Genomic DNA, 57,671 nt, shown 5'->3' with positions numbered 1-57,671 from the left:
AAAGTAAACTATTAACAGAGCTATTATTCCTGACAATGCATACACGAGAAATACTACATTTTGGTGATGAAGATAGTTATATTCATCAAATAAAGAACTACTGAAAGCTTCTTTTTCAGGAACAGCAATCATACCCGTAAACTTCTGCTTTAAATACTGGGTTGGAATCTCTGAGTCTGTCTCACTGCTTAACAATGAATTTTTATATTCATCTAGTTGAAACACAAGGGGTGATTGAGCTGAATAGGTATGTTTATACAACATATTTTTTTGTTTTACTAATTGATTAACGTTTTCCTTGCTTGCATTTTGGATGTTCGTATATATTTTTTGTGTGTTTCTATCTTTCAAATAATACATGATGTCTTTTTTATATTGAGATAATGGTTTTTGCCGATCAAAAGCTTCATCATAAATTCTCGTTATTTCGAATTCTTTATTTTTTGCTATTTTTTCTCGAACAAATTGATCATCTTGAAACTTTTTTTGAATGTTTTTAACTTCTAGATCCCGCTGCTTTACATAGGCATCTTCAACTTTTTTACTCTTTGCTTGCTTAGCGTCTTCTATTTTTTCTTCATATTTATCGTGTACGTTTTGTATTTGTTCCGTTAAGTTTCCTTCTGCATATCGATACGACTCAATTTCTTCTTCTGTTATCGTATTTGCGTTAACGGTATTTTTATTCTTGGATGTCAATTCTAAGAGGTAAAGATCATTTGTAAAACGATCTATTTCTTTTTGGAAGTCTTCTGATTTTACATAGGTACTTTTTTGTAAGTAGTTTGCTTTTACTAGGTTATGCATGCTGCCAATAGAAGAAATGGTTGCTCCTAAACCAAATAAAAACAAGATAATACCTATAGCTGAAATAACGCTATTTTTCCATTTTATATCCAAGTCCCCACACAACCTTTACATATCTCGGATTTTTTGGTTCAATCTCAATTTTTTCTCTTATTTTTCTAATGTGCACTGCTACCGTATTTTCTGCGTTGTAGCCGGGTTCATTCCATACGCGCTCATAAATATCATGTATGGAAAAAACTCTTCCTGCATTTTTCATTAATAATTCTACAATTTTATACTCAATGGGAGTGAGCTTAATGAATTCCCCATCAAGAGTGACGGACTTAGCCTCAATATCAAGTACAAGACCTCGGATATTAATCGTCTTTGTTTCTTCATAGGTACCTAATGTCACATATCTTCTTAACTGTGATTTAACTCTTGCTATCAGCTCTAATGGATTAAAAGGTTTTGTCACATAATCGTCTGCTCCTACCTGCAGACCAAGCACTTTATCGGCATCTTCGCTTTTAGCACTCAGCATAATAATCGGGATATTTTTTTGTTCTCGAATTTTAAACGTTGTTGAAATGCCGTCTTGCCTTGGCATCATAATATCCAGAATAATCAAGTGAACTTTTTCTTTATTTAGTATCTCTATGGCTTCGATTCCATCTTTGGCCGTAAAGACTTTAATACCTTCATTTTTTAAATAAATAGCAATACCATTGCGGATTTCTTGCTCATCATCTACGACTAAAACCACATATTCGTTCATTGATTTCTCACACTCCTTTCAAAAGTATATCATGGGTCATTTCGTCTATGGGTTTTATTGTAAACTGCATTTCTTAAGAAAAAAGAAGGGGGAATCTTAAGATTTTCTTAAGCATCATATATTGAAAAAGGTTTAAGGAATAGGGATAACAGGAACGTTAAAAGAAAAAATATAATCAATTCCTCATTTGATTCTAAAGAACTATCCGTGAGCGATTATATCTTTTTATTTAAAAGGAGGATGATTTAACTTGGAACGGAATCATACAATTATGCAATTTTTCGAATGGCATGTGCCAGCTGATGGCGAGCATTGGAAACGCCTCAAAGAGCTCGCTCCTCAACTAAAAGAACAAGGAATTGATTCCGTGTGGATTCCCCCGGTTACAAAAGGTGTTTCATCAGAGGATAATGGCTACGGCGTTTACGACTTATATGATCTTGGCGAGTTTGATCAAAAAGGAACCGTTCGTACAAAGTATGGAACCAAGCAAGAGCTGCATGAAGCAATTGATGCCTGTCATAATCACGGAATTAATGTCTATGTTGATATTGTGATGAATCATAAAGCTGCAGCGGATGAAAAAGAAACCTTCCACGTCATTGAAGTAGACCCCATGAACCGAACAGAAGAGATTTCTGAACCCTTTGAAATTGAAGGGTGGACAAAGTTTACATTTGAAGGGCGCGGCGATCAATATTCTTCTTTCAAATGGAACTTTAATCATTTTAATGGCACTGATTACGATGATAAAAACGGAAAAGAAGGTGTGTTTCGTATTGCCGGGGAAAACAAAAGCTGGAACGAAAATGTTGATCAAGAGTTTGGCAACTACGATTATTTAATGTTTGCGAATATTGATTACGACCACCCTGAAGTTCGAGAAGAAATGATCAAATGGGGAAAATGGTTAGCAGACACCCTGCAGTGCGACGGTTACCGATTAGACGCCATTAAACATATTAACCATGATTTTATTAAAGAGTTTGCTCACGAATTGTCCTCTTCTCAAGAAAAGCCATTTTATTTTGTGGGAGAGTTTTGGAATCCAGAATTAACAGCCTGTCAGGAATTTTTAGACGTTATTGATTATCAAATTGATTTGTTTGACGTATCGCTGCATTACAAACTGCATGAAGCCTCTCAGCAAGGAAGAGATTTTGATTTAACCACAATTTTTGATGATACATTGGTTAAGACTCATCCGTTGAATGTTGTCACATTTGTAGATAACCATGACTCTCAGCCAAATGAATCTTTAGAATCTTGGGTAGAAGATTGGTTCAAACAAAGTGCTTACGCTCTAATTTTACTTCGTGAAGACGGCTATCCTTGTGTATTTTACGGAGACTATTTTGGGATAGGCGGAGAGCATCCAATTGAGGGAAAAGAAAAAGATATTTCTGCTCTCTTGCACGTACGCTATGACAAAGCATACGGACAGCAAGACGATTATTTTGATCACCCGAATACCATTGGATGGGTAAGGCATGGTGTAGAGGAATTTGAGAAGTCTGGATGCGCTGTGGTGATGTCAAACGGCGAAGACGGCGAAAAGAGAATGTTCGTCGGCGAACACCGAAGCGGACAAACGTGGATCGACTTCACAAAGAACCGAGAAGACCAAGTTGTGATTGAAGAAGACGGCTACGGACACTTCCCTGTAAATGGCGGCTCTGTATCCGTTTGGGCTGAAGCATAAAAAAACAGTGGCCTGCGCCACTGTTTTTTTTACCATAGACCTAGCAGTTTCCACCACAAGCCGCCAATTCCAATCCAAATGATAATATGAATAATTGAAATTAAAAAGCCGAGCGACCACCATTTTTGCTGCGTTACATATCCACTACCGAAGAACACCGGTGCCGGTCCACTGCCGTAGTGAGTTAAACAGCCAAATAAATTGCTAAAGAACGCTAAAATTAATGCTGACAGTAACGGAGGCGCACCAGCGGCCACGATGACAGATAGAAATGCTGCGTACATAGCGCTGACGTGAGCCGTGTTACTCGCAAAAAAGTAGTGAGAATAAAAATACGCAATAGCTAGTACAATCAACGCCGTCATCCAAGACATATGACTAACAGTGCCTTTCATCAGATCACTGAACCAAGGAATCATGCCTAGATCATTTAAGAAAGTTGCCATCATAACCAAAACAGCAAACCAGACTAATGTATCCCATGCTCCCTGTTCTTTTTTGATGTCCGACCAGCTTAACACTTGCGTTAAAAGCAGCGCACATAGACCAATAAAAGCAGTTGTTGTTGCATTAATATTTAAATTAGCGCCAAAAATCCACAGCACAAGAAGAAGTAAAAATACCCCAATCATGTACCATTCTTCTTTCTTTAGCGGGCCCATTTCATTTAGTTTTTTTGCTGCAATTTCAGATGCTTCCGGCGTTTCTTTTAATTCTGGCGGATACAGCTTATAAATAACGAGCGGAATCACAATTAAACTAATAATTCCAGGTACGATTGCAGCCGCTGCCCATCCAACCCATGAAATAGTCTTTCCTGTAATTTGTTCCGTCATTTTAACAGCAAGAGGATTGGCCGCCATTGCCGTTACGAACATAGCCGATGTAATCATATCTCCTTGAAACGATACTTTTGTTAAGAAAGCACCGACTCTGCGCTCCGTACCGTCTCCAGTTCTCGATCCGTATGTTTCAGATAAAGAACGAATGATTGGAAGAATAATTCCTCCAGCTCGTGCTGTATTAGACGGCATTGCAGGTGATAAAAGTAAATCACTTACGATAAGAGAATACGATAGTCCCAACGTCTTTTTACCGAACAAACGAACAAAGATATAGGCAACCCTTGTTCCTAGACCAGTCTTAATAAAACCTCTAGAAATAAAGAATGCAATAACGATCAACCAAATCGTCGTATTTTGAAAACCGCTGAGCGATTGTTCAAGTGTTAATGTATTAGTTAATACAATAATGGTTAAAGATAAAATAGCTACACTGCCTAATGGCAATGGTTTAATGATAAGACCTACGATAGTAGCCACAAAAATAGCGAATAAGTGCCAAGCCTTCACATCAAGTCCGGACGGAGGTGTAATAAACCATAAAACAAGTCCGATTGCCAGACAAATTAATAAAGGAATAAACTTCACTTCACCGGCAGGCTTTTTAGTTGTTTCAGCCATAATCTTTCTCCTTTCATGTTTTTAAATAATAATAGTAGTATGCTCTTTCCCCTTCGTACCCAATACTTGTCCCCTTTAAAATAAAATAATTGTAAAAATACGTTTCATAAGGATGATATTGTAAATTTGTGAAGTGTTGAGCATAATTCCTTTATTATTTTATCATACATATTGACAATTTTTATCTTTCACCTTCATTTTATTCCCTTCAAAATAGCTTGTAAGCGTTATTTCATCAAAATAGCTTGTAAGCGTTATTTCATCAAAATAAATAAGCTGCATGAGTTCATCATGCAGCCTTGCATTTAACGATTTACTTTTTGAATAAACACGACTTTGAGATAATCACCTGACTTAAATTCTTTTATTGTTTTAAAATCAGCTGGAAGAGAGAACTGCTCCATCATTTTGTAACGTTCCCCTTTTTCGTTAAAAGCTTTTTCAATAAACGAATGAAATTTTTTCATATCAAAATTACTTGCATTCGTCGAAGCTACAATGACACCATTTGGCTTTGTAAGAGCAATGGCTTCTTTTAATAAATCTTTGTAGTCTTTTGCCGCGCTGAACGTATGCTTTTTCGATTTAGCAAAGCTCGGCGGATCTAGCACCACAAGATCGAACGTCATATTCTTCTTAACCGCATATTTAAAATACTTAAAAACATCTTCCACAATAATGTCCTGTGCTTCGTGATCAATTCCATTTACACTAAATTGCTCAATTGTTTTTGCCAAGCTGCGATTGGCCAAGTCGACACTTGTTGTTTTCGCAGCTCCTCCAAGAGCGGCCGCCACTGAAAATGCGCCTGTATACGAAAACATGTTTAGAACGGTCTTTCCTTTTGCATATTTATCTCGAATCGTTTTACGGACGTCTCGCTGATCTAAAAAGACCCCAACCATCGCTCCGTCATTTAAATAAACGGCAAAACGAATACCATTTTCTCTTACAATTAAAGGGAACTCACCTTTATCCCCTACTACAAAATCATCTTCTTCAATATACTGCCCTTTTACGTTGAAACGTTTTTTCTGGTACAGCCCTTTAAAGTTAGGCGCAGATTTTAAAGCTTCAATAACGTATTCTTTAAATTGATAAATTCCTTCACTATACCAGCTCGTGACGTAATATCCGTCATAATAATCAATGATTAAGCCGCCAATTCCGTCACCTTCACTATTAAATACACGAAAAGCAGTTGTATCTTCAGACGCATAAAAATCGTGACGAGAGGCAATAGCTCGCTGAATTTTTCGTACAAAAAACGCCGCGTCAATTTGTTCACTTTTCTTCTTCGTCAGAATCCATCCGTAGCCTTTGTTTTGTTTTCCATAATAGCCTTTGGCTAAGAATTGATTTTTTGGAGTGACTAAGTTAATAATAACGCCTTCTTCTTGCAGTTTATGACCATCAACAAGCGCATCTTTTTCAATGAGTGGATAACCTTTATTCACTTTTTTAATAAAAGCTTCTTTGGCTATAACTTGTACTTCTTTTCTCATGTGTACACCCTATCTATTTAATTTAGTTCATTCTAGTTTTATCCATTTTACGAGAATAATCTACATTTATCTTAACATAGATAACCGGTAATGTTTCCAGTTACAAAATAGAAAAGCAGAGGATGCCTTGAAGCACCCTCTGCTTGATATGAATGAAAAATGAAATGTATGTTTTATGTTTTAAGATAAAAAATTATGAGCACTCTTGTCCAGTATATGCATCGAACTTAAGCGTCTGCTGCTTGCTTCCGCTCACTAAAGTCACCACGTATACAGTTATTGAGTTTTCTGTTATAAGCTCAATATGCTCTACTTTTCCTTCTTGATGTTTTAAAGCAAGAACTTTTACAGCGGTCTCCGTTAACGGCTGAAGCTTATCATGTTTTACATGTGTGATTTCACCCGAAACCGCATCGATTGTAACGGTGTATTCCGTATTATCTTTGATTATTTTTATTGTGAAAATCGCTGCGTTTTGATCATATTCTACCATTTTCACCTTACCTGCATATGTAGCCAGTGCAAGATCTTTTGCATCTTGTCTCGTTAATAGCTTCACTGCTTGCTGAGAAGTATTAACTACTTTTCCTGTGAAAGCATCTAACGTTACCGTATATTGAGTGCTATCTTTAAGAATCACTGCGACATACTGACTAGCGGATTCTTTAAACTCTAGACTATATACGTAACCACTATATTGTTTAACAATTGCTTCTTTTATTTTTTGCTCTGATATTAGCTGCAGCTCTTTTTTATTCTCATGAATGACTTTCCCCGTTAGACCATCCACGGTTAGCGTATATTCTACTTTGCCATCTACTACAGTTAACGTATATTCATGCGTTTCTTTGTTAAATGTAATAGATTGAATCGCTCCTGTATACTGCTTAGAAATGGATTCTTTCACTTGATTTTGTGTCCATAACTTCACTTCTTGCTTCTTCACTACTTTTCCAGTGCTTGCGCTTACTTCTACGATTCTTTGCTCAAGGTTATTCGTTGCAATTGTAATCACATACACACTTGATTCTTGCTTAAATTCCGTAGATGTGACTGTCCCGTCGCAATCTTGCAGAGCAATACCATTTGCCTGAGCTTGCGAGATACTGACATGTTCAGTTGTCTCTGCTTTCGCTGTCTTCATCTCTGCAGCGTGACTCGTTGTAATAGAGCTAAATGCAACTGCAGCTCCTAAAGCAGATGTAGACAATACTTTTGCCCATTTAATCATCCTTACATTTCCTCCTCCTTCACCATTAGACTTTCCGTCTATGGCGTTCTATCTAGTACGCCGTTCATTATGCAAAAGATTTCTGAGAATAAGACGAATAGAAGCTTAAAGTTAGCTGAAGATATAAGAATAGCTACTATTTTTCAGCTTGCTTTCAGCTATTATTCAGGGCTGTTTCAGATAAAAAAGCATAATAGAAAGTAGAGGAGCAAAGGAGTTTTCACCATGATGGATCAACTAAAAGGAATTAAAGTCTTGCTTATAGATGACGAACCAACTATTTTACAGTTTTTATCTTTAGGGTTAACGAATGAAGGATTTGATATCAAAGCTGCCCAAGACGGAATGGAAGGCATTAATATAGCCAAAGAATTCAAGCCTCATATCGCTATTGTAGATGTTATGCTTCCGGGAATGGATGGATTTGAAGTATGCCGCTTGTTAAAGAAAATGGGGAATATAGCTGTCATCATGCTAACAGCAAAAGATCAAGTGGACGATCGAGTAAAGGGGCTGACTATTGGAGCAGATGATTATATGGTCAAACCCTTCAGTTTTGAAGAACTTCTTGCGCGCATTCAAGCTAGAATCCGCAATCAATTTCCCAACTTATTAGACGAAGTATCCATCGGTCCATTTAAAATTGATGACCGCCGCAAAGAAATTAAATACCTTAATCACATACTTGATTTATCCCCTACTGAATATGCACTCTTAAAATTCTTAGTTATTAATCACGGTCTCGTACTAAGTAAATCCACCATTTTAGATCGAGTGTGGGGATATGATTTTGGAGGAGAAGAAAACATTGTTGAAGTATACATTCGATCACTGAGAGAAAAATTACAGGACCATAGCCGAACCGTTATTCGAACGCTTCGCGGTGTAGGGTACCGGATTGATATTTCATGAAGCACAAACGTTTCTTTCATTTGAACTCTCTTCGCCTTCAGCTTTTATCTAGAAGTTTACTCGTTATTTTGAGTTTACTGATGCTGATAGGCGTTTTTCAATACGTATTTATGAAGCAATTTATTTACACAAATAAAATTAGAAGCATCGAAGACCAAATTCACTTGATTCCCGATGATGTCTGGAAGCACGATATTGAAACAAGCCAGAATGTAAAACAATCATCAAGACCAATGGTTTATTTCCCGGGCGTTAATATTACCTTTATCAATCAAAAAAGCACCTTTTTACGGCTGGCTAAGGATCCACATCATTCTTACTTCCCTAAGCTTTCTGCATCTGCATACAAACAAGTAATGAAAAACAGCAAACAGCCGGACAACACGACGAGCCTCATAAAAAAAATGGATGGTCATCAAGAGCAAGTCATTGTTTTAAAACCCATTATCTTTGATGGAGAAATACAGGGAGTTATTCAAATTAATACTCCCACAGAATCATTAAGAGACCTCTTAATCAGACAAATGCTCATCTTTTTAATGCTTTCACTTACCGCAATGACCATTGCTTTTTTTGTTTTTTCTTCTGTTTTAAAACAGACGTTAGTCCCTTTGTTTACTACTACTAAAAAAGTAGAGCATATTAATGCCGGAAGCTTACATGACCGCTTGCCTGTTAATCAAGGACAAATCGAAATGGATCGCCTTTCTCTTTCTATTAATGAAATGCTTGAACGTCTTGAAAAAGCATTTAAAGCAGAAACAGAAGCCAAAGAACAAATGCGGCGTTTTGTTGCGGATGCTTCGCATGAACTGCGAACGCCGCTTACATCTATTCACGGCTTTTTAGAAGTTTTATTAAGAGGGGCTAGCAGTAATCCAGAACAATTAAACGACGCATTAAAAAGCATGTATGGAGAGTCCAAAAGACTGCACAAACTTATTCAGGATCTTCTGCTTCTTGCTCAGCTTGATCAACTTCCACCGTTTCAAAAAGAATACTGTTTTGTAGATGAGTTGATTTTAGATATGAAACCTCAACTCATACTATTGGCGAGGAACAGAAAGGTTTTATTCGACTTTCCAAGCCGTTTACCATCAGACATTAACAAAGATCAATTTAAACAAGTTGTTTTAAACTTATTTTCCAACGCCGTACAGCATACAAATCCAACTACAGGAGTTATTCAAGTGATAGGAAAAATAAATGAGAAAGAACTTTCGTTAATAATACAAGATAACGGTCATGGTATTCCTCAAGAACACCTTCCTCATTTATTTGAGCGATTTTACAAAGCTGATGCTTCACGCTCTCGGGCATATGGAGGAGCGGGCTTAGGCTTGGCCATTAGCGCATCTATTATAGAGCTGCACGGGGGGAAAATACGTGTAGAGAGCAAATTGAATGCAGGAACTGCTTTTGAAATCGTATTGCCCTTGACGTAAAAAAGACGATTGCCGTGAAGCAATCGTCTTTTGTATCAAATCAGCACACTTTTCCTGTTTGAGAACTGATTTTTACAGTATGTTGTACGTTGTCTGTTCCTTTAATGACAAACGTGTACGCTTGTTCACTGAATGAAACAGATTGAACCGTTCCTTTGTGCTGTTGAAGAGCAGCTTGTTTAGCTTGTTCTTGCGTAAACTTTACCGCTTCGACTTTGATTACTTTTCCTGTTTCAGCGTTTATTTTCACATGGTGATCTTTGTTATCTTTTCCGTGAATTAAAAATGTGTATACATCATTTGCATATGAACTCGATTGAATCGTTCCACTGCAATTTTTTAATGCAATTGATTGAACCTGTGCTTTTGTAAATGCAGCGCTTTGAATTTGAATCACTTTTCCACTTTGTGCATTGACTTGTACGTGGTGATCACGGCTATCATTTCCATGAATTAAGAACGTATACACTCCATCGTTGAAGCCTACAGACTTAACCGTTCCTCCACAGTTTTTCACCGCTACTGCTTGTGCCTCACTTTGAGAAAAAGATAGTTTTTCAACCTTTACCACTTTTCCGCTGTGTGCATTTACTTTCACATGATGGTCTTGATTATCTTTTCCGTGAATTAAAAACGTATAGGCGTTATTTTCAAAAGAAACCGATTGAACCGTTCCTCCGCAGTTCTTTAAAGCAATTGTTTTTGCTTGAGCTTGTGTATATGTGGCCGCTTCAGTATGAGCCGACGCTTTTGTTGAAGTAATGTGCTGACCGTCTGAAGCAAATGCACTTGTCATTGAACCAAGAGCGATAGCTGTTCCAATTGTGGCACCTCCCACGGCTTTTGCTACTACTGCTTTTCCTGCTAATACTTTTCCAATCATGATTATACCTCCGCGTAATTTCCAATGTATTTACAGCACAAGCTAAAGGTTTTAGCAGCGGTCATTTATCAAAATAGCGCCATTGGAGTAACGTTTTTTCCTGCTAAAATACCTTTCACTTTTGCTGTACGAGCCAAAGCGCTTCTTGTCCTCTTTAGCTATGTGTTTATTGTAAGAGCGGAACATGAATTCACTATGAAGCCCAGCTGAATGCTATCTGAACAAATTCTGAAAGATAGCTGAATAACTTCTAGTTAAACTTGTCATCTAAATGTTCAACGTTCTTAACAACAGCTCAACAAATCCACTGCTTCTCTTCATATTTCCTCAACAATCAAATGATTTAATAAATGTATGAATACGATTTGGAGGTTATCAACCATGAAAAAACGAGTATCTCTTGGACTATCTCTCACTCTCTTAGCTTCTAGCGCCGCTTCTGCTTTTGCAGCAGAGCATCATCCAGTTCAACATCCAAAACAAATCAAAAGCGTCGAGTTTCAGCCAATGAAAGCACCTACTACGATTGAGAATATGATTAAAACGTATACAGAGGCCTCTGTAAAAGTAACGTATAAAGATGGAAGTGTGGAAGAAACGCCGCTTAACTATAACCAACTCTTTCTTTCAAAAGATAAAATTGTCGATAATAAAGGAGAATTAATCGCCGCAGGTACACCAATCGATGCAAACGGGGATCCAATTATTGACCGAAGCGTTCCTGATCAGCCATCACCGTATGTATCAGACGCGCCGGATTCAAACAGCTTTATTACCATTAACGGTAAGTCTTATATTATTTCACATTATGAATACGAATCTGTTAATAATGCTGGAAAAGAGATTTCCGGTCTTCCTGCTTCCATGACGCTTACACAAGTTGACCGAGATGATAAAACAGGAAAACTAACCGTCAACCATGCTAAAAAAATTGATTTTTCTAATGTAAATGGTTTGTGGACGCCGTGTAATGGCTCTACAACGGATTGGGGTACTCACCTCGGTTCAGAAGAATACGAGCCTGATGCACGCGCTTTTGAAGACCCTGCATCTAGCTCTTATAAAGACGTTACGAACTTCGCTAAGCTTTATTTCGGTGACACGTCAAAAGCAAACCCTTACTACTACGGCTGGATTCCAGAAATTTCAGTGGATGAAAGCGGCGATGCGTCTGTCGTAAAACATTACAGCACAGGCCGTTTTTCACATGAAATGATGCAGGTACTTCCAGATAATAAAACCGCTCTTTTTGGAGACGATGGGTCTAATACCATGATGTTTATGTATGTAGCAGATAAGGAAAAAGACTTCTCAGCAGGAACTCTTTATGCCGCAAAGTTTAAACAAACGAGCACAAAAAATGGAGGGAAAGGCGACCTTCAGTGGATTAAGCTTGGCCATGCAACAGACAATGAAGTGAAAACAATAATCGACAAAGGCACAAAATTCAGTGATATTTTTGAAACAGCCAACCAGCCTACAAAAGGATTTAAAGCAGTCAAAACCGCCGCAAGTAAAAAAGTTGAATATTTAAAAGTAAAGCCTGGCATGGAAAAAGCAGCTGCCTTTTTAGAATCACGCAGATACGGTGCGATTCTAGGTGCCACGTCTGAATTCAACAAGATGGAAGGACTAACGGTTAATAAAAAAGACAAAAAAGCGTATATGGCTATTTCTTACCAAAATAGTGCCATGCTAAAAGAGCCTGGTGCTGTACAAGATGATATCCAGCTTCCAAAATTAGAGTCTGGTGTGACCTACCAGCTGAACTTAGGCTCGCATCAAAAAGACCAAGCAAAAGGCAAGATTAACAGCCGCTACGTTCCTGCAAGTATGGAAGGGCTATTGATTGGACAAGACCTAGAAAAAGCAGATGCATACGGCAATACAGCGGATCCAAATAAAATTGCCAACCCTGATAACCTTACGTATTCAAATGACTTAAATACACTGTTTATCGGAGAAGACAGCTCACTGCACACAAACAACTTTGTATGGGCCTATAATGTAAAAACCAAAAAACTATCACGCATCCTTTCGGTTCCAGTGGGAGCAGAAGCAACGGGACTTCGTGCAGTAGAAAACATTAAAAACTCTCGCTACGTACTAAGCAACTATCAGCACCCGGGCGAGGACATCAGCGACAAAAATATTACCGCTGTTGATAAAGAAGAGTTAGCTAACGCGATGAAAGAAAGCATTGGCATTCAAGAAACAGGTGGTGTCGGATACATTTCTGGACTCCCTTCTAAGGACGGGGCTCCTTACAAAAAGCATTAATACGTAATGAAACCACGTCTGTTGTGAGTGACAGACGTGGTTTTAGTATGTTTATTTTATGTATTATAGAATAACTCCACTATGATCTATGAACAAATCACCTAGGATATAACCCGCTACTCTCCTATGTTATGATAAAGTAAAAAGCTACTTAAGGAGGATGACTAATGAAGAAAAAAGTAAAAGTCGTTGCCGCAGTAATCGAAAATGAAAAAGAAGAAGTACTTTGTGCCTTGCGCTCCAATAATATGTCACTAGCGAACTTATGGGAATTTCCTGGTGGTAAAGTAGAAGAAGGCGAAGATATTTACTCTGCTTTAGTTAGAGAAATTGAAGAAGAGCTACATTGTAAAGTAAAAACGATTGATTTACATAATGAACACGTACACGAATACAAAACATTTATTATTGAACTTATTGCAATTAAAGCAGAAATCATAGAAGGTACCCCTCAACCAACCGAGCATGCAAAGCTGCTTTGGCTAAACAAAGAAAATCTCCTTTCACTTGTTTGGGCTCCTGCAGATATTCCGGCAGTTGAATTATTGGTGAAAGAAAAATGAGGATGGGACATAACGAAATGAATTCCATCTAACGACGAACAAATGGGATACACGAGGTGAATCGCTTGTGACACCGCAGTTGATTTCCGTGCAAGGCGAAGCCTTGCACGGAAATCAACTGCTAGAAGGAACGAAACAGATAAGATCTACGTTCACCGTAACAAAAAAACGAACTACTAATCAAACAGTTTGATTAATGGTTCGTTTTTCACTTCAACTACACTACTTTTGTCCCGCATTCATACTTTTTCAGTAAACTCCGTATACAAAAGCTTTGGCACTTCGTGTTCAAGCTCTAAAATAACTGTGATTGGCTTTTCACCATGATACTCGACCGTGTTTCCTTTTCCAATATAGATGAACGGCTCGGTCTTACCGTCAATTTCACGGTATTTTCGTATAAATAAGTGTAGATGAATGCCTCTGTCTTTATTAAAAATAATATTCTTTCCTCGCTCAGACGTCTGTGCCGTACTGTTTGGTGTTTGCCAGTGGAACGTACGCTTATCAATGAACTTGTCCTGATAGTTAATACTTTCTTTAATATCTTCTTCCTTATGAAGATCAATAAATAAAAAGAACTCTTTTTCATTTACTAACAAGCCAGAACCACGGAATGAGCTATGCGTTTTACGATAGTTTGATAACAATGCGGGGTCCATCATGGTATATTGTTCATACAGTTTTAAATGTGGAATTCCATAATCTTCTTTTCCAAACTCTTTTTCATAGCGGAAAATTCCATAATCAATCGCGTCCTTAATGAACTGCTTAAACTGTGTATTATCCAGCACATTGGTAAAGCGCTCTGTTTTTACCGCTTCTTCTCCAGTAAACTCAATTAGCTTGAGCTTTGAACGAAGTTGACCGCTGTCGTAGTAGTCTTGATTTAACACTTCAAATGCGTGTTGTACTGAATCTTCTTCAACGTTATCTACATATTTTAAAACTTCTTGCTTCGCCTGGGACAATGAAATGTGATTGTGATTTAATAAATATTTTAAAATAACAAACTCGTAAACTCTCTTGATTGGCAGCTTGCTAGATAGCTCTTTTAGTGCACTTTCAAAGTCTTTATGCAATAAAAGTAATCTGAGCTGGTCGTCTTTTTCAGTCTTCGCTACAAACTGAAGATACGACTTTTCTTTATTAATAAACTTGATTGGATCTGGTGCTCCGTCAAATGTTAAATAATCCAACAAATAATAAGGAATTCTTCCTTGGTTTAGCTTTTTAAATTCATTGTATTCTTCTTTCAAATATTTCATGGAATTAAAGTTTTCATGATCAATTTGAGCTAAAATGCGATCGCGAGAAATCTCATCCATTTGAATATGCGTTGCCCCTGGAATACTTGGAAACCCTGTTGCGATGGCAACTTTTAAGCTTTCTTTATCGTAATAGCGGCTGCCGTTTAGCGCGAGCGCAATTAAAAAGACTTTGCTATGGTTTCCTATAAAGTCGAGCACTGTTAGAAATGATTTACTCTCATGCTTACGCAAGCCGCGACCTAACTGCTGTATAAATACAATAGGAGAGTTCGTTGGGCGAAGCATTAACACCGAATTTACTGATGGTATGTCGACACCTTCATTAAAAATATCAACAGAAAAAATAACTTCTAGTTCATCGTCCTCGTTTTCTAAACGCTCAATATATGCTTGACGATAAGGAATCGAGTGACTCCCATGTAAAACCTCACTTTTATAGCCTCGCTTATTGAACTCTTCTGCCATATACTCTGCATGCTCAACGCTTGCGCAGAATCCGAGCGCTTTACGCTTTAGACCATCATGACCATAAAACTCCATTTTTTCAATAATAAAATCAACGCGCTCATTTACTTTTAAACGCTTGGTAACCTCTGTAATATCATCAATATCTATATCGCTTAAATCTACACCTTCAATATCTGTGATACCAAAGTAATGAAACGGCACCACCAATTGATCTTCCAACGCTTCATGAAGTCTCACTTCAATTCCAACATTATTATCAAACAGATCAAATACGTTCATGCTGTCACTTCGCTCCGGTGTAGCTGTCATTCCTAGCATAAAGACTGGGTTGAAATACTCCATTATCCTTTGATAAGATGGGCTCGTTGCGTGATGGGCTTCATCATAAATAATATAATCAAATTGGTCTCGATCGAATTCACTGTAATATTTCGTTAGTGTTTGAATCGTCGCAAATATGTAATCTGCCTCTTTATCCTTTGAATTCCCTGTCAAAAGACCAAAAGTCATCGATTCATTAACAAACAGTATTTCAAATGTTTCTTTTGCTTTTTTTAAAATCTCTTCTCTGTGCACAATAAAAAGCAGCCTTTTGGGTTTAACTTTCTGAACGTCAAAAGCTGACATATACGTTTTCCCTGTACCCGTAGCCGCAATTACAAGCGCTTTTGTTTCGCCAAAGCTACGCAAGCGTCTCAAGTTTTCCATCGCTCGCTGCTGCATTTTATTCGGGACAATATAGTTACTTCGTTCGAATACCTGCTGAGGCTTGTACGATGCTTCTTTTAACGTACCTAAAAATTTCTCGTACTCCGTCAAAAACTCGCTCGTCGCATCATCACTGATCTCCCACAAATACTCATATTCCTTTAGTACATCTTGAACAAAAGGAGACTCACCCTTTGACACAACTTCCACATTCCACTCAATATTGCTTTTTAAAGCGCTTTGCGTTATATTCGCGGAACCTATAATCACTTTATAATCGTTTTCATACTCAAAAATATAAACCTTCGTATGAAACCCCTTCTCTTCGACTTCACTAAACACTTTAAGGTCAATATGATCAAAGTTCTTAATTTTCTCTAATGCCTTCACTTCTGTAAAATTCAGATAAGTTGATGTAATAATACGCCCTTCCACGCCTCGACTAGCCGCTTCCTTCAAAGGATCTAAAAGAAGCTGAAGTCCGCTAAAATTAATAAAAGCCACACTAAAATAAAAGCTTTTACACTGTTTTAAAGACGTTACAAGCTCATGCAAGAGACTGGTGTTTTTTGAATTGACTAGTAACCGATTATTCATTGACTCCACCTTTTTCCATTAAACTGTTAGTTTTAGTTTAGAGGTTCGGAAAGAAGGGATCAATAGGGTTGGTTAATTAAAAAAATGTCAAAGTTAGACTTAGAGATCTTTTTAATACTTTTTATTTATGGTATGGTTTTCCGTCAAAACAAAATGTCTTGTTCCCTTGCACTTTTCGTTCCATACCATTAAAGTATATATTGGTTGAAGTTTATACTAGCATTCAACCCGATAAGAGAAATTACACTTTTTAATTTTGGGAAGATGTTTTCCCTAAAAGAAAGGGTTTAGATATAAGATGAAAGATAATTTTTGGCATGAGTTGCCGCGTCCGTTTTTTATTTTGGCACCGATGGAAGCTGTGACGGATGTCGTTTTTCGCCATGTTGTGACTGAAGCAGCGCGACCTGACGTATTTTTTACAGAGTTTACGAATACGGAAAGCTACTGCCATCCGAAAGGAAAAGATAGCGTAAAAGGACGTTTGACGTTTACAGATGATGAACAGCCAATCGTTGCGCATATTTGGGGAGATAAGCCTGAATACTTCCGTCAAATGAGTATTGGCATGGCAGAAATGGGCTTTCGCGGCATTGATATTAATATGGGCTGCCCTGTACAGAACGTTGCAGGAAACGGAAAAGGTTCTGGTTTGATTCGCCGTCCAGATACTGCGGCTGAGATTATCCAGGCAGCCAAAGCTGGAGGGCTTCCAGTAAGCGTAAAGACTCGTCTTGGCTATACGCAAGTTGATGAGTGGTACGACTGGCTGAAGCACATTTTAGAACAGGATATCGTGAACCTTTCTATTCACCTTCGTACGAAAAAAGAAATGAGCGATGTTGACGCGCACTGGGAGTTAATTCCGGAGATTAAGAAGCTTCGTGACGAAATCGCGCCTCATACGCTACTAACAATTAACGGTGATATTCCTGACCGCCAGAAAGGTCTTGAACTTGCGGAGAAGTACGGCGTTGATGGAATTATGATTGGACGCGGAATTTTCCATAATCCGTTTGCGTTTGAAAAAGAAAAGAAAGAGCACACAAGCGAAGAGCTATTAGAACTTCTTCGCCTGCAGCTAGACCTTCATGACAAATATTCTGAAGAGCTAGAGCCGCGCCCTTTCAAACCGCTTCGACGCTTTTTCAAAATTTACGTTCGTGGGTTCCGCGGTGCAAGTGAATTAAGAAATCTCCTGATGAGCACGGAAACGACTGATGAAGTGCGTGCGTTACTTGATGAGTTTAAAGACAGAGCTGGAGTGAAAGAAGACGAAGGTTTTTCTGTTTCTTAAATAAGAGCTCGTTTGCTCAAACTCAATTGTTCTTTTTATAGACGTGTGCTATTTATCCACATATGATAAAAGCAGAGGCAGAAGGTTTCACATTTCCTTCTGCCTCTGCTTTTAATGAAAAAATATCCACACGTTCTATTTATGATACGGTTCATTTCGAATAATACGAAAAGCTCGGTAAATCTGTTCTACTAATACTAGGCGCATAAGCTGATGAGGAAAGGTCATTTTTGAAAAAGAAAGAGCTGCGTTTGAACGTTTCATTACTTCGCTGCTTAAGCCAAGCGATCCGCCAATGACAAACGCTACTTTACTTTTTCCGTAAGTAGCTAATGAATCGATTTCTTTTGCCAGTTCCTCGGAAGATTTTTGTTTTCCGTTGATAGCTAATGCGATCACGTGAGTATCATCTGAGATTTTCGCTAAGATGCGTTCTCCTTCTTTTTGTTTCACCTGTTCCATTTCAGATTCACTTAAGTTTTCGGGCGCTTTTTCATCTGCAAGCTCAATAATTTCTACTTTTGCATAGCTTGATAAACGCTTTAAATATTCTTCAATGCCTTGTTTTAAGTATTTTTCTTTTAACTTCCCAATGGTTATAATAGAGATATTCACAGGCTATTCTCCTCTCCTTTATCCCTTATCCACAGATATTATCCACATATCCACATGCTATATCCACATTTTGTATAAGAATATTAGTTCCCTACTACATATACAGCTTCATTGTCACAATATTCGCAGCTTTTTTTGTCAGTTGAATTTTCTATTTCTTCAAAAACAGGTGCTAGCTCAATCTCATCTACCATTACATCCAGCGCTAGTTCCGTGTGTTCTAAACAGCAATATATCTTCATGTATTTATCTTCCTTTCTCTATTCTTTTCATTAAAAAACCACAGGAGTTTATCCCCTGTGGATAACTTTTCTTTTACTTCATTTGACGCGTTAATTTTACTTCTGTGGATTTCTTTTTGCCATCACGATAGAACGTTACATTCATTTTATCGCCAATTTCTTTTTCAATGTAGAGGTGTTTGCGAAGTGTCGCAATATCCCTTACTTTGCTGTGATCTAGCTCAACAATCACATCATATTCCTTCAACCCAGCTTTAGCGGCTGGCGAACCTGGCTCGACTTTTAGAACAGCGACTCCGTTTACTACATCATGCGGTAACTTAAGGGTTTCTTTTAAATGATACCCTGATACCTCACTTAATGATAGTGTACTAACTCCAAGATACGGACGTCTAACTTCACCATATCGTTCTAAGTCATTAATAATGGGCCTAGCCATGTTAATTGGTATTGCAAGACCAATGCCTTCAACTGCTTCTTGGGCAATTTTCATGGAATTAATGCCTATTAATTCACCATCAATATTAACAAGAGCACCCCCGCTATTGCCAGGGTTAATTGCGGCATCTGTTTGAATGACTTCTGATTGCCAATCAGGATTTCCATCGCCATTCAAATCTTGAGGAATGACACGGTTAACTCCTGAGACAACTCCTTGTGTAACGGATCCAGAAAATTGAAGGCCTAGCGGGTTTCCGATAGCAATCACTGGTTCACCAGCTTTAAGCTTATCAGAATTTCCGAAGGTAGCCACTTTTGTCACGTGACCTGCATCAATTTCAAGAACTGCTAAGTCCATTAAATCATCGCTGCCAAGAATTTTAGCTGATACCCTTGTACCGTTACTGAAGCTCACTTCAATTTCGTTAGCGCCTTTAATGACATGATAGTTTGTCACAATATAAGCTTTATTGCCTTGCTTTTTGTAAATAACACCTGAGCCCGTCCCGGCATCAGTTCGTTCATCATTCCAAAAGCTTTCAGAGTTCTGAATGTTTACAACTCCTACAACTGCTGCATTGGCTTCGGAAACAGCTTTTGTGACGGCCGTAGTGACGTCAAGAGATACTGACTTTTGTATCGTAGACCCTGTTTGTTCATCTCCATTTTCATCATTCATCCATCCGTATGGCAAAATCCCGTTCCTCACCAAGGCTGGCATAAGAAGCAGTACAATAAGTGCACCTATAATAGCTCCAATCAGAGCAGAAGCGAAATATCCTCTGCGGCGTTTAGGCGGCCGACTATTCGGCTCTTGGCCTTCATCATAATGTTCCACACTATCACCGAACCCTTCATTTATCATCGTGAATGTCTGCATTCACGTACTAAATGAAGTTATTTTTCGCTTCCTTTCTAGAGACTATACATAAACAATATCAGTTGGTCTTTTTGGATCAGTATCACATAGAAGAATATTGTCCTCTACATTGATGTCTTTTTGTTGTAACACTTGTGCAACCGACATGCGGGCAATTTCCTTCATGTTATTGTCTTGACTCAAATGCGCCAAGTAAATGCGTTTGGTTTGATCTCCGATCACATCTGCCATTGCAAGCGCCGCGTCTTCATTTGATACATGTCCTACGTCGCTTAAAATTCGTCTTTTAATGCTCCAAGGGTAGCGCCCCATTCTCAGCATTTCAACATCATGATTGCTTTCAAATACGTACATATCACTATTTTTAATTGTACCTTTCATGCGGTCACTTACATAGCCGGTATCCGTAATAAGGGTCAATTTTTTAGACCCTTGATGAAAGACATAAAACATAGGCTCTGCAGCATCATGCGAAACGCCAAAAGACTCCACTTCCAATTGACCAAACGATTTCGTTTGGCCAATTTCAAAGTGAAACTTCTGTTCCGTATCAATGTTGCCGATCAAGCCGTCCATTGCGTTCCACGTTTTTTCATTTGCGAAAATAGGGAGCTTATATTTACGTGCCAGAACACCTAGTCCTTTAATATGGTCACTATGTTCGTGAGTCACTAAAATTCCTGATAAATCCGGGATATTGCGATTTACTTGTTGAAAGAGAGCTTCCATTTGTTTTCCGCTCAGCCCTGCATCAACTAGTAAGGAATGTTCTCCATCACTTACTAAAATCGCATTTCCTGTGCTCCCACTCGCTAGCACGCTGAAATGCAGGCTCATTTATCTCACTCCAAATACTTATTTATTTCCTTTTTTAATGATCTGTCCTTCAAAGGCATTTACAAAATAACTTGTATCTCCATTTACAACAATGTGCCAAGTTGGTGCTAAAACTTGAGAATTTAATAACGGCAGATCAAACGTATAGTATCCAAACTCTACGTTTGTTACAGAATCTTTCTTTTTCAATTCATCCTTCAAAAACAAATTTTCCAATGCTTTTAAAGGAGACAAAACATCCTGCTCATCATCCAACGTTTTCACGGAACCTAGCATCGTTTGTTCATATGAAACAATTTCACCTTTATCATTTAAATGAGCAATGATCATGCCATTTTCATTGTCATAGATTTTGTGCTTCTTATATTGTTGAAAGAATGTAACTGTTTTTTTCTCTTTATTAACGTTCCATAGCTCATAATCTTCACCGGAGAGCACATATCGTTTCAAAAATTGACTTAGCTTTGCTTTTGTATTTTTTTCAGGCACTGAAAAAGGTTTGTCCAATACGCTTCGAATTGTTTTTTCCTCAAGCAGCGCTGCTTTTTGCTCTTTCAGCTTTTTTAAGTCTTCTTCTTTAAACAGCTTACTTTTAGCATTTAACGAAGAAGCTTCTTTCACATCTACAGGTAAATGTTTATATTCAATGCCTTCACTCGTCAATTGTTCTTCCACGCTCGACTCCACAAATAGAGAGTACTGATCTTCTTGATGAGTTTTAAAAATCTGATAGCCTAAGTAAATATTAAGAATCAAGAAAGTGAAAATAAAGATGGTTTTTGTTCTATTCCAATCCATCGTTATCGCCTCCTTCGGTCGGCGGTGCAATTCGATACCATTTGCTATTATAATAATAGAACCAAGAAGGAACGAGTTTGACAGAATTAGAATTAAACTCAACCGTCTTTTCGCCGGTTTTCGGCTGCTGTGACACTTCTTCTAGCTGATAGCCTATTGAAATATCTTTTAACAGATTCGGGTCAAAGTTTTGATGTTTTTCAATTAATTGAATCACCTTTTGAGATGACTGCAGCTTTTCTACACTCGAGTCCTGTACTCTTACAAAACGATAAAGAGGACGACGGTAATTTAAAATCTCCGCATTTCCCCATCTCTGATATATTTCAGTCATTCCCTGATTGCTGTACACTGGATAGTTATCTTTATAATAACGATAGCTAATTTCTTTTGTAATGCGATTCCAGCTGTTGAACCTGTAATTAGATTCTGTCCAGCCGCCGTGGTCATTAACGAAGCTAAAGCTGCGATTTATTAAATTATAATCTTCCATTACCTCGGTCGTGGAATTTACAAGATTCACATATTCCATCACATCTGTCTTCGTATTGACATTGATCACTTTTGTACCTTCAGTGTAGACATCTCGGTTTGTAGACGTTTCTTTCCGTGCATAGTCTGGGTTGTTAAAAAGCGCTTCTTTATATTTTTCAATATCTAAATGCCTCATGCTCGTATAGTAGACTTCACTATTCATCGTAATATTATTTTCCGGAAGGAAGATATACCGATTTTTGTTTTCTTTATATACAAGGCTCGGGGCATACGTACGCTTCATTTTATCTTCTAATTCTTTGATATCATCTTTGGCCAAATTCTTGACTGTAACCGAATAAATCTTTTTTTGCTCATAATTCACAAGATACACGCTCACGAAAAAGGAAGGTGTACGCTTAATTTTAATGAGTACACGGTCAAATGTTTGATTAGGCAAAGACGTTTGAGAAAATGAAAAAAGCTGTTGAAATGTTTTCAAAGGTAGCGCGTCTGGATACAGCACTTCAATAGAATTACTTCCATGGACATAATTTAAAAATCCATCAGGAGAAATAGCATCCGAAACGTCCGTCACATTCGAAAATTTCCACTTTTTCATTTCATTTACCCATTTGTTTACATCATCTTCATCGTGAGACATGTAGTGATTATCGTTTCGATGATAGAGAACTTCTGTTGGAAGAATATGATCTTCTATTTTACTTTTTGAACTAACTTCAACTTCTTGCAAATGTTGATTTTTTGAAATGACCTTATAAGAAGGCTGATACGTCCATATATGATACGTCATAATTAAACTGGAAGCGACGAGAACAACTAAGATGGCCGTTTTGATATGTTCATATCTCATTCCCATTCGTCATCATTCTCACTTTCAATCGGAAGAGTAAAGTAAATCGTTGTTCCTTTTCCTTCCTGACTATCTGCCCAAATGCGTCCATCATGTGCTTCAATAATTTCCTTGGCAATAGCAAGCCCTAATCCTGTTCCGCCTAATTTACGCGTTCGTGCTTTATCTACACGATAGAAGCGTTCGAAAATTTTAGCTAAATTTGATTTTGGAATTCCCATACCTTGGTCTTTAATGCTCACAACAATTTCATGCGTATGCTGAGCAATTGAAAATGTAATGGTTCCGCCTTCAGGTGAATATTTTATTGCATTGGAAATAATGTTATCTAATACTTGTGTAATTTTATCTTGATCAATAGCGACATAGATTGCTTCATTTGGCAAGTCGCGCACGAACGAAATACCTTGTTCAATTGTCATTTCAAAGCGATCAATGATGTAATGATAAAACTTCACAAAATTGATTGGGTCACGACTAAATCGGTAGTCTTGGCTATCTAGCTTAGATAATTGAAGCAAGTCGTTAACGAGACGAATCATTCGCTCTGTCTCCGTTTGCGTTACATTTAAAAATGTTGGAGCTAAGTCCTTATCTTGCCAAGCACCGTCTGCAAGCGCATCTAAATAACTGCGCATCGTTGTTAACGGCGTACGCAATTCATGTGAAACATTCGCTACAAATTCTCGGCGATCTTGATCAATTTTCTCCTGCTCTGTAATGTCATGCAAGACAATGATAATCCCGTTGATAAAACCGGTCTCTTTTTGAATAGCGGAAATGGTAGCTCGTAAAATAAAGGGATCCGATTTTGTACTAAAGTCCAAAATTAATGACTCTTGATTGGCAAGCAAGCTTTCAAACGTATGCGTTTCTTCAAGATCTAATAGGGAAACAACTGGATCAGACAAAACCGTTTCACGTGAAACATTTAGCATAGCTGCGGCTGGATCATTAATTAAAATTACTCTTCCCTTTCGATCCGTCGCAATAACGCCATCCGTCATATGAGCTAATACCGAACTAAGCTTACGGCGCTCCCCTTCTGTCGTTGCCTGTGCTTCTTGAAGCTTTCTTGTTAAGTTGTTGAATGTGAGAGCTAGCTGACCAATTTCATCATACCCGTACACCTTAGCTTTTCTCGTAAAATTCCCTTTGGCCATCTCAAGTGCTTGTTTTCTCATTTCAGACATTGGACGAGTAATGGTCTGAGCTAAAAACACGCCTAAAATAGCTGTGATAAAAAGAGCAATCACCGTACCTGCCTTAAAGATCTGATTGATATTACTCATTTGATCGTAAACAGGCTCCATGGAAGCTGTTAAGTAAATAGCGCCTAAGATTTCTTCGCTAGACTGAACTTTTCCATTTTTATTAGTTGAACTTGATTGACTGGCACCTACTTTATCCTGTAAACGAATAGGCTGTATCATAACTCTGATTCGCTGCCCGCTTTGATCAACAAATACATTATCAGAGTTCGTTCCTGCTAACAACGCATTTGTAATCGCTAAATCATTAGTCTTTTTACCTATGATCTGTTGAGGATTTGAGTTCGATGTAGCAATGATTCTTCTATTTTGGTCAATGACTCTTACTTCAGAAATGTCATTCATATCATTTGAAGCTAAATTGGGTCTTGAAGCAAAATCTCTTAAAATAGTCTTTAAGTCTTCCTCAAGAGTCGGTGAATCATCATCACGATTTTTCACCATTTCTTGTCCAATGTTATACGTCAGCAAGTCTGTCCGCTCTTGAAGAGACGTTCGAAAGTTGTTAACTAATTCTTTTTCTAATTGTCGTGCAAAATAGACCCCAATAATTTGCATCGCAATTAAAATGAGCAGCACATAAATCAATACAAACTTTAAATGAATAGATTGCAGGAGCCTTACTTTCTTCATCTAAAATTACTCCTGCTCTGGGCTGCGTAAATAATAGCCTACTCCACGTCTTGTTACAATCCACATTGGATGGCTTGGATTATCTTCAATTTTTTCACGTAATCTTCGAACTGTTACATCTACCGTACGCACATCACCAAAATAGTCATAACCCCATACAGTTTGAAGCAAGTGTTCACGCGTCATGACTTGTCCAATGTGCTTCGCTAAATAATGCAGCAGCTCAAATTCACGATGAGTCAGTTCAATCGTTTCTCCGCGCTTAGACACAATATAAGCATCTGGATGAATAACAAGTGCTCCAATCGTAATTTCATTCGTTTCACTTTCTTCTGTTGGAACAGCTACCTGCTGATGTCTACGTAAATTAGCTTTTACACGTGCTAATAATTCACGCGTACTGAACGGCTTAGTTACATAATCATCTGCACCTAATTCTAGACCTAAAACCTTGTCAATTTCAGAGTCTTTTGCTGTTAACATGATAATGGGCATATCATATTTTTTGCGCACTTCTCGGCAAACTTCCATTCCATCTTTCTGAGGAAGCATAATATCTAATAAAATCATTTCAGGCTGTACTTCTTCCACTTTTTCAAGTGCTTCTACGCCATCATAAGCACAAAATACTTCGTAACCTTCTTTTTGCAAATTAAACTTTAAAATATCTGCAATCGGCTTTTCGTCATCTACGACTAAAATACGTTTATCCATGATCATCGTTCTCCTTTATTAGTTGAAGCAAAATATAAAAGATAGTATTCATACTGTTTGAATACCGTAGTTTTATTATACTTGATAACCCTTGAAACGTCACAAGTTCATCCTCTACTATACATGAAGATATATGATTTTCAACCATCTCTAAATACAAAAGTAATATATTACCATAAAAGAGATGCAAAGCAAATAACGTTTTCTTTTAAATGTAAATAAAAGAAAAAAGCATGACTTTAAATAAAGTCATGCTTTTTGATGGCTCGGGACGGAATCGAACCGCCGACACAAGGATTTTCAGTCCTTTGCTCTACCAACTGAGCTACCGAGCCAAAATGGCGGTCCCGACGGGAATCGAACCCGCGATCTCCTGCGTGACAGGCAGGCATGTTAACCGCTACACCACGGGACCTCAGTCTATATGCTATGTATTAAAAATATTAAAAATGACCCGTACGGGATTCGAACCCGTGTTACCGCCGTGAAAGGGCGGTGTCTTAACCGCTTGACCAACGGGCCACGTTGTAACAAAAGTGAGCCATGAAGGACTCGAACCTTCGACCCTCTGATTAAAAGTCAGATGCTCTACCAACTGAGCTAATGGCTCATGTTATATCTCTTAGCGACGCTTATTATAATAACATGATATTTCATATAAATGCAATAGTTTTTTAAAACTTTCTTTTTATTATTGAGCTTTTTTTAAAAGTCTTGTTAAAAAAGCACCAATTATAAATAAAAAAGGTTAGCTCACGAAGAGCTAACTCTTTTTATTTAGCTATATACACCACGTAATACATTTGTTTGTGTACGATCTGGACCTACAGAGAAAATAGATAAAGGAATACCTGTTAATTGAGACACGCGCTCTAAGTAGTGGCGAGCGTTATCAGGTAACTCATCTAATGTTTTCACACCCGTGATATCTTCTGTCCAACCTGGAAGCTCTTCATATACAGGTTCGCATTCTGCAAGTGTTTTTAAGCTAGCAGGGAATTCTTCCATAACTTCCCCTTTATAACGGTAAGCTACACAAATCTTTAATGTCTCAATTCCCGTTAATACATCAATTGAGTTTAAAGATAAGTCTGTGATTCCGCTAACGCGGCGAGCATGACGTACAACTACACTGTCGAACCAACCTACACGGCGAGGACGACCAGTTGTTGTACCGTATTCACGTCCTACTTCACGGATTTGATCACCGATTTCGTTTGTTAATTCAGTTGGGAAAGGACCGTCACCAACACGAGTTGTATAGGCTTTTGATACACCTACAACGTGTTTGATTTTAGATGGACCTACACCAGAACCAATTGTTACTCCACCCGCTACTGGGTTTGAAGATGTAACAAATGGATATGTTCCTTGGTCGATATCTAACATAACACCTTGTGCGCCTTCAAATAGTACACGACGTCCTTCGTCTAACGCATCATTTAATACTACTGATGTATCAACAACATATTTTGCAACTTGTTGACCATACTCATAGTACTCATCTAAAATTTCTTCTAATGTAAAGCCTTCTACTTCATACATTTTTTCAAGAAGGCGATTCTTTTCAGCTAAGTTTTGTGTTAATTTTGCTTCAAATACTTCACGGTCTAGTAAATCGGCAATTCGAATACCAACACGTGCTGCTTTATCCATATAAGCTGGTCCAATACCTTTTTTCGTTGTACCAATCTTATTTTCACCTTTACGTTCTTCTTCAACTTCATCTAATTTTAAATGATATGGAAGAATCACATGAGCTCGGTTACTAATACGTAAGTTTTCTGTTGTTACACCGCGATCATGTAAGTATTTTAATTCTTGAACAAGTGCTTTTGGATCAACAACCATACCGTTTCCAATTACACACGTTTTGTCATTATAAAAAATACCTGAAGGAATTAAATGTAACTTATAAGTTTCACCATTAAACTTAATTGTGTGACCTGCATTGTTCCCACCTTGGTAACGTGCAATCACTTCTGCATTTTCTGATAGGAAGTCTGTAATCTTCCCTTTTCCTTCATCTCCCCATTGTGTTCCTACTACAACGACTGAAGACATATCTTAAGCACCTCCGCTTAGTAAGCAACAGCTCACTACGACATAATTTAACCATGGATAAGTGTATCAATTTATCACACTAAAGTCAATTAAATCCGAACGATTTAACAAAAGTTATTACAAATATATCGTATTTTGCGGAACGAATGCGATAACAATAAAATAAAACCTCTCATATTGAGAGGTTTTATGCACCAGGCGGCACTCCTGCGTCATCAAAGCGCCGCTCGAGATTAACGAATTTATTGTATTCTTTTACAAAGGCAAGCTGTACGGTTCCAACTGGACCGTTACGCTGCTTAGCTATAATAATCTCGATAATATTTTGATTTTCTGTGTCTTTTTCATAATAGTCTTCACGATATAAGAAAGCTACGATATCGGCATCCTGCTCAATACTTCCGGATTCACGGATATCAGACATCATCGGTCGCTTATCTTGTCTCTGCTCTACGCCACGGGAAAGCTGTGATAAGGCGATAACAGGAACTTCTAATTCACGGGCTAAAGCTTTTAACGCACGCGAAATTTCAGATACTTCCTGCTGTCGGTTTTCTCCGCTTCGTCCATTACCTTGAATAAGCTGTAAGTAGTCAATTAAAATCATCCCAAGTCCGCCTTCTTGTTTCAAGCGACGACACTTAGAACGAATTTCACCTACTCGAATACCCGGTGTATCATCAATATAAATCCCTGCATTGGACAAAGATCCCATTGCCATCGTGAGCTTTCCCCAGTCATCGGCTGTAAGCGAGCCTGTACGCAGCCTTTGTGCATCAATATTTCCTTCGGCACACAGCATCCTCATAACAAGCTGCTGAGCACCCATCTCTAAACTGAATATTGCTACGTTCTCATCCGTTTTCGTTGCAACGTTTTGCGCAATATTTAAGGCAAAAGCCGTTTTACCTACCGATGGACGCGCCGCTACAATGATTAAATCATTTCGCTGGAACCCTGCTGTCATTCTATCTAAATCACTAAACCCAGTTGGGATACCTGTAATGTCACCTTTTCGATTGTGAAGAACTTCGATATCATCGTATGTTTGTACAAGTACATCTTTGATATTTTGAAACACACCGCTGTTTTTACGCTGTGCTACTTCTAAAATGTTTTTTTCCGCTTCATTTAATAAAACTTCCACTTCGTCTTCCCTTGCATATCCTTCTGAAGCAATATGCGTTGCAGTACGAATTAGACGGCGTAAAATCGACTTTTCTTCTACAATTTTACCGTAATATTCTACGTTTGCAGCCGTTGGAACAGAGTTAGCTAAATCACTTAAATACGATACGCCGCCAACTTCTTCTAGGATTTTTTGGTCAGCTAATTCAGACGTTACCGTTACCAAATCAACCGGTTCACCTTGGTCAGAAAGTTTCAGCATACATGTAAAGATTTTCTGGTGCGATGCCCGATAAAAATCTTCAGGTATCAGCAGTTCAGATGCTAAGGTTAAAGAAGAAGGCTCTAAGAAAATGGCCCCTAATAGCGCTTGCTCTGCTTCAATATTCTGAGGCGGAAGACGATCAGCAAAAAGATCACTCATATTTCTATGCCCCTCTTATATTCTTTCAGTATTTTCTTTCATCATAAATGTTGGCGCGAACAAATACAAGTCCGCGCCAACCCTTTATATTATTTACTTATTTCTCAATCGTACGTTTATTTTTGTTCAGTCACGTGTACCTTTACAGTAGCCGTTACTTCCGGATGTAATTTAACCGGTACATTTGTGTAGCCTAATGCGCGAATGGCATCATTTAATTCAATTTTACGCTTATCTACTTTAATTTTGTGTTTTTTCTTTAATTCTTCAGCAATTTGTTTGCTTGTGATAGAACCGAATAAACGGCCACCTTCACCAGATTTTGCTGTTAATTCAACTGTTAGTTCTTCAAGAGTTGCTTTTAACTCTTTGTTTGCTTGAAGTTCTGCAGCTGCATCTTTTTGCTCTCTATTTTTTTGTGCTTCTAATACCTTCACATTACCGCCTGTAGCTTCAACAGCATAACCATTCTTTAATAAGAAGTTATGTGCATAACCGTCTGAAACATTTTTCACTTCACCTTTTTTGCCTTTTCCTTTTACATCTTTTAAGAAAATTACTTTCATGATTTTTTACCTCCATCTAAGTACTCATCAATTGCTTGTTTAAGCCTTTCTTCAGCTTCATCCAAACTAATGTCTTGAAGCTGAGTAGCAGCATTCGTTAAGTGGCCTCCGCCTTGGAGACTTTCCATAATAACTTGTACATTGATATCTCCAAGCGATCTAGCACTAATGCCAATTAGATTATCCCGTCGCTTAGAAATAACAAACGAAGCAACCACTCCGCTGATTGAAAGCAGCGTATCTGCAGCTTGCGCGATTAACACTTGATCATACATTTTGTTCGGTTCAGCGCGTGAAATGGCAATACCCGCTGTATAAATCTCTGCATGTTCAATGAAGCGTGCTCGCTGTACATATTGCGTAATATCTTCTTTTAAAAACTTTTGAACAAGAACCGTATCTGCGCCTTGAGAACGTAAAAAGGACGCTGCATCAAACGTACGAGATCCCGTGCGTAATGTAAAGCTTTTTGTATCGACAATAATACCGGCTAAAAGTGCTGTTGCTTCTAGCATATCAATTTTAAATCGTTTTGGCTGGTATTCAAGAAGCTCAGTAACGAGTTCTGCTGTCGAGGAAGCATATGGCTCCATATAGACAAGAAGAGGGTCTTCGATAAAGTCTTCTCCTCGTCTATGATGATCAATGACCACGACATTTTCAATACGATTTAATAACCTTTCTTCAATAACGAGCGACGGCTTATGCGTATCTACTACTACTAAAAGAGTATCATCACTCACAAGATTTAAGGCTTCTTCAGGCGTAATAAATCGTTCCCACAGGCCTTCTTTCTTTTTAATCTCTTCTAGCATTCGCTGAACACCTGTATCAATATGATCAGGATCTAGTACGATAAAACCGTCTTTCTGATTTACTTGCGCTACTTTTAATATCCCAATAGCAGCTCCTACAGCATCCATATCCGGATACTTATGACCCATGATAATCACTTTTCCACTCTCTGTAATGAGCTCTTTTAACGCGTGAGAAATAACTCTGGCACGCACGCGCGTCCGTTTTTCCATTGGATTAGTCTTGCCGCCAAAGAATTTCACTTTTCCATTCGGCTGTTTAATCGCTACTTGATCTCCACCTCGGCCTAAGGCCAAATCCAAGCTAGATTGAGCTAAAGCACCCAGCTCAGGTAAATCAGCAGCACCAGCTCCGATACCAATGCTCAATGTAAGCGGTATATTTTGTTTAGACGTCTCTTCTCGAACTTGGTCTAAGATAGAAAATTTGCTTCGCTCTAAATGAATTAAGATTTGTTCATTCATAATCGCAATAAATTTCTCAGAAGACGTACGTTTAATAAAAATACCGTATTCTTGAGCCCAACTATTTAACATAGAAGTTACTTGGCTATTCAAGTTACTTTTAACTTGATCATCCATTCCTTGCGTTAGTTCATCATAATTATCTAAAAAGATAATGCCTAAACTTGTTCGTTCTTCCTCATACAATTTTTCGATTTCTATTTGCTCTGTAATATCAAAGAAGTACAGTAAGCGCTCGTCTCGTTTAATCACCACTTTGAATTTCCGATCATGCAACGTGACAACTTCTGTTTCCACTTCTTGTTTGATCAGTGGAATAATACTCTCTGCCACATCGTATAATGATCTTCCCACCAGTGTGTCTTCACCGAGACAAGATGCTAGAAAAGGATTGGTCCATTCAATTTGATATTCATCATTAAATAGCATAATCCCAATCGGCATTTCCATTAATGCCTCTTCGCCTACTTTTTTCAACCGATGAGACAGCATTGAAATATAGGTTTCAAACTCATCGGACAGCATTCGCTCCATTCTCATGTATAGAAAAAGACAGGCTAATAGTAATATAAAGCCTATCATTCCTATGATCCAATTATGATAGGTCACGATACCTACTAAAATCAGGGCTATACTATACAATGAGTAAAATGGATAGCGAATGACGTTCTTTTTTGTAAAGACAGGCATCCATTTCAGCTCCTACTTTTTTAAGTTCCACAATATCTACTTTTTTGTGTCTAATTGTTTTCTTAAATTAAATCCTAAATCAATTATACCTAAGATGCGCACAATTTGAAGGATAATTGGAATAATTAATGCTAAAATTGTTACAACAATTGGAATTGCTTTGGCATACCCTTTTTGATGTGAGAAATAGAAAATAAAAGAGATCCCTTGTAACACGACTAGCATTTGCAGTCCCATCACGATGTTGATAATAGCTACGTACATAAATGTACCTTGTTCAATATTAAAAGATGGGAAGGATAAGATTAATGCAATCAAATAATACCATAGAATACTTTTAGGAAGTTTAAATTCACGAAAAGGCGGGAATGCTTGCACCTCATAACCTGTTCTTTTAAGAATAGGCGTAGCAATAAGCTGAGAGAAAAAGGCTAGAATAACTCCACCCATAACAATTAATAGAGGCAGCAGATTTTTAAACATATCAAATGCATCTCTCATTTGGTCAATTTGAGATTCCTTAACGTCTTGTCCTAAACTTTTCATCATTTCAATACTTTGATTAATCGATTGATCTAAAGCATTATTTATTTGCTCCATTAAATTAACATTAAAAATGACATTTGCTCCTACGAACAATAAAAGTAAACCTAAACTAAATGCAACCGTGCCGCCTAGTAAAATGGTATACCTTTTTTGTTTTTGTCGGTAAAGCATTCCTATTGCTAATCCACCAATACCAAATACAAGTGTAAAAGGAAGAGTCAATACATTTCCAAATAACAAAGTCAATAACAACCCTACTACTAAAAATAATATTGCCTTTTTCCACCCATGACGAACGGTATACACAATAAATGGAACAGCTAGCGCTAGTTGAAAAATGGTTCCCACAACAGGTATGTATAGTGAAAAAAGCAACAGCGCTACAAACAGCGCTAAAAGAGCTGCTCCTTCTGTAATATATCGAATTCCTTTCACAACTTCACCTCGTTGATATAGACTATTATTTATTTTATCGATTCAGTTCATAAGAAGCAACTATTTGGCAAAAGAGCACCTATGTAATGTAAAAAGAGGCAGTAAGGGAATCCTTACTGCCTCTTTTTATACCGTTCATTATTCACCAGAAACATATGGTAATAATGCCATTTGACGAGCGCGTTTGATAGCGATCGTTAATTTACGTTGGTATTTAGCGCTTGTTCCAGTTACACGACGAGGTAAAATTTTACCACGCTCTGAAACGAATTTTTTAAGCATATCTACATCTTTGTAATCGATGTGAGTGATGCCGTTTGCTGTGAAGAAACAAACTTTACGACGTCTGTTGCGTCCACCTTTACGTCCACCTGCCATTTTGATACGCCTCCTTCCGCTTAAAAGTTTCTATAAAATTTTATACTCCGGATAATCTACTGCGAATTAAAACGGTAAATCGTCATCAGAAATGTCAATTGTCTCGCCATTATTTGCAAATGGATCATCATCAACGCGAGTATAACCTTGATTACCTGAGTTACGGTTCTGATTATCTCCAAATGGAGAGCCTTGTCCAGATCCTCCAGTGTTAGCAAAGTTACTGCGTTGCGTATCCCCACCGCCACTTTTCGGCTCTAAAAATTGCACACTTTCCGCTACAACTTCCGTTACGTATACACGACGACCGTCTTGTCCTTCGTAACTGCGAGATTGTAGTCGACCATCAACACCAGCTAAACTTCCTTTTTTAAGGAAATTGGCTGCATTTTCAGCCTGACGACGCCATACAACACAGTTGATGAAGTCAGCTTCACGTTCACCTTGCTGATTTGTAAATGTGCGGTTTACCGCTAAAGTGAATGTTGCAACCGCTGCTCCACTCGGGGTATAACGTAATTCAGGATCTTTGGTTAAGCGTCCTACGAGAATTACGCGATTCATCATCAGAACCACTCCTTAAGGAAATAAAACCCATTTATTTAAACGTTTAATTATGCTTCTTGTTTAACAACGATATGACGGATAATGTCTTCGTTGATTTTCGCAAGACGATCAAATTCAGAAACTGCTTCTGAAGTAGCCGCCACGTCAAGAATCATGTAGTAACCGTCACGGAAATCATTGATTTCGTATGCTAAACGACGTTTACCCCATTCTTTAACATTTGCGATTTCAGCACCATTATCAGTTAATACGCCGTTGAAGCGCTCAACTAATGCTTTCTTTGCTTCGTCATCAATGCTTGGACGGATGATGTACATTACTTCATACTTTCTCATCACTGTCACCTCCTTTTGGTCTAACGGCCCGAAACGGGCAAGGAGCAATAAAATATTACTCACGAATTAAAATTATAGCACACTACCCTAGGCAAAGCAATATGCATTGCGGGCTGTTTCGTAAATATACGCTAATATTTTCGCCAACGATAAAAGCCGAAAGAAGATATCTTCTTTCGGCTTTTAATCTTATACGTTAAAGCGGAAATGCATAACGTCTCCGTCTTTTACGATGTATTCTTTTCCTTCTAAACGTACTTTTCCAGCTTCACGAGCTGCTCCCATTGTTTTGGCAGCTAATAAATCCTCGTATGACACCGTTTCTGCACGAATAAATCCACGTTCAAAATCTGTATGAATAATACCTGCACACTCAGGAGCTTTCATACCTTGTGTAAACGTCCACGCGCGTACTTCTTGCTCACCAGCTGTAAAGTACGTAGCTAATCCAAGTAAATCGTACGCTGCACGTACAAGCTGATCTAGACCTGACTGTTCAATGCCTAGTTCTTCAAGGAACATTGCTTTTTCTTCTCCTTCAAGTTCAGCAATTTCAGATTCAATGCGTGCGCAAACAACAATTACTTCTGCACCTTCGCTTGCCGCATACTCACGCACTTTTGCTACATATTCGTTAGCAGATGCATCGGCTACTTCATCTTCAGCAACGTTTGCTACATAAAGAATAGGCTTAATCGTTAGCAAGTGAAATTGTTTTACTAATTTCATTTGTTCTTCTGTAAATGATACAGCACGAGCTGGCTGATCACTTTCAAATGCATTCTTTAGTTTCTCTAGAATTTCGTATTCATACATTGCTTCTTTATCTTTTTGTTTAGCCATTTTTTGAACACGGCCAATACGTTTCTCTACCGTTTCTAAATCTGCTAAAATCAACTCTAAATTAATTGTTTCAATATCTGAGATAGGATCTACTTTTCCTGAAACGTGCGTGATGTTTTCATCTTCAAAACAACGCACAACGTGACAAATCGCATCTACTTCTCGAATATGAGATAAGAATTTATTTCCCAATCCTTCACCTTTACTAGCACCTTTTACGATTCCAGCGATATCTGTGAATTCAAATGCTGTTGGGATTGTTTTTTTAGGTTTTACAAGCTCTGTAAGTTTTTGAAGACGATGATCAGGTACTTCTACGATACCTACGTTAGGATCAATCGTACAGAAAGGGTAGTTCGCAGATTCTGCGCCCGCTTGTGTAATTGCATTAAATAATGTTGATTTTCCAACGTTAGGAAGACCAACAATTCCAGCTGTTAAAGCCATATATTTATTCACTCCTCTTTATATATCCGAAACAAGTTAACCTGTCACAATTATAGTGAGTCAACTTTTGAAATACAAGTTTGATAAAGAACCTTTAACCGCATGGGGTTAAGGTGCCTCATTTTGTCCCACCTTACAGTATAAGGCATAAACATAGAAAATGCATGAGGTTATTCCTCATGCTTTACAAGAATTTTTTTCATTTTACGTGCAAAATCACGTCTTGGAATCATTACGCTATGGCCGCAGCCTTCACATTTAATACGGATATCCATTCCCATTCGAATGATTTTCCATTCATTTGTACCGCAAGGATGAGGTTTTTTCATTTCCACAACGTCATTTAAACCAAATTCTTTTTCCGTCATCAGCTCTCTCCTCCTTATGTCCCTTTCAACGTCGACGAATGCTGTGCTTCTTCTGTACGATTATACATAACCATACGTGGAAATGGAACTTCAATTCCATGTTCATTTAGCCTTGTACGCACTTCTTTACGAATCATACGAGAAATATGGAAATGTCTCATTGGTTTTACTTCGCTTGTAATCCTCATTGTGACTTCAGTTGCATGGATATTTTGAACCCCCAGCAGTTCAGGCGTTTTCACCATATCTTCATAGCGACTTGGCAATTCTTCTAACAGGTCTAAAATCACTTGTTCTGCTTTTTGTATGTTTTCTTCATAAGAAATGCTTACATCAACGAAAGCTACGCTGTTATGTAACGAAAAATTAGTGACCTCTACAATACTGCCATTGGGTAAAATATTAATTTCGCCTGTCCAACTCTTAATCTTCGTTGTGCGCAACCCAATTTCTTCCACAGTCCCCTCAAATGTTCCTACTCGAACATAATCGCCAACGGAGAACTGATCTTCAAAGATAATAAAAAACCCCGTGATGATGTCTTTCACTAAGTTTTGAGCACCAAACCCTACCGCGAGCCCTACGATTCCAGCCCCCGCTAGCAATCCACGGACATCTACCGATAACGTTTCTAAAATCATAACTCCCGCAACGAAATAAATGGCATAAGAAAAAATATTTTGAAGCAAACGGACCATCGTAGCTTCTCGTCGCTCAGAAATACGCAGAGGGCTATTTGTGCGAACCTCTACGAATTTATTTAACGCTTTCTTTCCAATTCGAATTAAAAACATGGAAATAAGTAGAATCAACAGAATTTTTATAAATCCCTCTCCAATATGTGCCCACGTTTCTTCTTGAAAAAATGGCTCAAACACGTTCTTAAAAACCGACTTCAACGAATTCATACTACATGTAGCTCCTAACGTAACATAATCTGCATATGAGAAAGTTTTAACCTATTGTAGCAAGTTTCTACGAACTTTTGTAGCGATTTCGAAATGGATACAACAGAACGGCTGTTACTAGAAATAAATTGACGATTCCATACATTGGATACAAAACGGCAATCAAAGTAGAAAACCCTACCTTTGTAAAGGGAATCATTAAAAGTAGCCAGCAGGCTGCCAGTTTCCAAAGAGATTGCACCTTTTCAGTATGAAAACGCGCGGTCAACCCTAAAATTCCCGAAACGGCTGTCGTATAAATTGCGATAAGCAAAACAATGCTCATTAAAAACGTCATCATATAAGGAAAATCTTTAAGAATAGCGAATAATGGAATTTCATAAGAGGAAAGAAGCCCTGAAACTTGAATAAGTGATTCATTATAAATAAAGGAGAGACCTCCTAATAAAAAACCACTGCCAACACTTGCAATATAAATCTCTTTTTTGCTTTTAATTTCCTTTCCAATTGTAGATAATACCGCGACGAGAGGAAGAATATTCAAAGCCGTAAAGGTAAAAGCAGCAGGCCAATTATGCTGAAGATGCCAATTAGTTACTCCAGGATGACGTAAAACAAATGTAAGAAGTACGCCAGCTAGTCCAATCATTAAGATTGGCATAACGAAAGAATTGATAGAAAGCAGTCCACTTAATCCTCTTGAAAAAACAAAGACAATCAACGCACTAAGAGCACCAATTCCCCACCAGTAAGGAACATGCCACATTTCCAATGTCGCCCCGCCGCCTGCGATCATAATCACCGTCGTCGTAAACAAATAAAAAACGATTAAAACGTCGTAGGCTGCAGCCCATTTCTTTCCTATTAATTCAATTAGTACTGGGTAAAATTGATTGGTTCGATAGCGATAGCTGATTTGCATAATCACATTGCAAGAAATCGCAAAAATAATAGAAAATAGAAAAATAGCAAGTCCGCTTTCTTCACCAAAAAACTGCCATAGTTCTCTTCCAGAAGCATATCCAGCGCCTATCATGGTTCCCATAATTAAGAATATCCATTTACATCCTGCTCTCCACATCGATTTTCCCCCAATCTATGAAATATATGTATAGAATCTTCAAAATCTTCGTATACTGTTACTATTATGTATAAGGAGTGGACCCTATGAATTTAAAATCTCCCTTCTTTGAGAAGACACAACATTCAACCCGCGTATTTCATGATGAAGAATCTGCTATAAAGAAGCTGAGTACACAGTTACTATCTTTACTTCCAGCACAGAAAGACAGACCAATTGTTTTTGTATGTATTGGAACGGACCGTTCAACTGGGGACTCATTGGGTCCATTAGTCGGAACGAAACTGAATGAAAAAAAGGTTTCATCTTTTCATATTTTTGGAACGTTAGAAGAGCCTGTTCATGCTGTTAATTTGAAAGAAACGTTAAAACATATTCAAAAGCTTTTCCCGAATCCTTTTATTATTGGAATTGATGCTTGTTTAGGTCGTATGAAAAGCGTAGGCTCTGCATCACTTGGAATAGGACCCGTTAAACCAGGAGCAGGGGTTAATAAAGAATTGCCGCCAGTCGGGGATATTCATATAACAGGGGTTGTCAACGTGAGCGGATTTATGGAGTTTTTCGTCTTGCAAAATACGAGGCTTCATCTTGTTATGTGCATTGCCGATTTAATTGCGAAAAGCATTGAGACTGTACACAACGAACGAGAGAAAGAGTTTAATGCTTCTCCGGTTTACCAAACTGTAAGACACTATAAACAATAAAAAGGTTGTCCTAAAACTAGGACAACCTTTTTTATACAGAAGATTTATTGGTCTGAGAAAGATCATTAAATAATTCAAGAAGACGGTTTAAATCTTCTTTAGAGAAAAATTCGATTTCAATTTTTCCTTTTTTCTTGCTTTGTGTAATATGAACAGAGGTACCAAAGCGCTCACGGAGCTGTGTTTCACTTTGTTTTATGAATAAATCTTTATCTTTTTTGGTTTTTGATGTTTCACGTGGAACGGCTTTATTTAAGTGAGCAATATAAGCCTCTAGCTGTCTGACATTTAATTGTTCCTTGCGTATTTTTTCAACTACTTTAGGTAGAAGAGCTTTATTTTTTAAACCGACTAGCGTACGCCCGTGTCCCATAGACAATTCATTAGTAGAAATGAGGGTTTGAATTTCCTCAGGCAGTTGCAAGAGGCGAACATAGTTAGCAATATGAGGTCGGCTTTTTCCTAGTCGTGTAGCAAGTTGCTCCTGTGTCATATCGAGCTTATCCATAAGCAATTGATAAGCGGTTGCTTCTTCAATTGGCGTCAAATCTTCACGCTGTAAATTCTCCAACAAAGCTAGTTCCATCATTTGCTTTTCTGAAAAGTCTTTTATAATGACAGGAACAGTAGCAAGGTCAGCTTCTTTAGCAGCTCTAAATCGTCTTTCACCCGCTAAGATTTCATAGCCTTTAATGCTTTTGCGAGCTACAATAGGCTGTAAGATGCCATGATGTAAAATGGATTGCTTTAACTCATTAATTGCTTCTTTATTAAACGTTTTACGTGGTTGATAGGGGTTGGGTCTAAGTTCGTGAATAGCAACTTCCTGAATTGAATCATCAGCCTGTGCATCTAAGCCTGAAAATAAGGCATTAATTCCTTTCCCTAATCCTTTCGCCATTATAAATCACTTCCTTTGCAAGTTCCGTATAAACTGCGGCCCCTCTAGATCTTGCATCATATAAGATAATTGGTTCACCATGACTAGGTGCTTCGCTCAAACGAACATTTCGAGGAATAATCGTTTGATAAACCCGATCCTGAAAGTATTTCTTCACTTCTGCTGTTACCTGGAGTCCCAAATTTGTGCGTGCGTCAAGCATAGTAAGCAATACACCTTCGATACGCAGTTGATTATTCAAATGTTTTTGGACTAATCTAACGGTATTTAGCAATTGACTTAATCCTTCAAGCGCATAATATTCACACTGTACAGGTATTAAAACAGAATCAGCTGCAGTTAACGCATTTAATGTCAGTAAACCAAGAGAAGGGGGACAATCAATAATAACATAATCAAAGTGATCTTTCACCGTTTCTAAAGCTCTCTTAAGTCGAACTTCACGTGAAATAGTCGACACTAATTCAATTTCTGCACCAGCTAATTGAATGGTCGCGGGAATGATTGATAAATTTTCGACGGCTGTTGAACGCACAACGTTTTTGGCTTCCATATCTTCCACTACTACATTGTAAATACATTCATCTACATCTGCTTTATCTATGCCAACTCCACTCGTAGCGTTACCCTGTGGATCTCCGTCTACAAGTAGAACCTTTTTTCCTTGTTCAGCTAAACAAGCGCCTAAATTAACAGCGGTTGTTGTTTTTCCAACCCCGCCTTTTTGATTCGCAACTGCCACAATTTTCCCCATGTTGTCACCTACTTTCATTTCCATCCCATTTGTCCAGACAGTTTTATTGTTCATTGAATTTTCTGACGAAAAACTTTGATAAAAAAGCCTCATCAAAAAAAGATGAGGGCTATTTCTTTATTTTTTCGGAATCTTAATAGTAAACTGAAAATATTCATCAAACTCTTCTTCTTCTGTGTTTAATGAAATACCGCTGTCACTAACCATTGTCAACGATTGACGGATTGTATTCATTGCGATACGCGTATCTTTACTAAACGCTTTTCTTTTTGCTTTTGGCTTTTTAACCTGCGTTTCTAACAATTTAACTACTCGATCTTCCGTTTGTTTTACATTTAATTGTTTTTCAATAATCTCAGCTAATACTTGAAGTTGTTTTTCTTGATTTTTGAGGGGAATGAGCGCTCTCGCATGTCGCTCTGTAATCAATTTTTGTTTGATTGCTTCTTGTATTTCAACAGGAAGCTTTAACAAACGAAGCTTGTTTGCAATTGTGGATTGGCCTTTTCCTAAACGTTGAGCTAATGCCTCTTGGGTAAGATTATGTAACTCAATTAACTTTGCGTAGGCTAGTGCTTCTTCGACAGCCGTTAGCTCTTCACGTTGTAAGTTTTCTATTAAAGCCACAGAGGCCGTTTCTGTATCGTTAAAATGTTTCACAATTGCAGGAACCGTATCCCATCCTAAGCTTTGTACAGCTCTCCACCGGCGTTCTCCAGCAATTAATTCGTATTCTTCGCCCTCAGTCGGTCGAACCACAATAGGTTGAATAATACCGTGTGTATGAATAGTAAGAGCTAGCTCTTCAATTTTTGCTTCATTAAACACAGTACGCGGCTGATAACGATTCGGAATAATACTTGAAACCCTAATTTGTTTTACTTCATCTCTTAAAACTTTTTCGACATTTTCATCTTGGACAGTTTCAATCTCTACATGAATATCCTCATCTTTTTCTTTTAAATTAAAAAAACGTGAAAAAGCAGATTTCATAGTCCCACACCACCTTCAGGAAAATCCCGCCTTAAACTAATTCGATGTTTTTTAATCATATCCTGCTTTCTAAACAGAAAATATAGAGAAGAAAATGTTTCATATGAAACATTTTCTTCTCTATCTATTTACCGCCTACTCTAATGGAAGCTTAACTGGGGTACCAGGTTTTCTAGGATATTTTTTAGGCGTTTTCTTTATTTTATCTATTAAAATAATGTAACGTTCACTTTGCTCCAAAGGCAATTGGAAATGTTCAATCGACTTCACTTTTCCACCTAATACTTGAAATGATTTTTCCCCATTTTTTAATTCCTCAGGGGCAGAAGCACCTTTCATTGCTAAAAAGCGTCCTTGTTCTTTAACAAGCGGTAAGCAAAATTCATTAAGAACCGAGATACGTGCCACGGCTCTTGCTGTTACAAGATCGAATGACTCGCGAATCGTTTCTTTTTTACCAAATGTTTCAGCTCGATCATGACATAGTGTGACATTGTCTAGTTCAAGCTCATTTACAAGATGCGTCAAAAACGTAATACGCTTTTGTAACGAATCAACAATGGTTACATGCAAATGCGGGAAACAAATTTTGATCGGAATACTTGGAAATCCTGCTCCTGCCCCTACATCACACATGGATTCAATTTCTGTAAAGTCTTGAAAAAAAGCAGCTGAAATAGAATCGTAAAAATGCTTTTCATACACTTCACCGTGATCAGTGATAGCAGTTAAATTCATTTTTTCGTTCCATTCCACTAAAACTTGATAATACTTTTCAAATTGATTCAGCTGTTTAGAAGAAAGAGAAATTCCCTTTTCTTCTAATAGCTGTTGAAACTGTTGAATATTCATTGAGTTTCCCTTTCTTCGCGCCTAAGAGTTTTAATCATTTGATACTTTAGCGATGCGCCCTTGTTCAATATAAACAAGCAAGATTGAAATATCAGCTGGGTTGACTCCAGAAATACGTGAAGCTTGCGCTACCGTTAGTGGACGCACTTGGTTTAATTTTTGACGGGCTTCTGTAGCTAAACCGTTAATTGCATCATAATCGATATAATCAGGAATCTTTTTGTTTTCTAACTTCTTCAAGCGTTCAACTTGTTGAAGTGATTTCTGAATATATCCTTCGTATTTCACCTGAATTTCTACTTGTTCAGCTACTTCAGGATCTACCGTCTCATCCGCTGGTGCTAATTGATGAATATGAGTATACGTCATTTCAGGGCGGCGAAGTAAATCTGTCGCACGAATGCCATCTTTTAATTCGCTGCCGCCAGCTTCTTTAATCAGTTGTTGAACAGCTTCATTCGGCTTAATAATAAAAGAGAAAAGACGTTTCTTCTCTTGCTCGATTTCCGCTTTCTTTTGTTCAAATTTAGCATAGCGCTCATCGCTGATTAATCCTAGTTCACGACCAATTTCAGTGAGGCGTAAATCAGCGTTGTCGTGACGAAGCAATAAACGATATTCTGCACGCGATGTTAGCAGACGATACGGTTCATTTGTTCCTTTTGTTACTAAATCATCCACCAATACACCGATGTAAGCATCAGAACGTCCTAAGATGACTTCTTCTTGTTCCAGCGCTCTTCTTCCCGCGTTAATTCCGGCAAGAAGACCTTGGCCTGCAGCTTCTTCATAACCAGACGTTCCGTTAATTTGTCCAGCCGTATAAAGATTTTTAATTTTCTTCGTTTCCAGCGTTGGCCATAACTGAGTCGGAACAATTGCATCATATTCAATAGCATAGCCCGCACGCATCATTTGGACTTTTTCAAGGCCAGGAATTGTTGCAAGCATTTGACGCTGTACGTGCTCAGGAAGGCTTGTTGATAGTCCTTGAACATATACTTCTTGCGTATTTCGTCCTTCTGGCTCTAAGAAAATTTGGTGACGCGGTTTATCATTAAAGCGCACAACCTTATCTTCAATAGATGGACAGTAGCGTGGTCCAGTACCTTTGATCATCCCAGAATACATAGGGGATAAGTGGAGGTTGTCATCAATAATTTGATGCGTTTGTTCACTTGTATATGTTAACCAGCAAGGCAATTGATCTGTAATGTACTGTGTTGTTTCATATGAGAAAGCACGAGGCACATCATCCCCAGGCTGAATCTCCGTTTTGCTGTAATCGATAGTTGAGCTATTAACACGAGGTGGAGTTCCTGTTTTAAAACGGACCATGTCCAGTCCTAACTCCTCTAAGTGTTCAGAAAGCTTAATAGCCGGTTGTTGATTGTTAGGACCGCTTGAGTATTTTAGTTCACCTAAAATAATTTCCCCGCGTAAGAATGTTCCTGTCGTAATAACAACTGTTTTAGCTTTATACACAGCTCCCGTTTGAGTGACAACACCTGTACATACACCGTCTTCTACGATTAACTGTTCTACCATGCCTTGCATAAGGGTTAGGTTTTCTTCATTTTCTAACGTTTTTTTCATTTCATGCTGATAAGCAAATTTATCTGCTTGAGCTCTAAGTGCTCGAACAGCCGGACCTTTTCCTGTGTTTAACATTCTCATTTGAATATGAGTTTTATCGATATTTCTACCCATTTCTCCGCCAAGAGCATCAATTTCACGTACGACAATACCTTTTGCAGGACCACCTACAGAAGGATTGCAGGGCATAAACGCCACCATGTCTAAGTTGATGGTCAACGTTAACGTTTTAGCACCCATACGCGCAGAAGCAAGCGCCGCTTCACATCCTGCATGACCTGCTCCAATGACAATAACATCATATTGTCCACCTTCATATTGCATAATAGTAGCCTCCTTTAATAATCTATTTTCCTAAACAGAATTGAGAGAACAACTGATCAATTAAGCTTTCGTGAACAGCATCACCAATAATTTCACCTAATAGTTCCCACGTTCTTGTTAAATCAATTTGGACAATATCGATTGGAACACCACTTTCAATACCTGTGATGGCCTCATCGATAGCTCCTCTTGCTTGCGTTAAAAGCGCAATATGTCTCGTATTAGATAAATATGTTAAATCTTGAGATTCAATTGTTCCTTCAAAGAAAAGAGCTGCGATTGCTTCTTCAAGCTGATCCACTCCTTGTTCTTGAAGAAGCGAAGTCGTCACTACTGGATGATCACCAGCAAATTGCTGCACTTCCTCTAGATTAATTTTTTGCTCAAGATCTGTTTTATTCACAATGACAATAACGTCCATGCCTTCTACAGCTTCAAATAGCTTTTTATCTTCGTCCGTTAATTCTTCATTGAAATTCAACACAAGCAAAATTAAATCCGCTTCTTTCAAATACTGACGGGAGCGTTCCACACCAATTCGTTCTACAATATCTTCTGTTTCACGAATTCCAGCTGTATCAACTAATCGTAGAGGAACTCCTCGCACATTAACGTACTCTTCGATCACATCTCGCGTCGTTCCAGGAATGTCTGTGACAATAGCCTTTGCATCTTGCACTAAACTATTTAGAAGAGAAGATTTCCCTACATTAGGACGTCCAATAATAACCGTAGCTAATCCTTCTCTTAAAATTTTCCCTTGATGAGAGGTTTGAAGAAGCTTATCAATTTCTTGGCGTACATTTGAAGCTTTTTCGATCAACACTTGGTGAGTCATTTCCTCTACATCGTCATATTCTGGATAGTCAATGTTCACTTCTACATGGGCAAGTGTTTCGAGAATTTCCTGGCGTAAATGACGTACTAGCTTGGACAAACGCCCTTCCATTTGGCCAATTGCCATATTCATCGCTTTATCTGTTTTGGCACGAATTAAATCCATTACAGCTTCTGCTTGTGATAAGTCTACTCGACCATTTAAAAATGCTCGTTTTGTAAACTCACCTGGCTCGGCTAAACGGGCACCATTTGCAATAACTAACTGCAGCACACGATTAACGGATACAATTCCTCCGTGACAGTTAATTTCAATAATGTCTTCTCTAGTAAATGTCTTGGGACCTTTCATAATGGAAAGCATCACTTCTTCAACGACTTGCTCCGTCTTGGGATCTACGATATGACCGTAGTGAATAGTATGAGAAGCTACGTCTGTTAATCGTTTATTCGAAACGCTTTTAAAGATACGATCTGCAATCGTAATTGCTTCTTCACCACTCAGGCGGACGATGGCAATAGCTCCTTCTCCCATTGGTGTAGAAATGGCCGCAATTGTATCAAAATCTAGCACCAACTTCACCTCATTTCATTTTATAAACCTTTTATTTTAAACGATGTTATATACTATCATCGTTAACAATTTTCTACGAACAAAAACATCTATTTTAAGGCCCGTGATTTGTATGAACCAAATAAATAGAATACCACAATTCACCGATTTGGAACATCTCTAACGTTCTTCTGTTATGCACAGCAAGAAAAACAGGCAGTATGTACTATTTTAACTTATCCACATGTGAATAACAACGTATGCATCTTGATTTTTTTGAACGCTGGATCGATAAAATAAGCATATAAAAAAGCACTAGCTTATTTTGCTAGTGCTTTTTGGCAACTGGCTGAACCAAAATACTTCTTTTGGGTTCTTTGCCAACGGATTGTGTCTCAACTAAAGAATTTTTAGCTAACGCTTGGTGAATCATTTTTCTTTCATGGGAAGGCATTGGTTCTAGTTGAACAGATCGATTCGTTTTAATCGCCTGATTAGCTATTTTTAATGCCAGTTTTTCGACCATTTCTTTTCGTTTTTCCCGGTAGCCTTCTGGATTTAAGACAACATTTAAAAATTGCTGACTGTATCGATTAGCTACCAATTGTGTGAGAAGCTGGAGCGCATTGAGGGTTTGTCCATGTTTTCCAATCAACATTCCCGCTGAATCGCTACTAATCTCAATTATGCAGTTTCTGGAGGTTTTTTTGACGTTCGTATGAATCGAAATCCCCATTTCACGGCTAACATTTGTAATAAAATGAACCGCTTCCTCTACAGGGTCAACTATTTTTGTAACTTTTACAACTGCGGGTTTTCCCTTAAAGATTCCTAAAAATCCTTTTTTACCTGGTTCAATTATTTCTACATTTGTTTGATTTCGCTCTACTTCTAAAGCATTTAATGCTTCTTGAACAGCAGCTTCAATCGTCTGGGCCGTAATTGTGATTTCGTTCATTTTTTAACCCCTTCAATATTCGCTTGTTTTAAGTCTGGCCCTTTAATGAAGTAGGTTTGAATAATCATAAATAGATTTCCCACTACCCAATAAAGAGATAAGGCGGCTGGAAAATTGATTGCAAAAACCACAATCATGATCGGCATAATCCAAAGCATCATAGCCATTTGAGGATTTTGATTTGCATTTCCGGCCATCATCATCTTTTGCTGAATAAACGTTGTGATTCCTGCGACAATTGGTAAGATAAATAGCGGATCACGCGCACCTAAATCAAACCATAAAAAGCTGTTGTTTGCGATTTCCGAAGTTCGTGTAATCGCGTGGAAAATCCCAATAAGAATGGGCATTTGAATTAGAATTGGGAAGCACCCAGCTAAAGGATTTACTCCGTAAGTTTGGAATAATGCCATCGTTTCTTTCTGCAATTGCTGCTGCGTCTGGGCATCTTTTGAACTGTACTTCTCCTTTAACTTCTGCATTTCGGGCTGAAGCATCTGCATTGCTTTCGTGTTTCTCATCTGTTTGATCATAAGCGGTAGAATAAGTAAGCGAATCAGGATCGTGACAACGATGATCGCAACTCCATAGCTTTTAAATACCTCCGCCAGATACGTAATGACTAATGACAGCGGATACACAACATACTCATTCCAAAAACCTTTACTATCATCTGTAATAGGTTGGTTCATTTCCGTACAACCCGCTAAAACAGTTAATAGAAAGATAAGCGTTATCCCTAAAAACAACTTCTTCTTCACCTGTTTTTCCTCCTTCTACATGTTCACCTTTCAATTCTGAAAGTGCGTCAAAATCCATTATATAAGGATGCGGTAGAAAAACAACAGCTATTAAAGGCTTTTCTTCTATTGTTTATTAATCGTTTTGTCTATGTGTAAGTAATTTGCCACGCTTAAAGACATGCTGCAAACTGCTTTTAATTTCTTCATAGCTCATTGTTGCAGCAGGCTGCCTTGCAATTACAATATAATCTTTGTCTTGCTTTAAATACGGTGTGAATTCAAACATAATTTGTTTAGCAAGGCGCTTAACTCGATTACGAGTCACGGCATTTCCAATCTTTTTGCCCACGGAGAATCCTACGCGGAAATGTTCTTGATCCGGTTTGTCTAGAACATACAAGACAAATTGGCGATTCGCTACGGACTTGCCCTTTTTAAAAACGGTTTGAAATTCATCATTCTTTTTTATACGATATCTTTTTTTCATTTTTAACAACTCCTGCCCTTTTTCAGGTCATGCTTTTATGTAGTCCCTACAGGAACAGAGGTGATTTTAGCCTTAGAAAGCGAAAAAAGACCACTGGCGTCAGTGGTCTATTATGCTGATAATACTTTTCTTCCTTTACGACGACGACGAGCTAAAACTTTACGTCCATTCGCTGAGCTCATACGAGCGCGGAAACCGTGTACTTTACTGTGCTTACGTTTGTTTGGTTGGTAAGTTCTTTTCATCTATAAACACCTCCTCGAGGAATAACTGAAAAAGACAGTCCTTGCAATTATAATGAAAAGACTAAGAAGATGTCAATGTTATTTAAAAAATAAAATTTTCAATCTCTTGGTTTCATTATCTGTTTTACTCAATCTTCTTCATTCTAATATCTTTATAACCCAATTGTCTATACCTAATCAATAAAATTCATTGATTTATTAAAGAAAAAATTTTTCCTTTTCATCTCTTTTTCTTTCTCTACCAGCTGCGATCGCATCGTTACTGAACAAAACTACAACAATAAATGTTATAAAAAGCCTCTTTTTTATTCAAATTCTTCTCTTAAACCTTTGTGGATAAGTTTTTTCGACATTTTTCTACTTTTCCATTTCTTATCGACAACTCATGCACACTATCTTGTGTTGTGGAAAACTTTTCTCCACAAGGTGTAGTGATTGTGGATAAGTTTCGAAAATTCATTGCATCATGCCGAATTCTTTGATATTATATTTTTGTTTTCACTCTTAATTACTTTTCCACAGTTGGTTTTTATCCACAAACTGTGGACAACTTGTGGACATCATTTCCACTATCACTGTATAAAGTTATCCACACCATGTGGAATCTGTCGAATAGTCGGCTTTCTTCTATAATATATATTTACCCACATAATAGCAATTGTATAAATATAAATTTTTTATGCATAAGGTTTTGTACAGGTTGTACAAGGGTTGTACAAAGCGCATGAAAACTAGAAAAAGGAGGGGTTACTCGTTGGAAAACATTCATGATTTATGGAACAGAGCTTTAGATCAAATTGAAAAAAAATTAAGCAAACCTAGTTTTGAAACCTGGCTCAAATCGACAAAAGCTCATGCTTTGCAAGGAGACACGCTCATTATTACTGCGCCTAATGATTTTGCACGGGACTGGTTAGAATCTAGGTATTCTAATTTAATTGCTGAAACACTTTACGACCTTACGGGGGAAGAGTTAGATGTGAAATTTATTATTCCTCCTAACCAGGCCGAGGAAGAATTCGATATTCAAACTCCTAAAAAGAAAGTCAATAAAGACGAAGGAGCAGAATTCCCTCAAAGTATGCTAAATTCGAAGTATACCTTTGATACATTTGTTATCGGATCTGGGAATCGTTTTGCCCATGCAGCTTCTTTAGCAGTAGCAGAGGCGCCGGCTAAAGCGTATAATCCGCTTTTTATTTACGGGGGAGTAGGATTAGGTAAAACACACTTAATGCACGCAATAGGCCACTATGTGTTAGATCATAATCCTGCCGCTAAAGTCGTGTACTTATCATCTGAAAAATTCACAAATGAGTTTATTAACTCTATTCGTGACAATAAAGCAGTAGAATTCCGCAACAAATACCGCAATGTAGATGTTTTACTGATTGATGATATTCAATTCTTAGCGGGTAAAGAGCAGACACAAGAGGAATTTTTCCATACGTTTAATACGCTTCATGAAGAAAGCAAGCAGATTGTCATCTCAAGTGATCGACCGCCGAAAGAAATTCCTACACTTGAAGATCGACTTCGTTCTCGCTTTGAATGGGGCCTTATTACAGACATCACACCACCAGATTTGGAAACACGAATTGCTATTTTGCGTAAAAAAGCAAAAGCGGACGGCTTAGTTATTCCAAATGAAGTTATGCTTTATATCGCCAATCAGATTGATTCAAATATCAGAGAATTAGAAGGAGCACTTATTCGCGTAGTAGCTTATTCTTCACTAATTAATAAAGATATAAACGCTGATTTAGCAGCAGAAGCATTAAAAGATATCATTCCTAGTTCAAAACCTAGGGTTATTACGATTCAAGATATCCAACAGATTGTTGGACAAGAATTTAATATAAAATTAGATGATTTCAAAGCGAAGAAACGTACAAAGTCAGTAGCGTTTCCTCGACAAATTGCCATGTACCTTTCTCGCGAACTAACGGATTTTTCGCTTCCTAAAATTGGAGAAGAGTTTGGCGGGCGAGACCATACTACGGTCATCCATGCTCATGAAAAAATCTCAAAACTTGTTCAAACAGATACTGACCTACAAAAACAAATTAAAGAAATAAGTGAATCACTAAAAATATAGGCTTTTTTTACTTGTATTTTGTGTATAAGTGAGTTAGGATTGTACACAGTCTGTCCACATGTGGATAGGCTGTGTTCTCACGTTTTTAGGGGTTATCCACATTTCCACAGCCCCTATTACTACTACTATCTTAAAATATAATAAATAATAAGCTTTTAAACCTACTTTTAAGGAGGATTAATTATTATGAAATTTATCATACAGAAAGACTACCTAGTTCAAAGCGTTCAAGACGTTATGAAAGCTGTATCTTCTAGAACAACAATTCCAATTTTAACAGGGATTAAAATTGTAGCGACTGAAGAAGGTGTTACTTTAACCGGAAGTGATTCCGATATCTCTATTGAATCGTTTATTCCAAACGAGGAAGAAGGAAAAGAGATTGTTGATATCCAAAAACCAGGAAGCGTTGTTCTCCCAGCTCGTTTCTTTAGTGAAATCGTCAAAAAGCTTCCTAAAGACATCGTAGAATTGGACGTCCAAAGTCACTTTTTAACAATCATTCGTTCAGGAAAAGCTGAATTTAACTTAAATGGTTTAGATGCAGAAGAGTATCCTCATTTGCCACAGATCGAAGAAAACAACATGTTTAGATTACCGACAGACTTATTAAAAAACATGATTCGACAAACTGTCTTTGCAGTGTCCACCTCAGAAACACGACCTATCTTGACAGGTGTAAACTGGAAAGTCGACGGCAAAGAATTAACGTGTATTGCCACTGACAGTCATCGTCTAGCTTTGCGAAAAGCGACCATTGAAACTGGAAATGAAGCAACGTATAATGTGGTTATTCCAGGTAAAAGTTTAAGTGAATTCAGTAAGATCCTTGATGATTCTCATGAATTAGTAGACATCGTTATCACGGAAAATCAAGTATTATTCAAAACAAAACACTTACTATTTTTCTCAAGATTACTGGACGGAAATTATCCTGACACTTCAAGATTGATCCCAGCCGATAGTAAAACGGATGTTATATTGAACGTAAAAGAATTTTTACAATCGATTGACCGTGCTTCTTTATTAGCTCGTGAAGGAAGAAACAACGTAGTAAAACTATCTACGCTAGATGAAGGAATTGTTGAAATTTCTTCTAACTCTCCTGAAATCGGAAAAGTAATTGAAGAGGTACAAAGCCAGTCTATCTCAGGAGAAGAATTAAAAATTTCTTTTAGCGCAAAATATATGTTAGACGCATTAAAAGCGCTCGAAGGAACAGATATCAAAATTAACTTCACTGGTGCGATGCGTCCATTTGTCATTCGAACATTAGAGGATGATTCAATGCTGCAGCTGATTTTACCAGTGCGAACATATTAAATCTCAGAAAGCTACTAGCATGCCGTACTAGTAGCTTTCTTTTCTCAAGAAGAATTATTTAGTAAAATAGAGATACATCATTAGAAAGTGAGAGAGTCGCATGAAAACAGAGGTTAAAATTTCAACTGAATACATTACGCTTGGCCAGTTTTTAAAACTAGCAGACGTCATTCAAACAGGTGGAATGGTAAAATGGTTTTTAAGTGAGCACGAAGTATATGTGAACGGGGAGCTAGAAGAGCGCCGCGGACGTAAATTATATGCAAATGACGAAGTGGATATACCGGCTGCAGGATCATTTGTTGTTATTACTTAAAGTTGGTGAAACGTTTGTATATTAAAGAAATTACTTTAACAAATTACCGAAACTATACGAAGACAACGATTCCCTTTGAAAATAAAGTAAACGTCATTTTGGGTGAAAACGCACAGGGTAAAACAAACGTGATGGAATCGATCTTCGTATTATCTATGGCTAAATCTCATCGTACGTCCAACGATAAAGAATTAATTAAATGGGACTGTGAGTATGCAAAGCTATCGGGCATTGTAGAAAAGCATAGAGGGCCCGTTACACTGGATTTAGTCATCTCAACAAAAGGGAAAAAAGCAAAATATAATCACATTGAGCAGAAAAAACTCAGTCAATATATAGGGTCAATTAACACTGTCATGTTTGCTCCGGAGGATTTGAACCTAGTTAAAGGGAGTCCGCAAGTAAGGCGCAAATTTATCGATATGGAAATTGGTCAAGTTTCGCCTGTTTACATGCATGATTTAAGCAGGTATCAAAAGATTTTGCAGCAAAGAAATCAATATTTGAAGCAGCTGCAGACAAAAAAACAAACGGATCTTTCACTTTTAGACGTACTTACGTTACAGTTAAGTGAAATGGCAGCGAAAATCTTAAAAAAACGTTTTGAGTTTTTACAGTTACTCCAACAGTGGGCAGAGCCTATTCATAAAGGGATCAGTCGAGACTTAGAAACATTAAAAATTGAGTATAAGAATTCAATTGATGTATCAGAAGATGCAGATTTGTCGAAAATGTTAGAAGCATATCATCAAAAGTTTGATAAAATAAAAAGTAGAGAAATTGATAGAGGTGTCACCTTAGCAGGACCACACCGTGATGATCTTCTTTTCTACGTTAATGAAAAAGACGTTCAAACATTTGGTTCACAAGGGCAACAGCGGACGACTGCTTTATCGTTAAAGCTTGCTGAAATTGAGTTAATTCATCAAGAAGTAGGTGAATATCCAATTTTGCTTTTAGATGACGTATTGTCTGAATTAGATGATTTTCGTCAATCACACTTGCTAAATACCATCCAAGGAAAAGTTCAGACGTTTGTAACGACAACGAGCATTGAAGGAATTCATCACGAGACCTTAGAAAAAGCCGCTACATATCATGTAGAAGCTGGCCAAATTCAAAAGGTCAAATAGCAATTGATCTGTCTAAAAACTTTTCACAAGGCAATCTAACTGAAATATGATATCATTATAGTTTTAAGTCTATATATTTCAACTCGTACCCTCGATTATGAAAATTTTGTGCATAAGTAAACAAATGGCAAATACATTAAAGGCTCCGTATTATTTCCACATAATATTCGAAAAACATAATACAAAATGATAAATACAGCAGTTTGCTGTTAAAAAAAAGTGTAGGTGATACATTTGACGATGGAACAAAAAGAAGTACAAGCATATGAAGCTGATCAGATACAAGTATTAGAAGGATTAGAAGCTGTTCGTAAACGTCCGGGGATGTATATTGGATCAACGAGCGCAAAGGGTTTACATCATCTTGTATGGGAAATTGTAGATAATAGTATTGATGAAGCGCTGGCCGGCTATTGCGATGAAATTAATGTTATTATCGAAAAGGATAATAGTATTACAGTCAAAGATAACGGTCGTGGAATTCCAGTTGGTATTCAAGAAAAAATGGGCAGACCTGCCGTTGAAGTTATCTTAACGGTTCTTCATGCCGGAGGTAAATTTGGCGGCGGCGGCTATAAAGTATCTGGTGGATTACACGGTGTAGGTGCCTCAGTTGTTAACGCACTTTCTACCTCTTTGGAAGTACACGTACATCGTGACGGTAAAGTTCATTATCAAAAATATGAACGAGGTGTACCGGCTGCTGACTTAAAAGTAGTTGGAGAAACAGATAAAACAGGTACTGTTATTCAATTCCATCCAGACGGTGAAATTTTTACAGAAACGCTTGAATACGATTTTGATACGTTAGCTAATCGTCTGCGTGAGTTAGCTTTCTTAAACCGCGGCATTAAAATTACGATTGAAGACAAACGTGAAGAAGATAAAAGACGTGAATACCATTACGAAGGCGGAATTAAGTCTTACGTTGAACACTTAAACCGTTCGAAAGAAGTGATTCACGAAGAGCCGATCTATATTGAAGGTAATCGAGACAACATTTCTGTAGAAATTGCTATTCAATATAACGATAGCTACACAAGTAATTTATATTCTTTCGCAAACAACATTCACACATATGAAGGTGGAACGCACGAAGCAGGATTTAAAACAGCGTTAACGCGTGTAATTAACGACTATGCACGTAAAAACAGCGTATTTAAAGATAGTGACGCCAATTTAACGGGTGAAGATGTTCGTGAAGGAATTACAGCTATTATCTCTATTAAGCACCCAGATCCGCAGTTTGAAGGACAAACAAAAACAAAGCTGGGAAATAGTGAAGCAAGAACAATTACTGACTCTGTGTTTGCAGAACACTTAGAAACTTACTTGCTAGAGAACCCTATTGTGGCGAAAAAGGTAATTGAAAAAGGTTTAATGGCTGCAAGAGCAAGAATGGCAGCTAAAAAAGCTCGTGAGCTTACAAGACGTAAAAGCGCGCTTGAAATTTCAAACTTACCGGGTAAATTAGCAGATTGTTCATCAAAAGATCCTTCTATTAGCGAACTCTATGTAGTAGAGGGTGACTCTGCCGGAGGTTCAGCTAAGCAGGGAAGAAGCCGCCATTTCCAAGCTATTTTGCCTTTGCGCGGTAAAATTATCAACGTAGAGAAAGCGCGTTTAGATAAAATTTTATCTAATAACGAAATTCGTACAATCATTACCGCTCTAGGAACGGGTATTGGTGACGATTTTGATATTTCGAAAGCCCGCTACCATAAAATTGTGATTATGACAGATGCAGACGTAGATGGTGCGCATATTCGTACGCTTCTTCTAACGTTCTTCTATCGCTATATGAGACAGATTATTGAGCACGGATATGTGTACATTGCCCAGCCGCCGCTTTACAAAGTTTCACAAGGTAAAAAAGTAGAGTACGCGTACAACGATCGTCAATTAGAAGAGGTATTAGCTTCTTTCCCTGAAGGCGCAAAACCAAACCTTCAGCGTTACAAAGGTCTAGGAGAGATGAATCCTGAACAATTATGGGAAACAACAATGGATCCAGAATTCCGTACCCTTCTTCAGGTGAACTTGCAAGACGCAATTGAAGCTGATGAGACATTTGAAATTTTAATGGGCGACAAAGTAGAACCGCGCCGTAATTTCATTGAAGAAAATGCTCAGTACGTAAAAAATCTCGATATTTAAATGAACGGTAATACCCTTTATATTTTTTATAAAGGGTATATAAACGTCAGGATAGAGATAGGTTCTATCCTGCGTTTACATATATATGAATTACTATACTGAACTTCGCGAAGGAGGTTCTTATCGATGTCAGATAAACCAAACTCTCAAATAAGAGAAGTAAATATTAGTCAAGAAATGCGCGCATCCTTTTTAGATTATGCAATGAGCGTAATTGTATCGCGTGCTTTACCAGATGTAAGAGACGGACTTAAGCCCGTGCACCGTCGTATTTTATATGCAATGAATGATTTAGGTATGGGATCGGATAAGCCATATAAAAAATCAGCTCGTATCGTAGGAGAAGTAATTGGTAAGTATCACCCACACGGTGACTCAGCTGTATATGAAACAATGGTTCGTATGGCACAAGATTTTAGCTATCGTTATATGCTAATTGACGGTCATGGAAACTTTGGATCTGTTGATGGAGATGCAGCAGCAGCTATGCGTTATACAGAAGCAAGAATGTCAAAAGTTTCGATGGAACTGTTACGTGACATCAATAAAGATACAATTGATTATCAAGATAACTATGACGGTTCTGAACGTGAACCAATTGTATTACCTGCTAGATTTCCAAATTTACTTGTAAACGGTTCAGCCGGAATTGCGGTAGGTATGGCGACAAATATTCCTCCGCATCAGTTAGGGGAAGTCATTGACGGCGTTTTAGCTGTAAGTCAAGACCCTGATATCACAATTGCAGAGTTAATGGAGATTATTCCAGGACCGGATTTCCCAACTGCAGGACAAATTCTTGGCCGCAGCGGGATTCGTAAAGCTTATGAAACTGGGAAAGGTTCTATTATTGTTCGCGCAAAAGTAGAAATTGAAGAACAAAACAATGGTAAACAAACTATTATTGTTCATGAACTTCCATACCAAGTAAATAAAGCAAAGCTAATTGAAAAAATTGCCGAGCTAGCTCGTGATAAGAAGATTGATGGAATTACGGACTTACGAGATGAGTCTGACCGTTCGGGTATGCGTATTGTTATTGAAGTAAGACGTGATGCAAATGCAAATGTTTTATTAAATAACTTATATAAGCAGACATCTCTTCAAACAAGTTTTGGTATTAATACTCTTGCATTAGTAGATGGACAGCCAAAAGTATTGAACTTAAAGCAATGTCTACAGTACTATTTAGACCATCAGGTAGTGGTGATTCGTCGTCGTACTGAATTTGAACTTCGAAAAGCCGAAGCACGTGCGCATATTTTAGAAGGTTTAAAGATTGCTCTTGATAATTTAGATGCTGTTATTGCTTTAATTAGAGGTTCTCAAACAACAGATATTGCACGTGAAGGATTAATGACGCAGTTTTCGTTATCTGAAAAACAAGCGCAAGCTATTTTGGATATGCGCCTGCAGCGTTTAACAGGATTAGAGCGAGAGAAGATTGAAGCGGAATATCAATCTTTATTAGCGCTAATTGCTGAATTAAAAGCTATTTTAGCAGATGAAGAAAAAGTATTAGAAATTATTAGAGAAGAACTAATAGAAGTAAAAGAAAGATTCAATGACGGCCGTCGAACAGAAATCGTAAGCGGAGGAGCTGAAATTATCGAAGACGAGGATCTGATTCCTCGCCAAGATATTGTTATTAGCTTAACGCACAACGGCTATATTAAACGTTTGCCTGTTTCTACGTATAAGAGTCAGCGAAGAGGCGGAAGAGGTATTCAAGGAATGAATACAAACGAAGATGATTTCGTTGAACATCTTCTAACAACGTCTACTCATGATACGATTCTCTTCTTTACAAATAAGGGAAAAGTTTACCGTACGAAAGGATACGAAATTCCAGAGTATGGAAGAACGGCTAAAGGGATACCTATTATTAACTTATTAGAAGTAGACAAAGGTGAATGGGTAAATGCCATCATTCGCGTCGATGAATTTGTAGACGATTGGTATCTATTCTTTACTACAAAACAAGGAATTTCTAAGCGTACACCTTTATCTTCTTTTGAGAACATTCGAAATAGCGGACTTATCGCCTTGAATTTAAGAGAAGAAGATGAATTGATTTCTGTTAAATTGACAGATGGTAAGCGCGATATGGTTATTGGAACGAAGAAGGGTATGTTAATTCGTTTTAATGAAAATGATGTTCGTTCAATGGGACGTACAGCTACTGGAGTTAAAGGGATCACTCTCGATTCAGAAGATGAAGTAATCGGTATGGAGATTCTCGAAGAACAATCAGATATCTTGATCATTACGAAAAATGGTTACGGAAAACGTACGCCGATTGAGGAATATCGTGTACAAACAAGAGGCGGTAAAGGTTTAAGAACATGTAATATCACTGATAAAAATGGTGATGTTGTCGCACTGAAATGCGTATCTCAAGAAGAAGATATTATGCTTATCACAGTAAGCGGCGTTCTTATCCGTGTTTCTGTTTCAGATATTTCACAAATGGGCCGTAACACACAAGGTGTCAAAGTCATCCGTTTAGGAGACGAAGAGTTTGTTTCAACGGTTGCAAAAGTACAAACTTCAGAAGATGAAGACGAAGTATTAGATGAATTAGATGAACATGAAGAGACAGATGTAATAATTGAAGCTGAAGAAACGGAAGAATAAAAAAAGCCCCTGAAAAAGCAGGGGCTTTTTTTTATGTAAAAAAACCTTGCCATAGGCTTTTTATTTTGGTAATATATAAAAAGTCAGCAAAACACATATAAGTTTTTTAGTAGTTTTAAAAAAAGTTATATAAAAGTGTTGACAATGATTCTTATAAAGTGTTATTATATAGGAGTCGCTTTAAGACAAGAGTTCTTTGAAAACTGAACGAAATAGTAAACGTCAACGTTAATTTTTATTTTTTTAAACGAGCAAGTCAAACATTTCTTCGGAGAGTTTGATCCTGGCTCAGGATGAACGCTGGCGGCGTGCCTAATACATGCAAG

The 57,671-nt window shown here is 37.8% G+C and carries 51 protein-coding genes, 4 tRNA genes and 1 rRNA gene (1 of these 56 running past the window's edge); 15 read left to right on the top strand and 41 right to left on the bottom strand.

Going from position 1 to position 57,671, the window contains the following annotated elements; all coding sequences use genetic code 11:
- Both ACRPLQ_RS19835 and ACRPLQ_RS19830 read right to left on the bottom strand, forming a co-directional pair.
- Positions 1 to 900: the 5' end (the start) of a sensor histidine kinase gene (locus tag ACRPLQ_RS19835; RefSeq protein WP_432236251.1), read on the bottom strand. Its footprint begins 1,350 nt before the window's first position; only the first 900 of its 2,250 coding nucleotides appear in the window; it begins with the start codon at positions 898 to 900; its stop codon lies beyond the left edge, outside the window.
- On the bottom strand, positions 878 to 1,567 hold the full coding sequence (locus ACRPLQ_RS19830; protein WP_028411932.1) for a response regulator transcription factor: 690 nt from the start codon (positions 1,565 to 1,567) through the stop codon (positions 878 to 880). Before ACRPLQ_RS19830 ends, ACRPLQ_RS19835 begins: the two co-directional genes overlap by 23 nt.
- Before the next feature lie 250 nt (positions 1,568 to 1,817).
- On the opposite strand from ACRPLQ_RS19830, the gene ACRPLQ_RS19825 reads away from it, so the two are divergent.
- Positions 1,818 to 3,269, top strand: a complete 1,452-nt coding sequence (locus tag ACRPLQ_RS19825; RefSeq protein ID WP_028411931.1) for an alpha-amylase — start codon at positions 1,818 to 1,820, stop codon at positions 3,267 to 3,269.
- Between the two features lie 29 nt (positions 3,270 to 3,298).
- Here ACRPLQ_RS19825 and ACRPLQ_RS19820 read toward each other — a convergent pair whose 3' ends face one another.
- The 3 genes from ACRPLQ_RS19820 to ACRPLQ_RS19810 all read right to left on the bottom strand — a co-directional run bounded on the left by ACRPLQ_RS19820 (position 3,299) and on the right by ACRPLQ_RS19810 (position 7,468).
- A complete protein-coding gene (locus ACRPLQ_RS19820) occupies positions 3,299 to 4,732 on the bottom strand; it encodes an anion permease (RefSeq protein ID WP_028411930.1) in 1,434 nt (477 codons plus the stop codon).
- 305 nt (positions 4,733 to 5,037) lie between these two features.
- Positions 5,038 to 6,237: a class I SAM-dependent rRNA methyltransferase gene (locus ACRPLQ_RS19815; RefSeq protein ID WP_049166318.1), complete on the bottom strand. Its 1,200-nt coding sequence runs from the start codon at positions 6,235 to 6,237 to the stop codon at positions 5,038 to 5,040.
- A 193-nt stretch (positions 6,238 to 6,430) separates the two neighbouring features.
- Positions 6,431 to 7,468 carry a PepSY domain-containing protein gene (locus ACRPLQ_RS19810; RefSeq protein ID WP_432236250.1) on the bottom strand — a complete coding sequence of 346 codons (1,038 nt, stop codon included), beginning with the start codon at positions 7,466 to 7,468 and terminating at the stop codon, positions 6,431 to 6,433.
- Positions 7,469 to 7,696: 228 nt separating this feature from the next.
- Here ACRPLQ_RS19810 and ACRPLQ_RS19805 point away from each other — a divergent pair, with 228 nt between their 5' ends.
- Together ACRPLQ_RS19805 and ACRPLQ_RS19800 are read left to right on the top strand one after the other, a co-directional pair.
- Positions 7,697 to 8,380, top strand: a complete 684-nt coding sequence (locus ACRPLQ_RS19805; protein ID WP_028409748.1) for a response regulator transcription factor — start codon at positions 7,697 to 7,699, stop codon at positions 8,378 to 8,380.
- Positions 8,377 to 9,825, top strand: coding sequence for a sensor histidine kinase (locus ACRPLQ_RS19800; protein WP_165635076.1), 1,449 nt, complete (start codon positions 8,377 to 8,379; stop codon positions 9,823 to 9,825). The genes ACRPLQ_RS19805 and ACRPLQ_RS19800 overlap by 4 nt, the downstream gene beginning before the upstream one ends.
- 40 nt (positions 9,826 to 9,865) lie before the next feature.
- Here the strand turns inward: ACRPLQ_RS19800 and ACRPLQ_RS19795 are convergent, their stop codons facing one another.
- Positions 9,866 to 10,708, bottom strand: a complete 843-nt coding sequence (locus ACRPLQ_RS19795; protein WP_099000263.1) for a PepSY domain-containing protein — start codon at positions 10,706 to 10,708, stop codon at positions 9,866 to 9,868.
- Positions 10,709 to 11,089: 381 nt separating this feature from the next.
- Between ACRPLQ_RS19795 and ACRPLQ_RS19790 the strand changes: the two genes are divergently transcribed.
- The 3 genes from ACRPLQ_RS19790 (at position 11,090) to ACRPLQ_RS19780 (ending at position 13,744) form a co-directional block, all read left to right on the top strand.
- Positions 11,090 to 12,988, top strand: coding sequence for a PhoX family protein (locus ACRPLQ_RS19790; protein ID WP_099000264.1), 1,899 nt, complete (start codon positions 11,090 to 11,092; stop codon positions 12,986 to 12,988).
- Between the two features lie 167 nt (positions 12,989 to 13,155).
- A complete protein-coding gene (locus ACRPLQ_RS19785) occupies positions 13,156 to 13,551 on the top strand; it encodes a (deoxy)nucleoside triphosphate pyrophosphohydrolase (protein ID WP_432236249.1) in 396 nt (131 codons plus the stop codon).
- 67 nt (positions 13,552 to 13,618) lie between these two features.
- Positions 13,619 to 13,744, top strand: a complete 126-nt coding sequence (locus ACRPLQ_RS19780; RefSeq protein ID WP_263294441.1) for a hypothetical protein — start codon at positions 13,619 to 13,621, stop codon at positions 13,742 to 13,744.
- Between the two features lie 46 nt (positions 13,745 to 13,790).
- Here the strand turns inward: ACRPLQ_RS19780 and ACRPLQ_RS19775 are convergent, their stop codons facing one another.
- On the bottom strand, positions 13,791 to 16,595 hold the full coding sequence (locus ACRPLQ_RS19775; RefSeq protein ID WP_432236248.1) for a DEAD/DEAH box helicase: 2,805 nt from the start codon (positions 16,593 to 16,595) through the stop codon (positions 13,791 to 13,793).
- A 298-nt stretch (positions 16,596 to 16,893) separates the two neighbouring features.
- On the opposite strand from ACRPLQ_RS19775, the gene ACRPLQ_RS19770 reads away from it, so the two are divergent.
- Complete coding sequence (locus ACRPLQ_RS19770) at positions 16,894 to 17,892, top strand: tRNA dihydrouridine synthase (RefSeq protein ID WP_014457691.1); 999 nt, start codon at positions 16,894 to 16,896, stop codon at positions 17,890 to 17,892.
- 135 nt (positions 17,893 to 18,027) lie between these two features.
- On the opposite strand, the gene rlmH is transcribed toward ACRPLQ_RS19770, so the two are convergent.
- The 24 genes from rlmH to ACRPLQ_RS19650 form a co-directional block, all read right to left on the bottom strand.
- Positions 18,028 to 18,507, bottom strand: a complete 480-nt coding sequence (rlmH, locus tag ACRPLQ_RS19765; RefSeq protein WP_028411923.1) for a 23S rRNA (pseudouridine(1915)-N(3))-methyltransferase RlmH — start codon at positions 18,505 to 18,507, stop codon at positions 18,028 to 18,030.
- A gap of 83 nt (positions 18,508 to 18,590) precedes the next feature.
- Positions 18,591 to 18,749: a CxxH/CxxC protein gene (locus ACRPLQ_RS19760; protein WP_432236247.1), complete on the bottom strand. Its 159-nt coding sequence runs from the start codon at positions 18,747 to 18,749 to the stop codon at positions 18,591 to 18,593.
- 73 nt (positions 18,750 to 18,822) lie between these two features.
- Entirely contained in the window at positions 18,823 to 20,055 is a 1,233-nt protein-coding gene (locus tag ACRPLQ_RS19755; RefSeq protein WP_033580481.1) for a S1C family serine protease, read from the bottom strand.
- Between the two features lie 57 nt (positions 20,056 to 20,112).
- Entirely contained in the window at positions 20,113 to 20,907 is a 795-nt protein-coding gene (locus ACRPLQ_RS19750) for an MBL fold metallo-hydrolase (protein ID WP_014457688.1), read from the bottom strand.
- An 18-nt stretch (positions 20,908 to 20,925) separates the two neighbouring features.
- Positions 20,926 to 21,705 (bottom strand): two-component system regulatory protein YycI, encoded by a 780-nt coding sequence (locus ACRPLQ_RS19745; protein ID WP_034263964.1) that lies wholly within the window; start codon positions 21,703 to 21,705, stop codon positions 20,926 to 20,928.
- Complete coding sequence (locus ACRPLQ_RS19740; RefSeq protein ID WP_028411920.1) at positions 21,692 to 23,059, bottom strand: YycH family regulatory protein; 1,368 nt, start codon at positions 23,057 to 23,059, stop codon at positions 21,692 to 21,694. The genes ACRPLQ_RS19745 and ACRPLQ_RS19740 overlap by 14 nt, the downstream gene beginning before the upstream one ends.
- Positions 23,050 to 24,957: a cell wall metabolism sensor histidine kinase WalK gene (gene walK, locus ACRPLQ_RS19735; RefSeq protein ID WP_033580358.1), complete on the bottom strand. Its 1,908-nt coding sequence runs from the start codon at positions 24,955 to 24,957 to the stop codon at positions 23,050 to 23,052. Before walK ends, ACRPLQ_RS19740 begins: the two co-directional genes overlap by 10 nt.
- Positions 24,958 to 24,963: 6 nt before the next feature.
- Positions 24,964 to 25,671, bottom strand: a complete 708-nt coding sequence (gene yycF / locus ACRPLQ_RS19730) for a response regulator YycF (protein WP_013085552.1) — start codon at positions 25,669 to 25,671, stop codon at positions 24,964 to 24,966.
- 262 nt (positions 25,672 to 25,933) lie between these two features.
- Positions 25,934 to 26,006, bottom strand: a tRNA-Phe gene (locus tag ACRPLQ_RS19725).
- A 4-nt stretch (positions 26,007 to 26,010) separates the two neighbouring features.
- A tRNA-Asp gene (locus ACRPLQ_RS19720) sits at positions 26,011 to 26,086 on the bottom strand.
- A gap of 35 nt (positions 26,087 to 26,121) precedes the next feature.
- Positions 26,122 to 26,193 (bottom strand) — tRNA-Glu (locus ACRPLQ_RS19715).
- Positions 26,194 to 26,208: 15 nt separating this feature from the next.
- Positions 26,209 to 26,281, bottom strand: a tRNA-Lys gene (locus ACRPLQ_RS19710).
- Between the two features lie 167 nt (positions 26,282 to 26,448).
- Complete coding sequence (locus ACRPLQ_RS19705) at positions 26,449 to 27,735, bottom strand: adenylosuccinate synthase (protein ID WP_013085553.1); 1,287 nt, start codon at positions 27,733 to 27,735, stop codon at positions 26,449 to 26,451.
- A gap of 187 nt (positions 27,736 to 27,922) precedes the next feature.
- Positions 27,923 to 29,287, bottom strand: a complete 1,365-nt coding sequence (gene dnaB, locus ACRPLQ_RS19700) for a replicative DNA helicase (protein WP_013059909.1) — start codon at positions 29,285 to 29,287, stop codon at positions 27,923 to 27,925.
- A gap of 116 nt (positions 29,288 to 29,403) precedes the next feature.
- Entirely contained in the window at positions 29,404 to 29,853 is a 450-nt protein-coding gene (rplI, locus tag ACRPLQ_RS19695) for a 50S ribosomal protein L9 (protein WP_013059910.1), read from the bottom strand.
- Positions 29,850 to 31,823, bottom strand: a complete 1,974-nt coding sequence (locus ACRPLQ_RS19690; protein WP_025752414.1) for a DHH family phosphoesterase — start codon at positions 31,821 to 31,823, stop codon at positions 29,850 to 29,852. Before ACRPLQ_RS19690 ends, rplI begins: the two co-directional genes overlap by 4 nt.
- A 36-nt stretch (positions 31,824 to 31,859) precedes the next feature.
- On the bottom strand, positions 31,860 to 32,804 hold the full coding sequence (locus ACRPLQ_RS19685) for a YybS family protein (protein WP_033580875.1): 945 nt from the start codon (positions 32,802 to 32,804) through the stop codon (positions 31,860 to 31,862).
- A gap of 138 nt (positions 32,805 to 32,942) precedes the next feature.
- Positions 32,943 to 33,182, bottom strand: a complete 240-nt coding sequence (gene rpsR / locus ACRPLQ_RS19680; protein ID WP_013059913.1) for a 30S ribosomal protein S18 — start codon at positions 33,180 to 33,182, stop codon at positions 32,943 to 32,945.
- Positions 33,183 to 33,248: 66 nt separating this feature from the next.
- The gene (gene ssb / locus ACRPLQ_RS19675) at positions 33,249 to 33,749 is read right to left on the bottom strand and encodes a single-stranded DNA-binding protein (protein WP_013059914.1); all 501 of its coding nucleotides are present in this window, start codon (positions 33,747 to 33,749) and stop codon (positions 33,249 to 33,251) included.
- Positions 33,750 to 33,796: 47 nt separating this feature from the next.
- The gene (gene rpsF, locus ACRPLQ_RS19670; RefSeq protein ID WP_013059915.1) at positions 33,797 to 34,084 is read right to left on the bottom strand and encodes a 30S ribosomal protein S6; all 288 of its coding nucleotides are present in this window, start codon (positions 34,082 to 34,084) and stop codon (positions 33,797 to 33,799) included.
- Positions 34,085 to 34,273: 189 nt separating this feature from the next.
- On the bottom strand, positions 34,274 to 35,374 hold the full coding sequence (gene ychF, locus ACRPLQ_RS19665; RefSeq protein ID WP_028411917.1) for a redox-regulated ATPase YchF: 1,101 nt from the start codon (positions 35,372 to 35,374) through the stop codon (positions 34,274 to 34,276).
- Between the two features lie 170 nt (positions 35,375 to 35,544).
- Positions 35,545 to 35,742: a DUF951 domain-containing protein gene (locus ACRPLQ_RS19660; RefSeq protein ID WP_013059917.1), complete on the bottom strand. Its 198-nt coding sequence runs from the start codon at positions 35,740 to 35,742 to the stop codon at positions 35,545 to 35,547.
- 14 nt (positions 35,743 to 35,756) lie between these two features.
- A complete protein-coding gene (locus ACRPLQ_RS19655) occupies positions 35,757 to 36,650 on the bottom strand; it encodes a mechanosensitive ion channel family protein (RefSeq protein ID WP_028409761.1) in 894 nt (297 codons plus the stop codon).
- Positions 36,651 to 36,717: 67 nt separating this feature from the next.
- A complete protein-coding gene (locus tag ACRPLQ_RS19650; RefSeq protein ID WP_028411916.1) occupies positions 36,718 to 37,731 on the bottom strand; it encodes a YkvI family membrane protein in 1,014 nt (337 codons plus the stop codon).
- A gap of 86 nt (positions 37,732 to 37,817) precedes the next feature.
- Here ACRPLQ_RS19650 and yyaC point away from each other — a divergent pair, with 86 nt between their 5' ends.
- Positions 37,818 to 38,438, top strand: a complete 621-nt coding sequence (yyaC, locus tag ACRPLQ_RS19645) for a spore protease YyaC (protein WP_028411915.1) — start codon at positions 37,818 to 37,820, stop codon at positions 38,436 to 38,438.
- Positions 38,439 to 38,469: 31 nt separating this feature from the next.
- Here yyaC and ACRPLQ_RS19640 read toward each other — a convergent pair whose 3' ends face one another.
- The 10 genes from ACRPLQ_RS19640 to rpmH all read right to left on the bottom strand — a co-directional run bounded on the left by ACRPLQ_RS19640 (position 38,470) and on the right by rpmH (position 47,681).
- The gene (locus ACRPLQ_RS19640; RefSeq protein ID WP_013059921.1) at positions 38,470 to 39,339 is read right to left on the bottom strand and encodes a ParB/RepB/Spo0J family partition protein; all 870 of its coding nucleotides are present in this window, start codon (positions 39,337 to 39,339) and stop codon (positions 38,470 to 38,472) included.
- A complete protein-coding gene (locus tag ACRPLQ_RS19635) occupies positions 39,311 to 40,093 on the bottom strand; it encodes a ParA family protein (RefSeq protein WP_013059922.1) in 783 nt (260 codons plus the stop codon). The genes ACRPLQ_RS19640 and ACRPLQ_RS19635 overlap by 29 nt, the downstream gene beginning before the upstream one ends.
- A 117-nt stretch (positions 40,094 to 40,210) precedes the next feature.
- Complete coding sequence (gene noc, locus ACRPLQ_RS19630; protein ID WP_013059923.1) at positions 40,211 to 41,086, bottom strand: nucleoid occlusion protein; 876 nt, start codon at positions 41,084 to 41,086, stop codon at positions 40,211 to 40,213.
- A gap of 135 nt (positions 41,087 to 41,221) precedes the next feature.
- Positions 41,222 to 41,938 (bottom strand): 16S rRNA (guanine(527)-N(7))-methyltransferase RsmG, encoded by a 717-nt coding sequence (gene rsmG, locus ACRPLQ_RS19625; RefSeq protein WP_013085565.1) that lies wholly within the window; start codon positions 41,936 to 41,938, stop codon positions 41,222 to 41,224.
- 30 nt (positions 41,939 to 41,968) lie between these two features.
- The gene (gene mnmG / locus ACRPLQ_RS19620) at positions 41,969 to 43,858 is read right to left on the bottom strand and encodes a tRNA uridine-5-carboxymethylaminomethyl(34) synthesis enzyme MnmG (RefSeq protein ID WP_013059925.1); all 1,890 of its coding nucleotides are present in this window, start codon (positions 43,856 to 43,858) and stop codon (positions 41,969 to 41,971) included.
- 22 nt (positions 43,859 to 43,880) lie between these two features.
- Complete coding sequence (gene mnmE, locus ACRPLQ_RS19615) at positions 43,881 to 45,269, bottom strand: tRNA uridine-5-carboxymethylaminomethyl(34) synthesis GTPase MnmE (RefSeq protein WP_028411914.1); 1,389 nt, start codon at positions 45,267 to 45,269, stop codon at positions 43,881 to 43,883.
- Positions 45,270 to 45,576: 307 nt separating this feature from the next.
- Positions 45,577 to 46,206, bottom strand: a complete 630-nt coding sequence (gene jag, locus ACRPLQ_RS19610; RefSeq protein ID WP_028411913.1) for an RNA-binding cell elongation regulator Jag/EloR — start codon at positions 46,204 to 46,206, stop codon at positions 45,577 to 45,579.
- The gene (gene spoIIIJ, locus ACRPLQ_RS19605) at positions 46,203 to 46,967 is read right to left on the bottom strand and encodes a YidC family membrane integrase SpoIIIJ (protein WP_028411912.1); all 765 of its coding nucleotides are present in this window, start codon (positions 46,965 to 46,967) and stop codon (positions 46,203 to 46,205) included. The genes jag and spoIIIJ overlap by 4 nt, the downstream gene beginning before the upstream one ends.
- A 115-nt stretch (positions 46,968 to 47,082) precedes the next feature.
- Positions 47,083 to 47,436, bottom strand: coding sequence for a ribonuclease P protein component (gene rnpA, locus ACRPLQ_RS19600; RefSeq protein WP_013059929.1), 354 nt, complete (start codon positions 47,434 to 47,436; stop codon positions 47,083 to 47,085).
- A gap of 110 nt (positions 47,437 to 47,546) precedes the next feature.
- Positions 47,547 to 47,681, bottom strand: coding sequence for a 50S ribosomal protein L34 (rpmH, locus tag ACRPLQ_RS19595; RefSeq protein WP_013059930.1), 135 nt, complete (start codon positions 47,679 to 47,681; stop codon positions 47,547 to 47,549).
- 754 nt (positions 47,682 to 48,435) lie between these two features.
- Between rpmH and dnaA the strand changes: the two genes are divergently transcribed.
- The 7 genes from dnaA to ACRPLQ_RS19560 form a co-directional block, all read left to right on the top strand.
- Positions 48,436 to 49,779 carry a chromosomal replication initiator protein DnaA gene (dnaA, locus tag ACRPLQ_RS19590; protein ID WP_028411911.1) on the top strand — a complete coding sequence of 448 codons (1,344 nt, stop codon included), beginning with the start codon at positions 48,436 to 48,438 and terminating at the stop codon, positions 49,777 to 49,779.
- Between the two features lie 186 nt (positions 49,780 to 49,965).
- A complete protein-coding gene (gene dnaN / locus ACRPLQ_RS19585) occupies positions 49,966 to 51,102 on the top strand; it encodes a DNA polymerase III subunit beta (protein WP_013054821.1) in 1,137 nt (378 codons plus the stop codon).
- A 100-nt stretch (positions 51,103 to 51,202) separates the two neighbouring features.
- A complete protein-coding gene (yaaA, locus tag ACRPLQ_RS19580) occupies positions 51,203 to 51,418 on the top strand; it encodes a S4 domain-containing protein YaaA (RefSeq protein WP_013054822.1) in 216 nt (71 codons plus the stop codon).
- Between the two features lie 14 nt (positions 51,419 to 51,432).
- Complete coding sequence (recF, locus tag ACRPLQ_RS19575; RefSeq protein ID WP_013054823.1) at positions 51,433 to 52,551, top strand: DNA replication/repair protein RecF; 1,119 nt, start codon at positions 51,433 to 51,435, stop codon at positions 52,549 to 52,551.
- Positions 52,552 to 52,791: 240 nt separating this feature from the next.
- Positions 52,792 to 54,708, top strand: coding sequence for a DNA topoisomerase (ATP-hydrolyzing) subunit B (gene gyrB / locus ACRPLQ_RS19570; RefSeq protein WP_028411910.1), 1,917 nt, complete (start codon positions 52,792 to 52,794; stop codon positions 54,706 to 54,708).
- A gap of 126 nt (positions 54,709 to 54,834) precedes the next feature.
- Positions 54,835 to 57,345: a DNA gyrase subunit A gene (gyrA, locus tag ACRPLQ_RS19565; protein ID WP_033580879.1), complete on the top strand. Its 2,511-nt coding sequence runs from the start codon at positions 54,835 to 54,837 to the stop codon at positions 57,343 to 57,345.
- Between the two features lie 265 nt (positions 57,346 to 57,610).
- A 16S ribosomal RNA gene (locus ACRPLQ_RS19560) occupies positions 57,611 to 57,671 on the top strand; the annotation flags it as partial.

The organism is Priestia sp. TRN 1309, assembly GCF_050846875.1.
Lineage (GTDB): Bacteria > Bacillota > Bacilli > Bacillales > Bacillaceae_H > Priestia > Priestia zanthoxyli.
The sequence above is the reverse complement of the archived record's forward strand: the minus strand, read 5'-3'. Positions and strand labels throughout refer to the sequence as shown.

Coding starts and splice junctions, on each gene's coding strand:
- ACRPLQ_RS19770 (WP_014457691.1), top strand. CDS start 16,894: ATGAAAGATAATTTTTGGCATGAGTTGCCGCGTCCGTTTTTTATTTTG.
- ACRPLQ_RS19830 (WP_028411932.1), bottom strand. CDS start 1,567: ATGAACGAATATGTGGTTTTAGTCGTAGATGATGAGCAAGAAATCCGC.
- yyaC (WP_028411915.1), top strand. CDS start 37,818: ATGAATTTAAAATCTCCCTTCTTTGAGAAGACACAACATTCAACCCGC.
- rsmG (WP_013085565.1), bottom strand. CDS start 41,938: ATGAATATTCAACAGTTTCAACAGCTATTAGAAGAAAAGGGAATTTCT.
- rpsR (WP_013059913.1), bottom strand. CDS start 33,182: ATGGCAGGTGGACGTAAAGGTGGACGCAACAGACGTCGTAAAGTTTGT.
- ACRPLQ_RS19805 (WP_028409748.1), top strand. CDS start 7,697: ATGGATCAACTAAAAGGAATTAAAGTCTTGCTTATAGATGACGAACCA.
- dnaN (WP_013054821.1), top strand. CDS start 49,966: ATGAAATTTATCATACAGAAAGACTACCTAGTTCAAAGCGTTCAAGAC.
- ychF (WP_028411917.1), bottom strand. CDS start 35,374: ATGGCTTTAACAGCTGGAATTGTTGGTCTTCCTAACGTTGGAAAATCA.
- ACRPLQ_RS19760 (WP_432236247.1), bottom strand. CDS start 18,749: ATGAAGATATATTGCTGTTTAGAACACACGGAACTAGCGCTGGATGTA.
- ACRPLQ_RS19740 (WP_028411920.1), bottom strand. CDS start 23,059: ATGGGAATGAGATATGAACATATCAAAACGGCCATCTTAGTTGTTCTC.
- rnpA (WP_013059929.1), bottom strand. CDS start 47,436: ATGAAAAAAAGATATCGTATAAAAAAGAATGATGAATTTCAAACCGTT.
- yycF (WP_013085552.1), bottom strand. CDS start 25,671: ATGGATAAACGTATTTTAGTCGTAGATGACGAAAAGCCGATTGCAGAT.
- ACRPLQ_RS19655 (WP_028409761.1), bottom strand. CDS start 36,650: ATGAATTCGTTGAAGTCGGTTTTTAAGAACGTGTTTGAGCCATTTTTT.
- walK (WP_033580358.1), bottom strand. CDS start 24,957: ATGAAGAAAGTAAGGCTCCTGCAATCTATTCATTTAAAGTTTGTATTG.
- ACRPLQ_RS19815 (WP_049166318.1), bottom strand. CDS start 6,237: ATGAGAAAAGAAGTACAAGTTATAGCCAAAGAAGCTTTTATTAAAAAA.
- rpmH (WP_013059930.1), bottom strand. CDS start 47,681: ATGAAAAGAACTTACCAACCAAACAAACGTAAGCACAGTAAAGTACAC.
- gyrA (WP_033580879.1), top strand. CDS start 54,835: ATGTCAGATAAACCAAACTCTCAAATAAGAGAAGTAAATATTAGTCAA.
- ACRPLQ_RS19800 (WP_165635076.1), top strand. CDS start 8,377: ATGAAGCACAAACGTTTCTTTCATTTGAACTCTCTTCGCCTTCAGCTT.
- ACRPLQ_RS19775 (WP_432236248.1), bottom strand. CDS start 16,595: ATGAATAATCGGTTACTAGTCAATTCAAAAAACACCAGTCTCTTGCAT.
- ACRPLQ_RS19690 (WP_025752414.1), bottom strand. CDS start 31,823: ATGCCTGTCTTTACAAAAAAGAACGTCATTCGCTATCCATTTTACTCA.
- ACRPLQ_RS19705 (WP_013085553.1), bottom strand. CDS start 27,735: ATGTCTTCAGTCGTTGTAGTAGGAACACAATGGGGAGATGAAGGAAAA.
- noc (WP_013059923.1), bottom strand. CDS start 41,086: ATGAAATCTGCTTTTTCACGTTTTTTTAATTTAAAAGAAAAAGATGAG.
- ACRPLQ_RS19820 (WP_028411930.1), bottom strand. CDS start 4,732: ATGGCTGAAACAACTAAAAAGCCTGCCGGTGAAGTGAAGTTTATTCCT.
- ACRPLQ_RS19810 (WP_432236250.1), bottom strand. CDS start 7,468: ATGATTAAATGGGCAAAAGTATTGTCTACATCTGCTTTAGGAGCTGCA.
- ACRPLQ_RS19650 (WP_028411916.1), bottom strand. CDS start 37,731: ATGTGGAGAGCAGGATGTAAATGGATATTCTTAATTATGGGAACCATG.
- ACRPLQ_RS19635 (WP_013059922.1), bottom strand. CDS start 40,093: ATGGGGAAAATTGTGGCAGTTGCGAATCAAAAAGGCGGGGTTGGAAAA.
- mnmG (WP_013059925.1), bottom strand. CDS start 43,858: ATGCAATATGAAGGTGGACAATATGATGTTATTGTCATTGGAGCAGGT.
- ACRPLQ_RS19790 (WP_099000264.1), top strand. CDS start 11,090: ATGAAAAAACGAGTATCTCTTGGACTATCTCTCACTCTCTTAGCTTCT.
- rplI (WP_013059910.1), bottom strand. CDS start 29,853: ATGAAAGTAATTTTCTTAAAAGATGTAAAAGGAAAAGGCAAAAAAGGT.
- ACRPLQ_RS19660 (WP_013059917.1), bottom strand. CDS start 35,742: ATGACGGAAAAAGAATTTGGTTTAAATGACGTTGTGGAAATGAAAAAA.
- ACRPLQ_RS19785 (WP_432236249.1), top strand. CDS start 13,156: ATGAAGAAAAAAGTAAAAGTCGTTGCCGCAGTAATCGAAAATGAAAAA.
- ACRPLQ_RS19755 (WP_033580481.1), bottom strand. CDS start 20,055: ATGATAAATGAAGGGTTCGGTGATAGTGTGGAACATTATGATGAAGGC.
- ACRPLQ_RS19745 (WP_034263964.1), bottom strand. CDS start 21,705: ATGGATTGGAATAGAACAAAAACCATCTTTATTTTCACTTTCTTGATT.
- dnaB (WP_013059909.1), bottom strand. CDS start 29,287: ATGAGTGATCTTTTTGCTGATCGTCTTCCGCCTCAGAATATTGAAGCA.
- ACRPLQ_RS19750 (WP_014457688.1), bottom strand. CDS start 20,907: ATGAGCCTGCATTTCAGCGTGCTAGCGAGTGGGAGCACAGGAAATGCG.
- ACRPLQ_RS19640 (WP_013059921.1), bottom strand. CDS start 39,339: ATGGCGAAAGGATTAGGGAAAGGAATTAATGCCTTATTTTCAGGCTTA.
- yaaA (WP_013054822.1), top strand. CDS start 51,203: ATGAAAACAGAGGTTAAAATTTCAACTGAATACATTACGCTTGGCCAG.
- ssb (WP_013059914.1), bottom strand. CDS start 33,749: ATGATGAATCGCGTAATTCTCGTAGGACGCTTAACCAAAGATCCTGAA.
- jag (WP_028411913.1), bottom strand. CDS start 46,206: ATGAACGAAATCACAATTACGGCCCAGACGATTGAAGCTGCTGTTCAA.
- ACRPLQ_RS19795 (WP_099000263.1), bottom strand. CDS start 10,708: ATGATTGGAAAAGTATTAGCAGGAAAAGCAGTAGTAGCAAAAGCCGTG.
- gyrB (WP_028411910.1), top strand. CDS start 52,792: ATGGAACAAAAAGAAGTACAAGCATATGAAGCTGATCAGATACAAGTA.
- rpsF (WP_013059915.1), bottom strand. CDS start 34,084: ATGAGAAAGTATGAAGTAATGTACATCATCCGTCCAAGCATTGATGAC.